This is a genomic window from Virgisporangium aurantiacum (assembly GCF_016863635.1).
Classification (GTDB): domain Bacteria; phylum Actinomycetota; class Actinomycetes; order Mycobacteriales; family Micromonosporaceae; genus Virgisporangium; species Virgisporangium aurantiacum.
Window position 1 is genome coordinate 1 of record NZ_BOPG01000087.1, and the last position, 53,148, is coordinate 53,148.

42 protein-coding genes and 1 pseudogene are annotated in these 53,148 nt (G+C 68.5%); 23 read left to right on the forward strand and 20 right to left on the reverse strand.

Going from position 1 to position 53,148, the window contains the following annotated elements; all coding sequences use genetic code 11:
* Positions 1-52: 52 nt before the first annotated feature.
* Positions 53-2,143 (forward strand): P-loop NTPase fold protein, encoded by a 2,091-nt coding sequence (locus Vau01_RS52640; RefSeq protein WP_204009057.1) that lies wholly within the window; start codon positions 53-55, stop codon positions 2,141-2,143.
* A gap of 416 nt (positions 2,144-2,559) precedes the next feature.
* Here the strand turns inward: Vau01_RS52640 and Vau01_RS52645 are convergent, their stop codons facing one another.
* Positions 2,560-5,274: a tetratricopeptide repeat protein gene (locus Vau01_RS52645; RefSeq protein ID WP_204009058.1), complete on the reverse strand. Its 2,715-nt coding sequence runs from the start codon at positions 5,272-5,274 to the stop codon at positions 2,560-2,562.
* Between the two features lie 175 nt (positions 5,275-5,449).
* Here Vau01_RS52645 and Vau01_RS52650 point away from each other — a divergent pair, with 175 nt between their 5' ends.
* Positions 5,450-5,635 carry a hypothetical protein gene (locus Vau01_RS52650; protein ID WP_204009059.1) on the forward strand — a complete coding sequence of 62 codons (186 nt, stop codon included), beginning with the start codon at positions 5,450-5,452 and terminating at the stop codon, positions 5,633-5,635.
* A gap of 811 nt (positions 5,636-6,446) precedes the next feature.
* A complete protein-coding gene (locus tag Vau01_RS52655) occupies positions 6,447-6,731 on the forward strand; it encodes a hypothetical protein (RefSeq protein ID WP_373320454.1) in 285 nt (94 codons plus the stop codon).
* A gap of 323 nt (positions 6,732-7,054) precedes the next feature.
* Here Vau01_RS52655 and Vau01_RS52660 read toward each other — a convergent pair.
* Positions 7,055-7,171 (reverse strand): annotated as a pseudogene (locus Vau01_RS52660) (dihydropteroate synthase); the annotation flags it as partial.
* An 827-nt stretch (positions 7,172-7,998) separates the two neighbouring features.
* On the opposite strand from Vau01_RS52660, the gene Vau01_RS52665 reads away from it, so the two are divergent.
* The 5 genes from Vau01_RS52665 (at position 7,999) to Vau01_RS52685 (ending at position 10,171) form a co-directional block, all read left to right on the forward strand.
* Positions 7,999-8,298 carry a hypothetical protein gene (locus Vau01_RS52665; protein WP_204009060.1) on the forward strand — a complete coding sequence of 100 codons (300 nt, stop codon included), beginning with the start codon at positions 7,999-8,001 and terminating at the stop codon, positions 8,296-8,298.
* Positions 8,271-8,606, forward strand: a complete 336-nt coding sequence (locus Vau01_RS52670; protein ID WP_373320455.1) for a GNAT family N-acetyltransferase — start codon at positions 8,271-8,273, stop codon at positions 8,604-8,606. The genes Vau01_RS52665 and Vau01_RS52670 overlap by 28 nt, the downstream gene beginning before the upstream one ends.
* Before the next feature lie 122 nt (positions 8,607-8,728).
* Positions 8,729-9,151: a S8 family serine peptidase gene (locus Vau01_RS52675; protein WP_204009061.1), complete on the forward strand. Its 423-nt coding sequence runs from the start codon at positions 8,729-8,731 to the stop codon at positions 9,149-9,151.
* A 102-nt stretch (positions 9,152-9,253) separates the two neighbouring features.
* On the forward strand, positions 9,254-9,409 hold the full coding sequence (locus tag Vau01_RS52680) for a hypothetical protein (RefSeq protein WP_204009063.1): 156 nt from the start codon (positions 9,254-9,256) through the stop codon (positions 9,407-9,409).
* A 75-nt stretch (positions 9,410-9,484) separates the two neighbouring features.
* The gene (locus tag Vau01_RS52685; RefSeq protein ID WP_204009065.1) at positions 9,485-10,171 is read left to right on the forward strand and encodes a hypothetical protein; all 687 of its coding nucleotides are present in this window, start codon (positions 9,485-9,487) and stop codon (positions 10,169-10,171) included.
* 290 nt (positions 10,172-10,461) lie between these two features.
* Here the strand turns inward: Vau01_RS52685 and Vau01_RS52690 are convergent, their stop codons facing one another.
* The 10 genes from Vau01_RS52690 to Vau01_RS52735 form a co-directional block, all read right to left on the reverse strand.
* Positions 10,462-10,614, reverse strand: a complete 153-nt coding sequence (locus tag Vau01_RS52690; protein ID WP_204009067.1) for a hypothetical protein — start codon at positions 10,612-10,614, stop codon at positions 10,462-10,464.
* Entirely contained in the window at positions 10,611-11,774 is a 1,164-nt protein-coding gene (locus tag Vau01_RS52695; RefSeq protein ID WP_204009068.1) for an MFS transporter, read from the reverse strand. The genes Vau01_RS52690 and Vau01_RS52695 overlap by 4 nt, the downstream gene beginning before the upstream one ends.
* On the reverse strand, positions 11,765-12,127 hold the full coding sequence (locus tag Vau01_RS52700; protein ID WP_204009070.1) for a hypothetical protein: 363 nt from the start codon (positions 12,125-12,127) through the stop codon (positions 11,765-11,767). The genes Vau01_RS52695 and Vau01_RS52700 overlap by 10 nt, the downstream gene beginning before the upstream one ends.
* A gap of 268 nt (positions 12,128-12,395) precedes the next feature.
* Complete coding sequence (locus Vau01_RS52705) at positions 12,396-12,623, reverse strand: hypothetical protein (RefSeq protein ID WP_204009072.1); 228 nt, start codon at positions 12,621-12,623, stop codon at positions 12,396-12,398.
* A 350-nt stretch (positions 12,624-12,973) separates the two neighbouring features.
* Entirely contained in the window at positions 12,974-13,438 is a 465-nt protein-coding gene (locus tag Vau01_RS52710; RefSeq protein ID WP_204009074.1) for an AcrVA2 family anti-CRISPR protein, read from the reverse strand.
* Complete coding sequence (locus Vau01_RS52715; protein ID WP_204009076.1) at positions 13,414-13,695, reverse strand: hypothetical protein; 282 nt, start codon at positions 13,693-13,695, stop codon at positions 13,414-13,416. Before Vau01_RS52715 ends, Vau01_RS52710 begins: the two co-directional genes overlap by 25 nt.
* Before the next feature lie 35 nt (positions 13,696-13,730).
* Positions 13,731-14,117: a hypothetical protein gene (locus tag Vau01_RS52720; protein WP_204009078.1), complete on the reverse strand. Its 387-nt coding sequence runs from the start codon at positions 14,115-14,117 to the stop codon at positions 13,731-13,733.
* Complete coding sequence (locus Vau01_RS52725; RefSeq protein WP_204009080.1) at positions 14,114-14,302, reverse strand: hypothetical protein; 189 nt, start codon at positions 14,300-14,302, stop codon at positions 14,114-14,116. Before Vau01_RS52725 ends, Vau01_RS52720 begins: the two co-directional genes overlap by 4 nt.
* Before the next feature lie 261 nt (positions 14,303-14,563).
* Positions 14,564-14,866 (reverse strand): hypothetical protein, encoded by a 303-nt coding sequence (locus Vau01_RS52730; RefSeq protein WP_204009082.1) that lies wholly within the window; start codon positions 14,864-14,866, stop codon positions 14,564-14,566.
* Between the two features lie 71 nt (positions 14,867-14,937).
* Positions 14,938-15,642, reverse strand: coding sequence for a hypothetical protein (locus tag Vau01_RS52735; protein WP_204009084.1), 705 nt, complete (start codon positions 15,640-15,642; stop codon positions 14,938-14,940).
* A gap of 507 nt (positions 15,643-16,149) precedes the next feature.
* Here Vau01_RS52735 and Vau01_RS52740 point away from each other — a divergent pair.
* A complete protein-coding gene (locus Vau01_RS52740; protein WP_204009086.1) occupies positions 16,150-16,707 on the forward strand; it encodes a DUF6225 family protein in 558 nt (185 codons plus the stop codon).
* Between the two features lie 31 nt (positions 16,708-16,738).
* Here the strand turns inward: Vau01_RS52740 and Vau01_RS52745 are convergent, their stop codons facing one another.
* Both Vau01_RS52745 and Vau01_RS52750 read right to left on the reverse strand, forming a co-directional pair.
* Positions 16,739-17,374, reverse strand: a complete 636-nt coding sequence (locus Vau01_RS52745; protein WP_204009088.1) for a hypothetical protein — start codon at positions 17,372-17,374, stop codon at positions 16,739-16,741.
* 320 nt (positions 17,375-17,694) lie between these two features.
* Positions 17,695-19,094, reverse strand: a protein-coding gene (locus Vau01_RS52750; protein ID WP_204009090.1) for an IS3 family transposase whose coding sequence is annotated in 2 segments (ribosomal slippage) — positions 17,695-18,737 and positions 18,737-19,094 — 1,401 coding nt in all. Because the reading frame shifts where the segments join, the coding sequence is not laid out codon by codon here.
* A gap of 280 nt (positions 19,095-19,374) precedes the next feature.
* On the opposite strand from Vau01_RS52750, the gene Vau01_RS52755 reads away from it, so the two are divergent.
* Positions 19,375-20,082 carry a transposase gene (locus tag Vau01_RS52755; RefSeq protein ID WP_204009092.1) on the forward strand — a complete coding sequence of 236 codons (708 nt, stop codon included), beginning with the start codon at positions 19,375-19,377 and terminating at the stop codon, positions 20,080-20,082.
* Between the two features lie 278 nt (positions 20,083-20,360).
* Here Vau01_RS52755 and ltrA read toward each other — a convergent pair whose 3' ends face one another.
* Positions 20,361-21,710: a group II intron reverse transcriptase/maturase gene (ltrA, locus tag Vau01_RS52760; protein ID WP_204009094.1), complete on the reverse strand. Its 1,350-nt coding sequence runs from the start codon at positions 21,708-21,710 to the stop codon at positions 20,361-20,363.
* Positions 21,711-21,847: 137 nt separating this feature from the next.
* Between ltrA and Vau01_RS52765 the strand changes: the two genes are divergently transcribed.
* From Vau01_RS52765 to pglX, 5 genes are all read left to right on the forward strand, one after another.
* Positions 21,848-22,888: an IS630 family transposase gene (locus Vau01_RS52765; protein WP_204009096.1), complete on the forward strand. Its 1,041-nt coding sequence runs from the start codon at positions 21,848-21,850 to the stop codon at positions 22,886-22,888.
* Between the two features lie 929 nt (positions 22,889-23,817).
* Positions 23,818-24,636 carry a DUF6308 family protein gene (locus tag Vau01_RS52770; RefSeq protein WP_204009098.1) on the forward strand — a complete coding sequence of 273 codons (819 nt, stop codon included), beginning with the start codon at positions 23,818-23,820 and terminating at the stop codon, positions 24,634-24,636.
* Between the two features lie 59 nt (positions 24,637-24,695).
* Positions 24,696-25,952 carry a toll/interleukin-1 receptor domain-containing protein gene (locus tag Vau01_RS52775; protein WP_204009099.1) on the forward strand — a complete coding sequence of 419 codons (1,257 nt, stop codon included), beginning with the start codon at positions 24,696-24,698 and terminating at the stop codon, positions 25,950-25,952.
* Between the two features lie 160 nt (positions 25,953-26,112).
* Positions 26,113-30,243 (forward strand): BREX system serine/threonine kinase PglW, encoded by a 4,131-nt coding sequence (pglW, locus tag Vau01_RS52780; RefSeq protein ID WP_204009101.1) that lies wholly within the window; start codon positions 26,113-26,115, stop codon positions 30,241-30,243.
* On the forward strand, positions 30,240-33,776 hold the full coding sequence (gene pglX / locus Vau01_RS52785) for a BREX-2 system adenine-specific DNA-methyltransferase PglX (RefSeq protein WP_204009103.1): 3,537 nt from the start codon (positions 30,240-30,242) through the stop codon (positions 33,774-33,776). Before pglW ends, pglX begins: the two co-directional genes overlap by 4 nt.
* Positions 33,777-33,781: 5 nt before the next feature.
* Here pglX and Vau01_RS52790 read toward each other — a convergent pair whose 3' ends face one another.
* Complete coding sequence (locus Vau01_RS52790; RefSeq protein WP_204009105.1) at positions 33,782-34,219, reverse strand: Imm1 family immunity protein; 438 nt, start codon at positions 34,217-34,219, stop codon at positions 33,782-33,784.
* Positions 34,216-35,223: a DddA-like double-stranded DNA deaminase toxin gene (locus Vau01_RS64105; protein WP_239152696.1), complete on the reverse strand. Its 1,008-nt coding sequence runs from the start codon at positions 35,221-35,223 to the stop codon at positions 34,216-34,218. The genes Vau01_RS52790 and Vau01_RS64105 overlap by 4 nt, the downstream gene beginning before the upstream one ends.
* A 251-nt stretch (positions 35,224-35,474) precedes the next feature.
* Here Vau01_RS64105 and Vau01_RS52800 point away from each other — a divergent pair, with 251 nt between their 5' ends.
* From Vau01_RS52800 to Vau01_RS52835, 8 genes are all read left to right on the forward strand, one after another.
* Positions 35,475-39,173, forward strand: a complete 3,699-nt coding sequence (locus Vau01_RS52800; protein ID WP_204009107.1) for a DUF6079 family protein — start codon at positions 35,475-35,477, stop codon at positions 39,171-39,173.
* Positions 39,158-41,839 (forward strand): BREX-2 system phosphatase PglZ, encoded by a 2,682-nt coding sequence (gene pglZ / locus Vau01_RS52805; RefSeq protein ID WP_204009108.1) that lies wholly within the window; start codon positions 39,158-39,160, stop codon positions 41,837-41,839. The genes Vau01_RS52800 and pglZ overlap by 16 nt, the downstream gene beginning before the upstream one ends.
* Entirely contained in the window at positions 41,829-43,133 is a 1,305-nt protein-coding gene (gene brxD / locus Vau01_RS52810) for a BREX system ATP-binding protein BrxD (protein ID WP_204009110.1), read from the forward strand. The genes pglZ and brxD overlap by 11 nt, the downstream gene beginning before the upstream one ends.
* Positions 43,133-45,232, forward strand: coding sequence for a DEAD/DEAH box helicase (locus tag Vau01_RS52815; protein WP_239152698.1), 2,100 nt, complete (start codon positions 43,133-43,135; stop codon positions 45,230-45,232). Before brxD ends, Vau01_RS52815 begins: the two co-directional genes overlap by 1 nt.
* A 115-nt stretch (positions 45,233-45,347) precedes the next feature.
* Positions 45,348-46,703 (forward strand): hypothetical protein, encoded by a 1,356-nt coding sequence (locus Vau01_RS52820; RefSeq protein ID WP_204009112.1) that lies wholly within the window; start codon positions 45,348-45,350, stop codon positions 46,701-46,703.
* Between the two features lie 179 nt (positions 46,704-46,882).
* Complete coding sequence (locus Vau01_RS52825; protein ID WP_204009114.1) at positions 46,883-47,716, forward strand: aldo/keto reductase; 834 nt, start codon at positions 46,883-46,885, stop codon at positions 47,714-47,716.
* On the forward strand, positions 47,713-48,687 hold the full coding sequence (locus Vau01_RS52830) for a zinc-dependent alcohol dehydrogenase (protein WP_204009115.1): 975 nt from the start codon (positions 47,713-47,715) through the stop codon (positions 48,685-48,687). Before Vau01_RS52825 ends, Vau01_RS52830 begins: the two co-directional genes overlap by 4 nt.
* Positions 48,684-49,661 carry a phosphotransferase enzyme family protein gene (locus Vau01_RS52835; RefSeq protein ID WP_204009116.1) on the forward strand — a complete coding sequence of 326 codons (978 nt, stop codon included), beginning with the start codon at positions 48,684-48,686 and terminating at the stop codon, positions 49,659-49,661. The genes Vau01_RS52830 and Vau01_RS52835 overlap by 4 nt, the downstream gene beginning before the upstream one ends.
* Here the strand turns inward: Vau01_RS52835 and Vau01_RS52840 are convergent.
* The 3 genes from Vau01_RS52840 to Vau01_RS52850 form a co-directional block, all read right to left on the reverse strand.
* Positions 49,658-50,935 (reverse strand): aspartate aminotransferase family protein, encoded by a 1,278-nt coding sequence (locus tag Vau01_RS52840; protein ID WP_204009117.1) that lies wholly within the window; start codon positions 50,933-50,935, stop codon positions 49,658-49,660. The genes Vau01_RS52835 and Vau01_RS52840 overlap by 4 nt on opposite strands.
* A 492-nt stretch (positions 50,936-51,427) precedes the next feature.
* On the reverse strand, positions 51,428-52,333 hold the full coding sequence (locus Vau01_RS52845; protein ID WP_204009118.1) for a glycosyltransferase family 2 protein: 906 nt from the start codon (positions 52,331-52,333) through the stop codon (positions 51,428-51,430).
* 19 nt (positions 52,334-52,352) lie between these two features.
* On the reverse strand, positions 52,353-53,148 hold a 796-nt coding region (locus Vau01_RS52850; protein ID WP_204009119.1), incomplete at its 5' end, for a 3-dehydroquinate synthase.

Below are 53,148 nucleotides of genomic sequence, written 5' to 3' on the forward strand. Positions count from 1 at the left end.
CCCGGTCACCGGCGCCGCGGTCGGTGCGCCACTCACCGGCCACACCGCCCTGGTGCGGGCGTTGGCGGCGGTGCCCGGCCCGGACGGACGTACCCTGCTCGCCTCCGCCGGCGCCGACGGGACGATGCGGCTATGGGGCCTAGATTTTCGGCACGGCGTCGGGATCCGCGGCTTCTCCGATCGTCGGGCACAGCAGGACCTGCTGGGGCGCGAGCGATTGGTGGAAGTGCTTGCCGGGCTGATGCGCGGCGGCGGGGATCGCGGAGTTCGGGATGAGGGGCCGACTGTCGTCTCTATCGAAGGTCCCTGGGGCTCTGGGAAAACCTCGGTGATGGGGCTGCTGCACGCCGCATTGTGCCCCACGGCCGGCCGTACCTCGGGAACGACCGACCTGAAACCGGTTCGGCGTGCAGCGCCCGGACACTCCGGCCGGGTGCGCACCGCAAGGGCGTGGCTGTCAGCACGGTGGCAGGCCCGACGGTTGACCGTCGGCACCGCAAGGGCGTGGCTGTCAGCACGGTGGCAGGCCCGACGGTTGACGGTCGGCGCCGCCGCTCGCATGCTGACCGCCGTCCGTCCCCACACCGATGCGGTACTGCCGATCCCGGCGGGCGGCCTGGCCGGACGCATCGTGGGTGTGTGGTTCAACCCGTGGGCTCATCAGTCCGCTGACCAGGTATGGGCCGGGCTGACCCGGCAGGTAATCGACGCTGTCGGGGGCGCCCTGCTCGGCGACTGCGATGCCGCCGAGCGGTACTGGTTCGTGCGCAACCTCGGCCGGCTTGACCGACGCAAGGTCCACCAGCAGCTGTGGAAGCGGATCCGGTCCCCGCTGCTCGTCGTCTCCGCGTTCGCCGTGCTGGCCCCGCTGATCGCCCAGGTCGCAATCAAACCCTCCGACGAGAAGCTGTTTGGCTGGCCGGTGCCGTCCGGGCTCCTCGCCGCAGCGGTCCCTGCCCTGCTGCTCCTGCTGGGGCTGGCCCACACCGCCGGCCGGTATGTATTCGCCCGGGCCTCGTCGTTCCTGCCCGGTGACCTGTTCAGCGGACCGGTCGTCAGCGGCGCCCTGGCCCAAACCGACGCGACCCGCGACGCCGCGCTCCATGATCCGTACTTCCACGCCCGCTCGGGCTACCTGTATCTCGTTCAGCACAGCGTCAAAGCACTGCTGCAAGATCTGGAACACGCCGACGGTGAACTCGTCGTGTTCGTCGACGACCTCGACCGGTGCGCGCCCTCAACCACCGCACAGGTCCTTGAAGCAATCAACCTGTTCCTATCCGAGTCGTTCCCCCGGGCCAGGTTCGTCCTCGGACTCGACCCCGCTGTCGTAGCCGCCCACATTGATCGCACCTACACCGACCTGCTCGGCACCCCCACCACCCGCCACCCCGGCGATCCCAGCCCAGGCTGGACCTTCTTGCGCAAACTCATCCAGCTCCCCGTCACACTTCCCAGCGTCCCCGATACCGGCCTGGACCGGCTCCTGACCGACACGCTCGGACCCACCACCGCACTCGACCACCCCGATCCGCGCAGCTCCCCAACCATCCCGCCAACCCCCACCACCCTGACCCAACCCTCCAACGCACGCACGGTCCATGACCCGGCGCCGAGCTTCACCCCGCCACCAACACAGGGCCCAGAACCGGCCGCAAGCAGGATGATCGCCTCCACCATGTCCGTGACAGACACCCAGATGGCATGGCGACTCGAACGTCACCCCGTCGTCCGGGAACGACTCCGCGAGCGGCTGGCCGACCAACCGGATCGATCGGTGCGTGAAGCCAAACGGCTCATGACCATCTGGCAGTTCGCGGTACGCCTCCTACAGGAAAACGCCCCGCTCACCGGAGACGACGCCGTCCGACGCGCCCAGCAACTCGTCGTCGTGGCCGAACTCCTCACCCGCTGGCCCGCCCAACAGCGCCTCCTCCGCGCCCCATACACCGACCCGCACACCCCGCGCACGCGTGGCCTCGATGCCCTCGCCGCAGCCGTCCACGACGACCTCGCCTGGAACCGCACCATCGCCAGGCTCGGCCAACCACTCAACGACGCCAGCACCAGCACCGCGCTGCGCCGTCTACTCCACGACTATGACGGATCCCACGTCACCGACCTCTACGGCCAGCTGGGATAGTCCCGCTCTCTTCTCGCCGGCTGGCGTGGCACGTCTCACCGGTCTGCGGCCGAGCTACGCACCCCAGCGCCACTCACCCGGCGCCGCCCCAGGGGAAAGCACCGACGACCGCGGCCTGGCCATCGACCGCGTATGGTGACACCTCCGCAACGGCAAGCCCAGTCAGCGCTACCTGGACTTCCGGGCTGCCCTCACCCGCACATCCAGGTCCTCGCCGCAGCCATCGACGACCACAGGATCTCCGCCAACTAACACGCAAACCCTCGCCGACTAACGCGCAAAGTCACACCGACTGTGACTGCCAGGCTTAGTTGGCCAATACAGGAGTTAGTTGGCCACCGGCCGAGCAGCGGCTGGTGCGTGCGTCGATCGCTCCACGTGGTGATGAGGTGTACCTCAACCTGACCCGCCACGATCTACGGACCGAAATCCAACCGAGTTGCGATCTTGCCTGACCCCGTGAGTCCGAACCTTCGCAAGCCGTCAGCGCCAACGGCATCGTCGGCCAGCGCCCGCAGGTTGGACAGTTCGAGTACTGCGCCGAGTTCGCCGCGGTCGGCAGCCTGTAGGTACAGCGCCTCGGCGTGGGCGAGGTTGCCGGCCTCCTTCCGCAGCCAGGCCAGCTTCAGCAGCGTGTGGGCGTCGCCACAGCTTGCAGCCTGGACTGCGAGGGCCTCGGCGCCAGCCTGATCTCCGGCCTGCAGTCGCAGTTCGGCCAAGGCCCGTAGTGCGCTCGCGTCGCCACGGCTGCCGGCCTGGACCGCAATCGCTTCGGCGCCGGCATGATCCCCGGCCTCCGCCCGCAGTTCGACCAGCCCCCACAGCCAGCCGACTTCGCCGCAGTCGGCGGCCTGGACGTACAACGCCTCGGCACTAGCGAGGTCCCCGGTCTCCCTCCGCAACTGGGCCAGCCTCCACAGTGCGCCGGCGTGGCCGCGGTCGGCGGCCTGGACGTACAGCGCCTCGGCACTAGCGAGGTCCCCGGCCTTCTTGCGCAGCCAAGCCAGCCACCACAGCGGGATGGCGTCGCCCTGGTCGGCAGCCTGGACCGCCAGTGCTTCAGCGCTGGCACGGTCCCCGGCCTTCTCCCGCAGCTCGACCAGACTCGACAGTGCGCTGGCGTGGCCGCGGTCGGCGGCCTGGAGGTACAGCGCTTCGGCAGCTGCGATGTCGCCCGCTTCCTCCCGCAGCCAGGCCAGGTCCCCCAGCGGGATCGCGTCGCCCTGATGGGCTGCCTGGACCGCCAGTGCTTCAGCGCTGGCACGGTCCCCGGCCTTCTCCCGTAGCTGGACCAGCCCCCGCAGCGCGACGGCGTGGCCGCGGTCGGCGGCCTGGAGGTACAGCGCGTCCGCAGCAGCGGTATCCCCGGCCTTCTCCCGTAGCTGGGCCAACCCTTGTAGCCCGCCGAGTTTGCCGCGGTCGGCGGCCCGCATATACAACGCCTCGATACCAGCCGCATCCCCGGTCTCCTTCCGCAACTGGGCCAGCGCCCATAGCGCGCCGACGCTGCCACATTCGGCGGCCTGCGTGTACAGCACCTCGGCGCCAGCGATGTCACCCGCCCGTTCCCGCATGGCGCCCAGGGTGAACAACGCGTCGAAGTCGCCGCGGCTGGCGGCCGGGGTGTACAGCCAGATGGCGTGCTGGTAGCGGCCCCGGTGTTCGGCCTGCTGACCGAGGTGTCGGAGCAGGTTGGGGTCGGTGATCGTGGTCGCGAACCTGTGCCACAGGCTGTCGGGTGGGTAGATGCCGGCGCGTTCGGTGCGGCCGAGTTGTTCGAGGTAGTCGGCCAGCCGGTAGCACGGCTGCCCGTCCTGGCGGGGTGGGTCATCGGGGCGGGCGCGGATGCGGGTCAGCGGACCGCGTGCGCCCTTGCATGGGGTCGCGGTGTAGGCCAGGGCCTGTTCCAGCCAGTCCTCGCCGAGGGTGTCCCAGTCGTGGTCGTCGAGGTAGCCGGGCGCGGCCTGTTCCAGCAGGGCATGCGGCAACGCGAGCGGGTGGCCGAGGCGGCGGGCGTCCATCGCCGCCTGGATGATCGCCCGGGCCGCGGGTGGGGCGTTGCGGTAGCGGTCTTCCAACGCAGGTGCGCCGGCCAGGTACTGGGTGATCCGGCCGGCCTCGGCGTGGGCGGCGGCCAGGTCCACCCGTGGATCGGCCTCCGCGTCCAGCCCGGCCAGCTCGGCGGGGGTGAACGCGTCCGGCACGGTGATCGCAGTGCCAGCCGCCAGCAGGTCCCGGGCCTGCGCATATGGATCCGGTGCGTCTGCCGCCGGGCGGGTGGTCAACGTCGACCAGTACTGCGGCCACGCCGTGGCCAACAGCAGCACCGGCCCCCGACCCGGATCGGTCACCAGGGTGCGTAGACCGGCGGCGATCCGCTCACCCAACCCCTCGTCGGTGGGCATCAGGTAGTGCTGGGCCTCGTTCAGCCACACCACCGTGTACGGCCCGACCCGGTCGAGGTCGGCCAACGCGGCCTGCGGGTGGGTCGGATCGAACGGATGCCACACCCACCACCGCCTCGGCTGCCGCCCATCCAGATACCGGACCAGCTCCCAACAGGCCCGGGTCTTGCCCGTCGACGACCCACCCACCAACGTCACCAACCGCGACAGCCCGCCGTCGAGCATATGGTCGACGACCTCACGCAGCCTGGCGTCGTGTGATCGCGGCAGATACCCGGGCAACAAGTCCGGCACCGTGCCGGTGCCGGGCACCTGGATCGCTGGGTGCACCTCCAACGCCAGGGGGTCACACTGGTCGATTGGCCGGCCAAGCCGGTGCGACGGCGCGTCCGCAGGATGGCGCCGCTCGTTGGCGCCGGCCTGACGCTGCCGGACCGCCTCCTGGTGGAGGTCCAGCCACCACGCCACCGGACGCGATTGGTAACGGTCGGTGCGGACCGCTCGGGGCTGGAGATATTCGACCAGGAACCGGACGACGGCCGGATGGGCAGGCACCGCCTTGCGCCCGAACCAGTCACTCAGCCGCTGCGCGGTGATCGCCAACGGCGGCTGCTGCGCGGCGGCTTGGCGTACCAGCGTCGTGTACGACGGCTCACCGGCCGCGTGCCGCAACTCTGCCAGTTCGGTGAGCAGCCGTTCGGCGGCGGTTGCCGGAACGCCAGTCACCGCGTGCCGCCGGTGCGGTCCGGGTGGTATCCGGATCCGGACCGGACCGGACCCTTTGTCACCTGTGGTGAGCTCGCCACGGGCACACGGTAGCCGAAGCCGGTCTCGGCGGACCCCCACCGGACATCCGAGAACTGACGGGCAGCAACCACCACCTAGCGCCCGGGAGTCCTCGATGTCCGCCTTATCCGCGCTGATCCACGACGGAGCACTCGCCGCCGGGATCGGAACCGTGCTCTACACGGCCACCGTCGCCACTGCCGCTCTGACCGCGCTGCTTGCCCGGACCCCGCGGCGGCGCCGCGACGCTCGGGCTGTCCTCACCATCCTGCTGCGCCGCCCCACTACCCCGCCCGAGTGAGCAGTGCCGAGGAGTTCGGACATCCGTGCACACGACCTCGGACTTCAACACTTAGGCCAAGTAACGCTTGCAACTTTGGCCAGCTAACCCCTGCAGATCCGCAACGCGCGGCTGGCTGACGAGCTCAGAGTGGCCAACTAGAGGCTGCAGTCACACCGACTGTGAGCGTCCGCGTTAGTTGGCGGAAGTCGTTCACGGTGGTTGGCGGCTCGGTTCTTCATCCCTGCGCACGGGCGGGACCTCGACGGAACGGTCGCGTGGAGCAGGTCGGCCGGTCGCCGCTCTCCCCCCGTCGGGGGCGACCAGCCGCCCTTTTGATCCGAACGCTGAAGGTCGGCTACTGCTCGGCGGCCCGGCTACGGGATCGGCAGGGAATCCGGCGTGGGGTCCGGCACTGCCTCGGTGGCCGGTTCATCGGTGGCCGGGTGGAAAGCGGCAGCAGGTGAGATAGGTCTGAAGCTGGGTAAGTTGAGCGGAAGCTTGGCATATCCGGAAACTTCGACGAATTCTTGGGAGGTTGGCGGAATAAGACGGAGGTCTTTGACCTAGATGAATTGGATGCGCTTAAGAACAAATGGAGGCCGTGATCGCCAGTGAGGCTCAAAGGCGGTGCGTCAGGTCATTAGCCGACCTTCTCTTCCCAACATCGGCATTTCGAAGCAGTCATTCAATCTCGAAGTAACCGCCACGGCCGGTCCGGGAAGAATAGGACCCGGGGTTGGCACGGGTTCGGATTGTCGCGGACGAACCCGCGCTGCAGACAAGCACGGTCAGTAGCCACTTGGCTGACAGCGTTATTTCGAGCGGCGGACTGGCCGATGGCCCGGCGACACCAGACTTTCACCGCGGCGAGGTCGACACCAACGGGATCCTCTCGTTCTTCGCCAGCAAAATCGCACCGATCCTGTTGGTGGTGCTGGGCGTCATCTTCATCGCTCGCGCGAGCAAGGGCGAAGTGTCGCGGGTGCTCACCAGCTCCGCGATCGCCATCATCGGGCTCGCGTTCATCGCCGGTGCGGCGACCCTGTTCTTCGTCGGAGGGTCCCTGATCGACGTGGTCTTCAAGAAGGCCGGCGATGCGGCTGCGCATCGATGACCACATCTACCGGGCACGGCTGGTCTACCTCGAACCACCTGGGTACACCCTGCCGGTGCAGTGGCCCGGACGCGCTACGGCCCACTCATACCAGCACGCCATTGCCTGACCGCAGAGCGAACCACGCCCGGCAAAGCCACATCCGCGTTCGGAACGAGCTCGTGTGACTCTGCACGACCAGGACGCCGGTCCCTGCCGCGTGGCGGTGGCCTGCGGGATCGCGCTCAGGATGAATGCGTGGCGGCTTGCGCGCCGAAGCACCCGCCGCCTCGCCGCCCCTGCTCAACATCGATTCGCGGCGTTCAACAAGCAGCGCGGTCCGAACCGTGAGGAACGGCTGCTTGTATACCTGCATAACGGCCGCCATCCGAGAAGCTGTCGGGAGTTACGTTGAGGACACCGACGACGACTGGTGACGCGGCGGTCAGCGGGTCGGTCACGGTACGAACGTTACCCTTCCCGGCCGTGTTGATCATTGACTCGACCGCGCGGCGGTACGCTGGACAAAACGGTCGTGCCAGGCTGGCGGTGACGATGTCGTCACCTTGTTCGAAAGGACAAGAGCAACGTACGCTCTGTTCGAGACCTCTATTCGGAGGGTGAAACTGGGCAAAACACATGCGCCAGTAAGGGGGCCTTGGTATGGCCGTCGGGGCTGGGCGTCGAAGTATTGGCTACTGCCCACAGGAACCTGTCCTGCGAATAGTGAAGCGAATGCTGGAAAATTGGAGGCGCCATTGGAGTGGCCACATAAGAAAGCTTCCGAATTCCAAAATGGCGGGTGGCCTTCAGCCACTAACTGAAGACCACCCAGGCAATACGCACTCTTTGGGGAGGCGGTATCACCATGACCAGTATACGAGGTTGGCTGAGGCGACGGCAGTGGGTGGATCCACGAAACCGTGCCGACGTGCAACAAGGTTCCGAACCGGGACAGACAAGGTCGTCCAGTTTCGAACGACGGATGATCATCACTGGCGCCGTCGCGGCCGTCGTGACAGCCTCGGCTGAAACACTCCACGCGTTCGCGGACGTAGCTCATCTGCTGATCGTCTATCTCGGCCAGTAACGTCTGGCATGTCGAAGTCGGGCGGCGGCGAATTTCGCCGCCGCCCTTTCGCAGCTTTTGGGTCTGCAGCGTCTGCGCTCCACCGCATCGTCCGGTGGTTGACGTTTCGATCCCGTCAACCGGGTTGCACTGGGCGTCGATGAGTCGCCTACCACCGATAATTGGACGGACTCACGCGATCCGGCTACAGCGGGCCGGTTGGAGAAGACAACCATCGCGTCCTGGTCGGCTCAGCCGATCCCCCAACAAAGCCATGGAGCCAGGCGGGATCTGACCTCGGCGAACGGCACGGTCCCGGCGGCAATCCTCGACTGGAGCGACCGCAAACGCATCACCGCCACAGCCCTGGCCTGGATCGGCGTCACCCAGGGTGAACACCGCTACGCACCCCTACGCCACTCGCCCGGCGCCACACCCGGAACAACCGAAGACAGAGGCCTGGCCGTCGACCGGAGTGGGGCCAGTTCGTCATCACCGATCGCGCGGCGGGAACCGTGATCGGAAGCGGTGACCTGGCCCGTAAGCGAGGCCCGTGGGAGGTGTCCTACCAACTCCGGCACGCGTACTGGGGCCAGGGCCTCGGCAGCGAGGCGGTGTCGCTGATCTGCGTCTGGTTCTTCGCCTACACCAGCGAAGATCTCCTGGTTGCCGTGACGCAGACCGCCAACGTCCGGTCCCAACGCCTGTTGAAACGCGTCGGCGCGGTCCAGGTCGAACCGGTCGAGGAGTACGGGCTGCGGCAGGAATGCTTCGAGTTCCACCGGTCGGTAGCCGCGGCTCCCGACCGTTCACGACCGGCGCGATAGCCCGCCGCACCAACGCCCCGTTAGGCTGCCGCCGGTGGCCATCGACGCCGTTCAGCAGGCGCTCGTCGCCCCGTTCCGGCCCCGAAGGCGGGTGGCGGTTACACCACCGTCGAGGCACCAGCGTGTCGGCAGCGATTCTTGCCGGCATCGTGGCGCTCGTTCGGCAGAAGCGGCCGAACCTCACCCTGCCGCAGCTGCACGAGCTGCTGAAGTCCACCGCCACCGACAAGGGAGCGCCGGGTTTCGACAGCGAGTACGGCTGGGGCGGCGTCGATCCGGTGAAGGCGCTCACCGCGCCCGACCCGGTGACGTCGACGCCGGCAGCGGCACCGGGGTCCCCGCGCCGGAGCTTGAGGAGCCCTCATTCTGGCGGGCCGACAACATTCCTCGCGCTCGCGGTGGCCACCGTGATCTGGGGCGGCGGGCTCGCCCTAGTCATCTTCCTGACCGTGTTCCTCCGCCGCCGGATCAGGCGCCGGATCAGGCGGCGTCGTCGGGAGGCAGCCACGCGAGCTGAACCAGCCGCGAACCGTCGCGGCGGTTGACCAGGAAACCCCGCCCGGCGGCAGCCGCTCCTGAACAGCCCACCACAACGGGAAGGCCGGGCCGATCGAACGCCGATGGTGGTCAGCAGACGAACTGCGGCAATGCCGCGACAAGCTCCTGCCCGCCCCGGGCCCGGCCTGCTCGACGCCGTGCTCGACACCCTGCTCGGCCACGTGCCGCTGAGGCTGACCAACCGATTCGGCCCGGTGAACGGCGACAATTCCCTCGTGCAACGACACGCCGGGTCAGCCACCTGACTCGACCACCTGCCTCGACAGATCTGTCATCCTGGATGGATGGTGCCCCCCGCTCTCGCCCCACGCTGGCGTGACATGGCCACTCTGGGCTGGGTAGCGACCCGGCAGCTCGGCGGACCCGCCGTACGGCTCCCGCTCATCGGGGTGGTCTCCTGCGCAGCGACTTGGCCGGTAGTGATGACAACCCTGGTTGGTGCGCGGGCCGACAACGCGCTCGCGGCCCATGGCAAGACAGCTCTGGTCACGGTCAGCGCGTGCGAGCCGCCCGACCGAGTCCGCTGGCGACGCCTCCTCGCCTCCGCCGCGACCGTACCTGCAGTTGTGATCGCGCTGTGTCTGCCGCTGATCGCCGCGACCGTTGCTGCCATCGCGGCCGCGATCGCCGGCTGGCGGTGGCTCAGCGATCTGCTGATCACCGTAGGACAGGCCGAATCGGCGGTAATCGCGGTCCTGATGCTGGCCGGAGTTGCGCCGGTCGTGCGATCGATCACCCCGATCCAGCGTCAGGCGGCACGCCTGTCGGCCCGCCAACGCGCCATCACGCTGATCGAGGCGAGCAACCTCGCCGCCGACCCTGCCGATCGACGCGCAGCGACGATCCTGGTCCGCAACCTGCAGCGCCACGCCGACACCCGTCAGGTGGCCATCCTCGCCAACCCCCGCGACAGCGCCGTCGCCGCCATGTACCGCCGGCTCGGCTTCGAACCACTCAACGCCGACCGCCCCGGCATGCTCCTGCGATGGCCCCAGCGATCACGCTAGAACGCCGCCACCGGCCCGCTGGGTGATTGATCCGGCGGCCGTACGGCATGCTCGCCGTCGCGGGGCCTCCGGGATGAGCGCCGTCGCAGCGCTGAGAGCGCGGTCCAGCGCGGTCCGGCCCGTTAGTGCCGCATCGACGGGATACCGGCGGAGACGCGTACGGACGGTGCCGCGCAGCTCGGTCCAGCGGAAATCACTATGCCGACACAGGATTCCAACGGCGCCACGATCAAGTCGGCCACCGCAACCCCGTCCCCGTAACCACCGAGCACGTTCGCGCGTCGCGTGGTTCACGATCCCTCTGTGATACGGGCGCGCCCCTCGACCTCGCCGGCATGATGATCGTCGCGGGATGGGTGATGGATCGCCTGCCTTGGCAGCAGCGGGATCGAGGCAGCGACCGCGACGGCGGCGACGGTGATTGCGGTGCGGGTGCTGGTCATGGCGGCGAGGAATCCGCCGGCGATGATGCACAGCGGCTGCACGGTTTGGAAGTGACCGCCCAGGCGGTGGCGACCCTGGTCATGTAGGCGTCGGCGGTGGCCTGCATTCGGTAGGTGGCGAACAGCGGATTGAACGCGCCGGCACACGCCAACAGCATGGTGTCCGCCGCGACGATCACGATCAGGCCGGCGGTGCCGGGCGGGGCGAGCGGGATCAGACCCAACCACACCGCTCGCGCTGCCCCGGCGGCCAGCAGCACCTTCCCAAGCGGAAACTGACGCAGCAGCCGGGGCGCGGCGAGGGAGCCGACGATGCCGCCGGCGGCGGGCAGGCCGAGGGCGAATCCGTACTGCAACGGCGTAAATCCCAGCTCGCGCAGCATCAGTACCGTGGTCAGCGGGGCGGCGGCCATGATCGCACCGCCGAAAACGAGCGCGTTGGCGAACAACGGCCGCAGCACAACGTGGCCTGCGATGTACCTCCAACCCCCGCTGGTCTCGCGCAGCCAGCCACGTAGCCGGCCCCGGACCCCGGTGCCCGATTCGCCATTCACGGCAGCAGCCGGTGGTGGTTCGGAGGTTCGGAGGCGACGAATGCCGGCCGCGGATGCGAGGAAGCTGACCGCGTCGATGGCGATCGTCGCGGTGGCGCCGAGCAGTGTCAGCAGCAGCCCGCCGAGTGGCGGTCCGGCAAACGTCGCGATCCAGAAGGTGGTCTCGAACCGGCTCGTCGACCGTGCCCGCCAGGTTGGTGGGACGAGCTGTTTCATATGCGCGCCGCTCGCGGCGGCGAAGACCATCGCCGCGGCGGTCTGTACCGCCGCGACGGTCAGCAGGTGCACGAAGGTGAGCAGCCCAACAACGGCGGCGACCGAGACGCTGCCGAGGGCGGCCAACCGCAGCAGATCGGCGGCGATCATCACCGGGCGTTTGCGGTGCCGTTCCACCCACGGCGCGAGCGGCACCACCGCGATCGCCGCCGCTACCCCGGATATCGCCGCCAGCATCGACACCTGCAGCGCCGAGGCGTTCAGGGCCAGCACCGCGAGCAGCGGCAGCGCTCCGGCGCCGACGGCGGTGCCGGCCTCGCTGACCGCGTACGCGGCCCACAGCCACCGCCAGTCCCGCCGCCAGCCCGCGTCGGCTTCGCTTACCCGCATGTCCGGTCGGTGCCACGTGGGTCGACCCGCAGGGCGGGGTAGCCGGTGCTGGAGTAGGCCAGGCGCCGCCATTGCGTTTCCTTGCGCGATGCGACGTCGAGGTCCGGGTCGGCGAGGTCGACGCAGACGACCGCCGGCCGGCAGTCGGTTGGTGCAGCGGCGAGGCGGTGCCCGTGCGGGCCGATCACACCGGATGGCATGGCGTCGGCGCGGGAGGCGGGAACGGCCACGCTGGCCCAGAAGCCGTTCGCGGCGACCTGTCCGCGAGCGAGGATGCCGAAGATCGGGTCTTCGGAGAAGACAGAGTCGCGACGGCGGAGACAACTCCAGGCCGTACGCGGATCAGCCCTCATGCGTCCCACGGAAACTGACCGTAGCCGGGGTCGCCGCGCCTCCCGGTGCTCGAACACGGGTATGTCGTTCGTAGCACCTGACGTACCAGCCACGACTGGCGCATTTCATCCGTCCGAGTGACTCCGGGTGACAAGGTGGTCGGGACATCACCGGCGCTGGATGGCACGCGCCCGCTGCCCGACGTTCGGTAGCCATTTGCCGCCGACCCGCCGACCCGCCGACGGTCGAAGGCGGCTGATGCCTGGCTCTACTACTGCGCACCGCTGGTCAAGCGGCGGCGGCAGACGGAGGATGAGGAACCTCTTCCAACCTGCCGATGTCGACGCCGGCTTCGGCGAGCACCTGACGGACCTGGCCGATGGTGAGCCAGTCGATTTCGTTGGTGGTGTCGTCGTCGGCGTGGACGATGAGGTACCACCAGGCGTCGGTGCCCGGTCGGCGGACGAGGTCGACGCGCCAGCGTCCGTCGGGGGTCTGCATGGCGGGCCGAATCATGGTGCGCAAAGGTACGCCGGTGTGGGGCTGGGCGTCGTGGTGATGCCGGCGGCATCACTGTCGGTGAACCGGCTCTGCGTGCGGAAGATCCTCGGCGTCCTTGGAGGACCGGCTCATCGGCCGGGCGGGGCCTCCTCCTTTGCAGAGGACAAGGCCCCAGTTTCGGGACCGCGAGCCTCTGGTGAGGAGGGCTGGAACCTGGAGTCGGCAGCCCTGGCACGGGCGGACCGGCCCGAACCGTACCGCATGCGGGTGTTCAGCGGTTGGTGAAGCCGACGCGCCAGGTTCTGCGGTCGGAGACCGGCCGTCGCGGTTTGGTTGGTCGTAGTCCGCGGACCTCGCCGGCGATGTCAGCTTCGGGGCGGCACAGGTAGCGGGCGATGGCGAGGTATGCGTCGACCCGGTCGGCGAGGGGTGGCTGCTTCTGCGGTCGGGGCGGCGGCGCGCACGTCGAGACCGGGGAGGATGCCGCTGTTGTCGAGGGTCGCTCGGGCGGTGGCGACCATGTCCGTGAGGGCCTCGGTGACGGTGTCGCGATCGAGGTAGACAGGCAGGGCGGTCATGTCACCGATGCCGGCCCCGGGGTCGATGAGGAGGCGGAGTTCGGGCCGTCCGGTATTGATGTCGTGCTCCAGGTGGATCCACAGACCTGCCGATGCGGCGACGGTGTCGATGTCGGCGCCGTCGCCGTCGGTCGGGTTGGCTGCGATGAGGTAGACGCACCATTCGGGAAGTCCAGTGAGGTCGCCGAGGCTGACCGGGTCGGGGACCTGGGTGAGGAGGCGGTGGGTCAGGCCGGGTTCGGCGATCCACACGGAGCGGGCGAACGCCAGGCGTACAGCGCTGCCGCGACGGCAATCGGTGGCGTTGGGTCGCCGAACCGTGTGCTGGTCATGATTGTTGCTGGCGCGCCCATCGGCAGAAGGCACCAGTCTGGCCATGTCACGGGTGGGGCGGATCGCAGGTCGTCGAGTTCGCGCCACAGCCTGGGGTAGTCGCGGAGGAGGTCCTGCTCGATCTGCTGGGCGTGGCGGTGCGCAGCCTTCGCGAGGGCCTTCTGATGGGCGTCCACCGGGTGACGCTATCGCAGCCCCCGGTGAGAGGGGGCTACCAGACTTGGATCGCGTCGATGCCGATCTTTTCGTACGGTGCCGGGTCTTTGGTCAGGACGTGTGGTGCGAGACCGTATGCGACGACCAGCGCGGCGCAGGCTCGCCCGAGGGTGCCAAGTTTCGGCGCTGCGAGGTAGACGTCTTGCCAGACCAGGCCGAGAACGTCGTACAGCTCGGTGTGCTTGAGGCTGGTGAGGATGTCGATGAGGTTCAGCCGAGCGGGGTCTTCACCGATCGAGGCGGCCGCCTCGGCCAGGCACGGGACGGGGATTGCACAGGATTCGTCGCCGTCAGCGATCTCGGCCAGGACTTCGCCGACGTGCTGGCTGCCCTCGGTGTAGGCCAGGACCGCGCTGGTGTCCAATGCGGTGGCGTACCTCACGCTGCGTGGCTGCGGAGGCGGTCCAGCGCCGATGCGGCGCGATCCCGTCGCTCCTCGTCCGTCCACCGCGCGGCGGCCTCGTCGAGCTGGCGTCGAGCCTGCTCGCGACCTGCCGCAGTGAGCACTACGCCGCGCTCGTCGGGCCGATCGCCGCGAGCGTCGGTGCTGTGGGGCTCCACGGTCATGGTACGAGAATACGCGACCGGGCGTCTGCCGTGCGTGCGCGGCGCTCGACCCACCTGTCAACGGCGATGATAGGTCGGAAAGAACGGGGCATACCCGGACTAACCTGACATAAATTGATTATCGAGCTGGCTACAGGCGCACTTGAGAGACGCCATCTAGGTGTCAGCGCTGATCGGTCATCTCGATGTCAGCAGAAGCGCCACGGCTGACATTCGCGGCGCCGCCAGTCGGAGGCCACGTGCTCGAGTGGGTGCTGCGCCCTAGTCAAGCTTGTCGATCAGTTGGGCGAATCGGTGGTCGACGCGTGCCTGGTCGGTGGCCAGGATCAGCGTGAGGGCGTCAGTGATCAGTTCGCACAGTCGGCAGCCCGGTTCGGCGCATCCGGCGTGTTCTTCCGACATCGCGAGAATCAGCGCGTGCGAGTGGCCGGCGACGTAGCCCTGCTGCATGAACGCCGGTCTGGCAGAGATCTGATCGACGACCTCACGGACTCGGTCATCGACCACTCCATACTGCTGCGCCATGTGGCCGGCCGGCTGTTGCAGGTGGTCAATGGCTTTCATCCGGCGGTGCAGATTATCTCGCTCGTCAGTTACCTTAGATTCCTAGCTCCGGGCCGGGCGCTGCACGGCCGCTACTGGGCCACTTCGGGCACGTTGTGCTCGTCCGGTCGCACGTAGGGCTCCCGCGTTAGGAAGGCGCGGTAGCGCTTCTGCATCTCCGCGCGGGCCTGCTCGAAGGACGGTTCGGGGTGGTGGTCTGTTTCCCACGGCTCGGCCTTGAGGAAGTCGACGACCGCTGCGACGGCCGCGGGTGTGACCGCACCAGCCGTGGGATCTGCGTGCGCGTTGGCGATTGCGGTTTGCAGGGCAGGGCCGAGCCTGCGTAGTTGCATCGGATCGAAGATCAGCAGCGATCGCTGGTCGGTGAATGGCGGGGGTGCGACCAGGCCAACGTGTCCAACGTGGGAGACGAGGAAGATCTGCTCGGGGGAGGCCGGCACCCGGGCGATCACGGACTGCCAGTTCTGCTTGAGTAGGAACTTACGTATGGCCGCCGACGCGGCGTCTCCGTCGCCCGGTGTTGTGCCATGCAGGGCGTGGCGGGTCACCTGCCAGTAGTTCTCTTCGGTGTCGATGGAGGCCAGGCGCAACCGTTCGACGAGGCTCGCGGCGGTGTTGGCGGGAACAGCGAGGTTGACGGGCGAGTCGGCCTGGCTTTCGGCTACGCGGGCGGTGAGCATGCCGTCGAGATGGCCGATCATGCAGGCGTCGATAACGACAGTCCGGCGCGTTGAAGGTGACGGACGCCGCTGCTTGATTCTCTTGGCCTTGCCCACGGGCACCTGCCTTCTGTTACCGAGGGTCCTCATGCGTAGTGGCGCCGAAGGTTGCTTCTGCCTCGAACAGATACGTCGGCACGTGCGCAGCGTAGTCGGCTGCATCGCGGCGGGGCGCGCACAGGATGCGGGGCACGCCGAACGGTTCCCCAGCGCGATGGCGTCGACCAGATAGACCGCGAGGGCGTCGACGTGGCGGGTACGCGTCGAGTCCAGCCGCCCCGCCGCGCCGATGGTGACGCTCGTCGTTCTCGACGGTGGACGCAGCGATGGCGGCCGCCGCGATCGCCGAGCAGTGGGCCAAGGACGGGGCGACCGCCGCGGCCGAGGCGGGCGCGTCCTACACCGAACTCGGCGCGGCCGCCGGTATCACCCCGGCAGGGTGCTCGCAGCCGCTGGCCGGGGCTGGCCGAGCTCGCGGCGGCCGCGCGCCGCGCGGGCCGGCCGCCGGCGCCCGAGCCGACGCAGCGCGACACCGGCCGCACCTTCGACGGCGGCGCCGGCTCGGTGGAGATCGAGTACGAGCACACGGTGGCCGCCTGGACCGTCGGCGACCTGCGCCAGGCGCTGCGACCGGCGCCGGCGGACATGCCGCTGTTCGCCGTGACCGCGCAGACGGCCGGCGGTGACGTCGAGGGCGAGACGCAGGTCGTCACGGAAACCCGCTTGTCGGAGTCCGGGTGGAAGGCAGAGGCGGATAAGAAGCGGTTCACCTTGCTGCTGGACTCCGCGTCCGGCACGTACAACCGGCGGGTGCCCGGCCCGTACGGGCGCGCCACCACCGGCGAGCCGTTCATCCACGAGGCGGAGCCCCTCACCGTCGCCGCGGTGCTCGCCGCGATGGAGGGCCTGCCCGACGACATGCCGGTGGTTGTGTGGCCTGCCGAGGATCCCGGCTCCAACGACGGTGACGACCAGGTCGACTTCGACGGCGCGATCGGCCTGGACTGGTCCCCGCCGACCCGCGGCGAGCGTGAGGGCGAATGGGTCACCGGCAACCACTTCGACCTACAACTGGAGTACCCCAGCGGCAAGTACCTGCGCTGGATCGACCGGGAGGACTGAGCCGAATGATGCTGTGCGCCGAGGTCTTGGTCTAGCCGCCGATCTCCTTGACGGCTTCGTAGTACGTGGGGTCGTTGGTTCGGGGTATCAGTGCGGCTCTGGCTCCAGACCACAGATCGGTTCGCAGCTGGTAGGTGCAGAGAGTGCGCCACCGTCGACGTCTCCAGCGCTGTGGCAGGACCAGCACCTCCACGGTGGCGGTGTAGGGCCCATCTTCTAGCTGGGTCTCCGGGTTGTCCCATTGGAACTCGATCACCCGCTCAACCGACTTGCGGCCATCGACAGCAAACGGCATGGCGAACTGCCGATGCTTGTCCGATTCGGGATAGACGGATCCGTGAAAGGCAATCCAGAACATCCGCTTGGGTAGCGCTTTGCGGTCTGGGGAGTTCGCGTCGTCGGTGCCACCACTCAGGTGCAGCTTGATGTCGGCGACCACCAGCGAGGCGGGGGCCGGGTTGTGGAAGACCAGGGGAACGTGGAGGACGATCTTGTTGCTGGTGATGGCACCGCTGTAAATCGGCCCCGTGTCGACGCGCAGGCGACCACGGCGGACCTGGATCCACCAGAACGATGCGACGGTGAAGATCAGCGCGGATACGGTGATGACCACCGGCGGAGTGATCCAGGCATTGGTGGCCCCGAGGATTGGCAGTGCGACGCCCACACGCAGAGTCTTCCTGGCGCACGCAACGCCGAGGAGACCGGGTGTGTCTGAGCGGCGGAGCCCGGATGGTGACCGCCATGGCAGCAGCAACCGGAGATCCAGATCTTCACCTCGGGTAGGCCGTGAGCGCGACCTCAGCGGCGGTGCGGTCAACGCGTGTGGCGAACTGCTGGTTGGGTCGTTCGCCGGCCCATGCTTCGGGTGTGGGCGGGTCCGGGAGGACCAGGCCGCGCACGGCAGATGGCAAGTATCGAGCGGCCCAGCGCAGTTCTGCGACCTGTGCGAGCGGAATTTGTCAAGATCGGTGAGACCAGTGGGTGTTAAGCAGCGAGGGTCAGGGCCTCGGGCTGGTTGGTGGCGGGTTCGGGTTTGTTGATCCAGGCGGTGTCGGCCAGCCGTAGGGATTTCGGTTGGGGTCGGCGGGTGAACCGTTCGGGATTGCGGACCCAGGCGGAGTCCAGGACCTGTTGCCGGGTAACGGCTATCGCGTCGGCGTGGCCGTAGTGGACCGCTGCTGGGGTGTGCAGTCCGATGCCGGTGTGGTGGTGTTCGTGGTTGTACCAGGTGAAAAACGTGTCGCAGAACGTGCGGGCGTCCTGAATCGACCCGAACCGGGCCGGGAACGACGGGTGGTATTTCACCGTTTTGAACGCGGCTTCGGAGTACGGATTGTCGTTGGACACGTGCGGGCGTGAATGCGAGCGCAGCACGTGCAGGTCGGCGAGGAGGTCAGCGACCTTCTTCGAGGTCATCGAGGTGCCCCGGTCGGCGTGCACGACCTGCGGGATGCCGTGCACGGCGAACACGTCGGTGATGAAGTCTTGGGCCAGGGCGGCGGATTCGGTGGTGGCGACCTTGTGCCCGACGATGTACCGGCTGAAAATGTCGATCATCACGTAGGCGTCGTAGTAGACACCCCTGTTCGGCCCGGGCAGTTTCGTAATGTCCCAGGAGAACACCTGCCCCGGGCCGGTCGCGGACAACTCCGGCCGGACGCGGGCCGGGTGGCGGGCCAGCCGGCGCCGCTCGACGACCTGCCGGTTCTCCCGCAGGACCCGATACAGGGTGGCCACCGACGCCAGGTAGACACCCTCGTCGAGGAGTGTCGCGAACACCTCGATCGGGGTGGTGTCGACGAACCGGTCGCTGTTGAGTACCGCCAGGATCCGGGCCCGCTCAGCCGTGCTGAGCCGGTTGACCGGCGCCCGGCGCGGTCGCGGCTGCCGTGGCGGCCCCAGGACCGCCTGGCGGTGCGCCGTGGCCCGGGAGACCCCTGCCAGGCCGGCCGCGGCCCGGTGAGAGACGTGCACCCGCAGCTGGTGGTAGGCGCCGGTCATCACCGTTTCGACGTCGGCGGCGTGTCCACGCTCTCGGAGATTTCCTCCAAGAGCGCCTGAGCTTTTCCCATAATGCTCAGAGCTGCTTCAGTCCGGACCAGACGCCGTTCGGCGACGTCGAGCTGACGGCGCAGCCGGGCGATCTCGGCCTGATCCACCGACGGCCGGCCGACTACCGACCCGGCCGGCTTGCCCTTGAGCAGACCCGCGTCGCGGGTCCGGCGCCACTCACTGATCAACGACGAGTACAGGCCGTTCTCCCGCAGGAACGCGTTCCCCGCCCCCGACTCGGTCGCCGCCTCGTAACCAGCCAGCAGCCGCAGTTTCTCCGCTGGGCTGAACGACCGCCGACGTGGCCGATCCGTACGCGGTTTCTTGGCCATGCCCCCATCGTCGCCTACCGACAGGTCCAGCGTCTTGAGCGTCAACGTGATCGATCCATCCTCGCCCCGGGCGGGCTACACCTTCAGAACCGCTGGTCTCACCCAACCCTGACACCCAGGGGAGTTGCGCGTCGAGCTGGCGGCGTAGCTCGGCCTGCACGTCGGCGGCTTGGCGTAGCCGTGCGTCGTAGCCGCTTTCGATGGCGGCGATCCGTTCGGCGGCGTCAGCTTCGGCGACGGCGATGCGGGGTGCGGCGATCCGGTCCGCGGCGGCGGCGATGTGCGCGTCGAGATTGCCGGTGGCCTCGGCAATCGGGAAGCCCTGCGCATCCTGCACGTGTGCCGCCGCCACTACACCGACGCCCGCACCGCCACGGTCAACCTATTCAAGTCACTGATCCTCACCGCAGACGACGAACTCCGCGACCAACTCCGCGACCTGACTACCGGCCAACAGGTCCGCCAGGCAGCCGATCTCACCGGCACCAGCCCGAACGACGACACCGATGCCACCTCCGCGCTGGTGCGCGTACGTCGGACCCACCTTGCCGAGCTCGCTGTCCGCATCCTCGACCTGAACCGCGTCCTGGCCGACAACCTCAAACAGATCCGAACCCTCGTCAAGGCCATGTGCCCGGCCCTGCTCAACCAACCCGGCATCGGGCCCGTCACCGCCGCGGTCGCCCTCACCGCCTGGTCCCACCCCGGCCGCGTCCGCACCGAAGCCGCCTTCGCCGCTCTCGCCGGCGTCAACCCGGTGCCCGCCAGCTCCGGCCGCAACGTACGCCACCGCCTCAACCGCGGCGGCGACCGAACCCTCAACTCCGCCATCCACACCATCGCCAAGTCCCGGCAACGATGCCACCAGCCCACCAAGGACTACATCGCCCGCCGCGCCACCGAAGGCCGCACACCCCGAGAAGCCATCCGAAGCCTCAAGCGCTACATAGCTCGCCAGATCTGGCGAACCATCCAAGCCACCCCTTGACACCAACCCTCACAGATCTTGGTCGACTGCTGTCTTACCGGGGGCCTCTCCCCGTGTCGACCCCGGTCGATCCCACCTCATCGCCAACCACGCTGACCTGCACCATCAGGTTGGAGGGTCGGGAACTGGCGCGGTTGCACGTCCGTGGTGGTAGGCCCGGCAGCCTTCGAGTGCCTGCGGTTTCCCGTCAGGGTGTCCCACTGCCGTGGCCGTGACCTGGGTGCTCCGTTTCCAGTTCCCGCCCGTCAAACCGTGCGTGCGGTTCTCCCGCACACGGCTTACCGACGTCGTTCACCGCCGGCATTCGGCTTGTCCCGCCAGGGCTTGCCGGCCCTGGGTTGCACGACGATTCCGTAGAGCCTGATCAGACCGAACTCGTCGGGTGTGAAGTGCAGCAGCGCCCAACGGCCGTAGTGTCGGCTGCGGCGGTATCGCTTGCTCAGGTAGAGGGCGATCCGCATCCTCAGGTACTGTCTGATCTTGCTGAAGCGTTCGGCCGAGTGTCCGTACTTGAAGTACCCGGTCCAGCCGCGCAGGAACAGGTTCAGATCCTGCACGATCGCTTCGACCCGCAGCGGTAGCCTGCGCCGGGCGGTCAGCTCCCGGATCCGGTCACGGGCGTGCTGCATGGCCCTGTCCGCGGGCCAGCGGGCAAGGAAGGTGAACGGGCGTCGCCCGTCGCGGGGCCGGGATGTCACCAGCCGGTGGTGGAAGCCGAGGAAGTCAACACCTTCCCCACCGGCGGTCAGGTGCACGATCCTGGTCTTGGCTTCCTTCGGTTGCAAGCCGAGTTCGGCCAGCAGGGTCCGCAGCCGTTGCAGGGCGGCTTCGGCCTGCTCGCGGGACTTGCACATCACCAGCACGTCGTCGGCATAGCGGACCAGTACCCCGTGCTCACGCGTCGACCATTGCCGGTCCAGCCGGTGCAGGTAGACGTTACAGAGCAGCGGGGAGGCCACCCCACCTTGCGGGGTTCCGGTCACTTCCCGACGGACCAGGCCATGCTCCATCGCTCCCGCGCGCAGCATCGCCCGCAGCAGCTTGAGCACCGCCTGGTCACAGACGCGTTCCTCCACCGCCTGCATCAACTCCTGGTGCGGTATCGCCGAGAAGCAGTTGGCGATATCCGTCTCGACCACCCACCGCCTACCCCGCCCGGACTCCTCGATGAGGACCTGCAGGGCGTCGTGCGCCGAGCGTTTCGGGCGGAACCCGAAGCTGCACGCCAGCATGCCCGCTTCGAAGACCGGCTCGAGCACGATCTTCACCGCGGCCTGCACGATGCGGTCACGAACCGTCGGTATCGACAGCGGCCTCGACTCGCTGCTGCCCGGCTTGGGTATCAATACCCGCCGCGCCGGCAACGGCCGATAGCTCCCGCTCCTCAGTTCGCCGGCCAGCTCGTCCAGCAACCGGCCTACGCCGTCCTGTTCGACCTGGTCCAAGGTGGTCTTGTCGATGCCCGGGGCGCCGTCGTTACGGCGCACCGCGACCCACGCCCGCCACAGGACGTCTCTGCGGAAGACCTTGTCCCGTAGCGCGTGGAACCGACGTCCGGGATCGGCCTTGGCCGCCCGGTACAGCGCATGCTGCAAAGCTCGAACCGGGTCCACCACGGACCCCGACACGGCGGGACTAAGCGGGTTGCCGGAAGTTATGTCCGTAACTCGCCCGTATTGATCAACGTCCCAATGTGAGGGCCTCGTCGAGGTTGGATCGGGTTACCACACCCATCGATCCGACCCACGACGAGGCCCACGCCAGTATGCGCCCTGCGCACGTGTACGCCAACGTGTCCGACGAGCAGTACCACCAGCTCATGGACGCCCTGCACCACCGGTGGCGGGTCGCTACCCGCGCGGTGATGATCCTGCTGTCCGTCTCCGGCATGACCGCCGCCCAAATCGGTGCGTTGCTGCATTACCACCCACGCACCGTGCGGCGCTGGATCGCTCGCCATGACCTGGAAGGCCTGACCGGACTGCCGGACCGACCCCGGTCCGGTCGGCCCAGGATCGGCTCGCCACGCCTCGGCGACCGCATCCGCGCGCTGCTCACTACGCCGAAAACGTGGACCACCGCCCGGATCTGGCGCGCGGTCGGCCGCCCGACCATGAGCATGCGCACCATGTACCGGCGCATCCGTGAACAGGCCCGCTGGTGCCGGCCCCGCCTGATCGCCAAAGGCGACCCCGACCGCGACGCCATCTGCGCCCGCATCCGCCAACAGGTCGCCGACCTTCCGACCGGGTCGGTCGTCCTCGCCGAAGACGAAACCCACCTCGACCTGTTGGCCCGGGTCCGGGCCTGCTGGATGCCCCACGGCCTGCGCCACCGGGTCATGACCCCCGGTTCCAACAAGCGGCGCACCATCCACGGCGCGGTCAACGTCCTCACCGGCGCGGTGCACCACCACGTATCGGTCAAGAACGTCTCCGTGGTGTTCTGCTACTTCCTCGACCTGCTCCTGCACGCATATCCCGACGCCCCGACCATCGCGGTGATCTGTGACAACGGCTCCACCCACCACAGCAAGATCACCAAGAGGTGGCTGGCCGACCATCCCCGCCTCCTCCTCATCGAAGGCGCCAAGTACAGCCCTCAGGACAACCCCGTCGAACGGATCTGGGCCGCGATGAAACACCACATCGCCAACACCGCCCCGACCACCATGGCCGACCGCATCCGACAAGCCCACGCCTTCTTCCGAAACCGCACCACCGAACAGAACCTCACCACCGCCGCACCCTGGACCTCACCCTGGCTACCAACGGGATACGGACATAACTTCTGGCCAGGCGCTTAGCCACAACGGCACTCACCGGGCTCCTCTTCACCAGCACAACGCATCGACGAAGCAGCGGCCCTTCCCATCACCGGCGGTTGTGTTGTCCGCTCGGCTCAACCGGTACTACGACCGCCTCCGACTCCCTCCCGACCGGTCGCCCACTTCCCGAGGTCATCGGTTATAGGACGCCACGCTCCGGCAACACGACTCCGCAGGTTGCCGGGCCGGGGAGGGTCTCCCCAGTTCCCGCCGCCACTATCTGAACGTTCCGCGCCCCATACGCCGAGGAGTCCATCACGGCTGCAATCCAGGTGCTTCACCGCTTCCATGGCCTTCACCCCGATTCCGAAGGGCTCGGCACTCCCCTGTGCCACCCTCACGGGCAGCTGAGTAACGACGCCGCAGGCTTCGCATCACGCTACGGACCGCTCAGTCGCTCCCCCTTGAAGGGCCTTCGACACTGGGCTTCGACCCCGCCCGTTTCCAGACGAAGCCGCCAGTCTGCTACCGGGCCTCCTGGCAGCTACCCGGACCGGACTTCCACCGGCAAGCGACGACGAGCTTACGAACAAAGATCAACCACCTACACGATCAACCTCCGCTCTGCTGGGCGCACGGAAATGGCTCATTGATCTCCTGCTTCGGCAGGTAGCGCAGCAGGACAACGTCGCCGACGGTGATGACTTCGGTCAGTTTCATGCGCTGGCGTGGGCCGTCCTCATCCGACCTCCGGGGCCTCCACCATCGGCAGCCGAGTTCGGTCGCGCCACCAACGCCGCGCCGATCCGACATGGGTTCGACACGCTCCGGTGATGAGTCTGAACGGCGGCCACGATCCGTGATCTGCGGCAAGCGCGCCTCGCCTACGTCGCCGCTGTCCGACGCCTCGATACTGAGCCGCCCTGACCAGGCCCGCGAAACGCTCCTATCGGCGATACGGTGCATGCATGCTGGCCCCGGCAGCCATCGACCCGACGGCGGGATTCCCCGGCGACGTGCTCGGCCCGGTTCCGATGGGTGATGCGGTGAACAGGGTTCTGGTGTTCTGCACCGCGAAGGGCAGTGGCTGGTCCGTCTACGACCTGGCCGGCGACTACGCGCGATCATCAGGTGCGTTGAACGAGGTCACGGCATGGTCGCTGCTGTTCGCCAACGCGCTCAACGGCCGCGTGGAGATCAAGCAGATTGCCGACTTCAACCGGATCTGGAGACGAGATCTGGCCGAGCGGATCGGCCGGGTTCCCGCCGATCGGGACCTGCACTGCCTCACGGATGACGAGATCGACGCAGTGATCAGCGTGTGCCAGTTCGGCTTCTCCGGCGTGTGGGCACCGAGGACCACCAAGCTCGCGGCACTGTACCGGCCCATGGCCGTACCTGTGTTGGACGGCTACGTGGGGATGGCCTTCGGCTATCAGCAGGACGATCTCAGCACCAAAGTTCAACGGTTCGGTCTGAGCCGGGAAGAGCGGATTGCCAAGATCGTACGGGCGCTGGTGACGTACCTGCGGGACTACACCGCCGCCATGGCTCACCTACGGGCCCAGGTATCGACGACGGTGCCGGAACTCGCCCCGTCGGAGGAACCGGGAGCGCCGCCGCTCATTTCGGATCTTCGTCTGTTGGATATCGTTCTCTGGACGTCGATCGACGATCGCCGGGCGGAACGCGCCGGGAAGCCGTTGAAATGGCTCGGCCACACCATCGGCGCCCACATCCCCCTCGAGACCGTCGCGCCCGAGCCCATCCGACCGCGGGCGCGGTAGCGGACGAGGCCAAGCACAGTTCGAGGACGGTCGCGGTGGATTCTCCGGGTGCGGAACCGGTGCGCGCGTTCATCTCGTACGCGCATGGCAATGCCGACCATGAGGAGCGGGTGCTGCAGTTGTATGCGCTACTGCGCGACGAAGGCGTGGACGCAAAGCTGGACCGTCCGGCCGCCGGGCAGCGTCAGTTCTGGCCGCAGTGGATCGCTGAACAGATCCGGTCCGCGGACTTCGTCCTGGTGGTGGCATCTCCTCGATACCGGGACCGCGCCGAAGGCCGAACAGGCACATCGGTTGGTCGCGGAGTGCAATGGGAAGCTCGGCAGCTTCAAGAGTTGCAGTACCGCGACGCGACCGAAGGCACCCGGAAGATCATCCCGGTCGTGCTCCCGGGAGAGGACGCCGCAGGGTTCCCCGACTGGCTGCACCCCGTCGGCGGGGCGATCTATTCGGTGCCGGAATTGACGCCGAGCGGCGTGGACGAGCTCATCAGGTTGTTGACCGGGCAGCCGCTCTATTTGGAGCCTCCGCTGGGCAGAGTCCGACCCCGGCCGCCTCGGCGGGTGCCTGTACCACGGCGGGAATCCGTTGCGAAAGCGGCTGCCGGCAGGTCGACGCCGCCGGAGGCCCTGACCGGCGACGCCCACGAACGCGTCCGGGCAGCCGCAGCGGAAGTCGCCGCGCGAGCTCACAATGAGGCATCGGCCGATGCTGACCGTGGGTATCGCGACGGCGTGAGCTTCATCCGTGAGCTCTCGTCAACGAGGGAACTCCAGGGGTTGGCCGCCGTCGGCTTCGATGTCACGAAGTGGCTCGACCCGTTGGTGCGCCAGTGGGGACGTGCGGCGGCCGGACTCGATGCGCACCCCATACCGACCTGGGCCGGGACGCTTGCCAGATACCTCGGAAGCCGCGCGGATCCCATCGGCTATGACGAGTTCGCCTTCAGACCCAGCGACGCATACGTGGCCGGGTTCGGTGACGGAGTTCGCGCGGTGTGGCAAGCGGCCGGGCTCGGACGCAGCCTCCTGGCCCACGGCAGCATCGCACCGTCGACGGGTGACCAACCCCGCCGCCGCTACGATCCGCTCCGAGTGGCGCTCGCATCCCGACGTGGCACGGACGAAGTCACGATGACGTTCGTTGAGATCGAGCACCTGGTCGGTCCACTCCCCCGGTCGGCACGGGTGCATCGGGCGTGGTGGGCGAACGACTCCAAGGTTCAAGCCCAGGCGTGGAAGGCCGCCGGCTGGCGCGTCGGCCGGGTGGAACAGCACGGCGAGCGGGTCACCTTCGTCCGCACGGAATCGACGTAAGACTGGCCCCCGACGCCGGACGGTGGCCGCGTCATCCGATCGGTCGAATTCCTCCACGTCCAGTCGAACCTCGGATCACGCGCCGTCAGCGGGTAACGTACAGCGACCGGCATGGCGCAGAATGACCCGGGCAGGTGGGACGAGGTCAGGGGGCATCGGGGTGCGGTCGGATTCGCCGCGCTGGGAGCAGATCAATCCCAGCCCGTACGCCCACGAGCAGGACGGTCTGCGGATCCTGGCGAGCTACCTCGACGACGCCGACCCCTTCCACGTCTGGGCGAACGTCGAGTTCGTCGGCACCGACGGGTCGATCAACGAGGTCGACGCCCTGGTGCTCACGCCGCGCGGCCTGTTCGTCCTGGAGCTCAAGCACTGGCAGGGCGAGATCAGTGGTGACGGCACCCAGTGGGTCCGGCGAGTGCCGGGCGGGCGGCTGATGCCGGAGGACAACCCGTACATCCTTGCCAACCGCAAGGCCCGCCGCCTCGCCAGCGTGATCAACTTTTACGCCCGCCAACAGGGCAAGGAACACCTGACGCCGTTCGTCGGCGCGGCGGTGTTCATGCACGCCACGACTACCCAGTCGCGGCTCGACGCGATCGGGCGCCAGCACGTCTACGGCCTCGACCGGCACCCGTCCGGCCTGGACAGTCTGAAGGAGTTTCTGAACGGACGTCCCCACAACCCGGCGCACCTGATCGACCCGGCCCGCGGCCGGCAGATCGTCGACCTGGTGCGCGGTGCGAAGATCCGCCCGTCGGTTGCCGACCGGAAGATCGGCCAGCTCCTGCTGCACCCGCGCGCGTACGCCGAAGGGATCGGCTGGCAGGACTTCCTCGCCGGGCACGCCATGGACACGGCGCTGGTACGCCGAGTGCGGTTCTACCTGACCAGCCGAGCCTCGTCGGAAGACCTGCCGGTCATCCGGCGGGCGGCCGAGCGGGAGTTCCGGCTGCTGCAGGGCATCCACCACCCGGGCATCGCCCGCGCCCACGACCTGGTGGAGCACCCGTGGGGTCCGGCGGTCGTGTTCGACCACGACACCGACGGCGTCCGGCTCGACCAGTGGCTCACCCAGCGCGAGGACAAGCTGACCCTCGCCCAGCGGCTCCGCCTCGTCCAGGATCTCGCCGAGATCATCGACTACGCCCATTCGCGGCGGCTGGCGCACCGTGCACTGCACCCGCGCGCGGTGGTGGTCTCCGCCCCGGAGACGGCCACGCCGCGCCTGGTGGTCAGCGACTGGCAGACCGGTGGCCGGCTGCCCGGCAGCACTCAGCTCACCCGGCTCGCGTCGTCCGGCGACAGCGGTGCCGGGCTGGAACTGTTCTTCGACGACGAGGTACGCCAGTACCAGGCGCCCGAGGCGGCGATCCGGTCGGATCTGCCCGGCAGCCAGCTCGACGTGTTCTCCTTGGGCGCGATCGCATACCGGATCTTCACCGGTTCGCCGCCGGCTGCGACGGCCGAGGAGCTGGTGAGGGCGGTCGCCGATAGTGGTCTCAACCTGGCCGCCGCCGTCGACGGGATGCCGAGCCGGTTGGTGGATCTGGTCTACGACGCGACCCGGGGCGATCCGACTCGACGGCTACGCAGCGTCGCGGCGTTTCGGGAGGCGCTCGGGAACGTCTGGGACGAGCTGACTGCGCCCGAGCCGGAACCGGTGATCGATCCGCTGGAGGCGCGCAAGGGCGACGTGCTCGAGGGCGGTCTCACGGTCGTGCGGCGATTGGGGTCCGGTGCCACTGCGACCGCGCTGCTGGTCACCCGGACGGGCGACCGGAAGGAGCTGGTGCTCAAGGTTGCCCGCGACGAGCAGCACGCGCCGCGGCTGCAGGCCGAAGCCGAGACGCTGACCCAACTCCAGCGGCACTGGCAGGTGGCCGCGCTGGTCGAGGGTCCGGTGACCGTCGGGCACCGCACCGCGCTGCTGCTGGAAAGCGCCGGCCCGCACACGCTCGCCGAGGAGTTGCAGGGCGGCCGGCTCGTCATCGACCTGCTGGAGCGCTACGGCCGAGACCTGCTCGACATCGTCGCCTTCCTCGATGGGCAGGGGGTGTGGCACCGCGACATCAAGCCGGCGAACCTCGCCGCGCGACCACGGCCGAAGAACAGCGAGCCGCACCTGTGCGTGTTCGACTTCTCATTGGCCCGCACCGCCGCCGACCAGTTGACCGCCGGCACCGTGCCGTACCTGGACCCGTTCCTCGGCCCACCCCGCCGGATGCGCTACGACGCCGCCGCCGAACGGTTCGCCGCCGCCGTCACCCTCTACGAGATGGCGACCGGGAAGCTGCCCCGCTGGGGCAACGACGCCAACCCGGCAGCCATCAGCGACGAGGTCACCCTCGACCCGGCCGACTTCGACCCGGTGCTCGCCGACCGTCTCATCACGTTCTTCGAACGGGCGCTGGCCCGCGACGCGGCGGCCCGGTTCGGCACCGTCGACGACATGGCCGACGCATGGCGGGCCATGTTCAGGGACCTGCCGAAGCCCGACCCGGACCAACCGCCAACCGGGCCGTCACCTGCCTCGCTCGACCGGGACTCCCCGCTCACCGCGACCGGCCTCACCGCCCGCGCCCGCTCCGCGCTGGACCGCCTCGGCATCCACACGGTCGGCGAACTGCTCGGATCCGAACCGTCGGCGCTGACCCGGGCCAAGGGCGTACCCGACGCCACCCGCAAAGAAATCCTCGCCCAGATCCGCACGCTGCGCGGCCAGGTCCCCGTTCCCGTGCCTGGCCCGGCCATGGAACGCGCAATCCCACACGGTATCGAAGCGGTCTGTGCGACGCTGCTACCTCCACCGACCGGGAAGGGATCGCGGGAGCGCCGAACCCTGGCCGTACTGCTCGGCCAGGAACCCGGCAACAACGGACGCTTCCACCGCTGGCCCTCGCAGAAGGACGGCGCCGCGGCCACCGGACTCGGCCAGCCACAAGTGTCGACGCTGCTGCGCAAATGGGCCCGCAACTGGCTCGGCAACGAAGCGCTGCACCTGGTGCGCAACGAACTGGTCGCCCTGCTCGACAGCCGCGGCACGGTGATGTCGGCGACCGAACTCGCAGAGGCGTTGCTCGCCGCCCGCGGCTCGTACTCCGAGGAACCCAAGCGCACCGCGCAGGCGGTCGGCCTCATCCACGCCGCGGTGGAGGTTGAACTCGCGCGCGGCGGCGACGCCCGGGTCGCGATGTACCGGCTACGCGACTCCGGCGCAGTGCTGGTCGGCCGCGAACCCGACGACCCCGAGGCCGAGACGACCGCCGCGCAACGGCTCGCTTACGCCGTACGGCTCGGCCGCGCCGCCGCCGATCTCGCGGGGCAAGACCCACTCCCCACCAGGCAGCGGGCGCTGGAAACCCTGCGCGCCATCGCCGCCCCCGAAGACATGCCCACAGTGGACGATCAACGCCTGCTCCGCCTCGCCGCCGAAGCCAGCGGCGACAAGGCGGACGTCAACGCGCAGGGGCAGCTCTACCCCGTCGGCATGCCCGCCCAGCGGGCCCTGGAACTGGCCATGGGCAGCATCGCCGGGCAGAAGCTCCCTCCCGACCAGATTCAGGCCCGGGTCCGGGCGCGGTTCCCGCGGGCGAAGCCGGTGCCGCCGCGCCCCGAGCTCACCGACCTCCTGGCGGCCGTCGGCGCCCCACTCACGTGGGAACCGACCCAGGGCATGTACGCCCCGCCGAGCCTGCGACCACCCACCAGCACCCGCATGGCCAGCATCCTCGGCCCGCTCGCCGGCCCCGAAGCCGTGTCCGACGTGGACACCAAGCTGACAGCGGCCCTGCGCGGACACGGTTTCCTCGCATTGCTCGCACCGCTGACCCGCCTCCAACCGGCCCGCCGCGCGCTGCTGACCCGCCACCGGCTCACCGAGGTCGACGTCACCGCCATCATGCTCACCCAACTCCGTGCGCTCGGCTTTCCGTGGGAGGTCGTCGTCGCCGCCGACAGCGGCGACCCAACCAGCGCCGACTTCCGCGGCCTGGCCGACCTGGTGCGCCACCACGTCGTGCCCGCCGTGGCCGAGGCGCTGACCATCGACACGCCGGTGCTCATCACCGAGGCCGCGCCGCTGGCCCGGTACGGCCAACTGCGGATCCTGCAGGAACTCGCCGACCCGACCAAGCCCCGCCCGGCCGCCCGCTTCCTGCTTGTGCCTGCCCGCCAACCCGAACCGGCCAAGCTGGACAGCGCCCAACTCCCGCTCACCTCCCCGGCCAGCCAGTCGCTGTGGCTCCCGCCGGCCTGGATCACGCCCACCGTGGAGACAACCGCCCGATGATTCCTCTGAAGCCGTTGCAGGCGCAGGTCCGCACGCTCGTCGACAGTCTGCGGGAGACCGTGCCGCAGGACGAGAAGCTGCACGGCGAACTACGCGCCGAGTGGGGCGACGCCCGCCACGCCGAACGCACCGCCGCCACCTTCGAAACCTGGCTGGAGGACGTGCTCGACCAGGCTGCCGTCGCCTGGGTACTCGGCTGCGTGTTCGTCCGCTTCTGCGAAGACAACCGGCTCGTCTCTCCACTGTGGATCGGCGGGCCATGTGAGTCGGCGCCGGCCGAACGCGCCGTCCACAACCGGCAGGCGTACCTGATGCGCGAGGAGACCGCGCTCAACAACGACATGCACTGGCTCCGCGAGGCGTTCACCTACCTGCGCGGGCTGCCCGCCACCGGCAAACTGTTCGACCACCACAACCCCGTGTGGCGCTTCGCCATCTCCGGCGACGCGGCCGAGGCACTGTCGGACTTCTTCCGGCGCGGCCCGGGGTTCGTGTCGTTGGCGTCGCAGATGCTGGAGACCCGGTTCCTCGGCGACCTGTACCAGGACCTGTCCGCCCACGCCCGGTCGACCTACGCGCTGCTGCAGACACCCGAGTTCGTGGAGGAGTTCATCCTCGACCGGACGTTCGAGCCGGCGCTGAAGGAGTTCGGGCTCGCGCAGATGAGCGTCATCGACCCCACGTGCGGATCGGGGCACTTCCTGCTCGGCGCGTTCCGGCGGCTGGTGCGGCTGTGGAAGGACCGACACCCGGCCGACGATGTACGGGAGTTGGTCCAGAAGGCCCTGCATCAGGTGACAGGCGTGGATATCAACCCGTTCGCGGTGGCGATCGCCCGGTTCCGGTTGATGGTCGCGGCGCTGCGCGAGTGCGGATTGGGGTCGCTGGAGAAGGCGCCCGCATTCGACGTCCGGGTCGCGACCGGGGATTCGCTGCTACCGTGGGGCGCTGGGGCCAAGAAGGAGATTGAACAAACTGACCTACTGCTTATCGACAACAACGAAACGCAATTCGCGTTCGCGGTTGAAGATTCCGATCTTCTGGCAGACTACCTTCGCCCCAGATCCCACACTGTCGTGGTAGGAAATCCGCCCTATATTGTCGTCAAGGACAAGACACTCAACAACAAGTACAGACGTCTCTACTCGGCATGTTCTGGAAAGTATGCACTATCGGTTCCATTTGCGCAGCGATTCTTTGGCCTCGCGATACGCGGCGACAGCCGAGATGAGCACGCGGGTTGGGTAGGCCAAATCACGGCTAACTCCTTTATGAAGCGCGAATTTGGACGCAAGTTGATCAATGACTATTTGACCTTCGATGTCGCATTGGCAGAGGTCATTGACTCTTCAGGAGTATATTTACCGGGCCATGGCACTTCGACTGTAATACTCATCGGGCAGCACCGATTCTCGGCCCACCACAGCGCCCCAATCCGGGCCCTACTCGGCGTCCGCGGTGAACCCGGTCAACCGGAAGAGCCCGCGAAAGGAAAGGTATGGTCAGCTATTCTGGCTCAGATCAACGAACCAGGGTCTGAATCAGAATGGATCACTTCGATCGACACACCTTTGTCGACCTTCGCCCGCCACCCTTGGAGTCTCGGCGGCGGCGGAGCAGGTTCTGCGATGGAAACAATCACGGGATCGCGTCCACCACTCCGCGACAGCGTGGACTCAGTTGGCATTACCAGTTTCACCCTTGAGGATGACCTCTACGTTCAGCCCGCGTCGACCTTTCCTCGGCGCCAAGTCCCTGCACAGTTCGTCCGCCCGATGACTCTGGGTGATGGCGTTCGCGATTGGACGCTTGTCACGCCGGACCACGCTCTCTTCCCCTACGACGATCAATACCATCCAATTGCCGTCGAAGCATATCCCGCACTGCTGCAAATCATGTGGCCTGCGCGGACAACGCTTTCCAATAGTCAGATGTTCGGCCAACGAAGCAAGGTGGCATCCGGCTTGAAGTGGAGCGAATACGGCCGGCTTACCAGCAAGAAGCTAAGTACGACGTTGTCCATCGCCTTCGGCGAGGTCGCAACGCATAATCACTTCGTCCTAGACCGGGGCGGAAAGGTATTCAAGCAAACCGCGCCGGTAATTAAGCTAAAGAAGGACTCCAGCGAAGAGAACCACGTTCGACTTCTCGGCGTCCTAAACAGCTCAACCGCCTGCTTTTGGCTAAAACAGTCCTGTTTCCCCAAAGCTGGCGCGGCGAACTCTAGCGGTGGGGGAAACCGATGGAGCCCCGAGCCGTGGTACGAACGGTACGCTTTCAATGCTTCAAATATCGAACGGTTTCCCTTACCTGGGGAATATCCGCTGGTCCGGAGTCTTAGCGTCGATCGCCTCGCGCAGAACCTACTTTCTGTCACTTCAGAGGCAGTCCGCGTCGGAAGTATTCCCACTCGGACAGGGTTGTCGACCGCTCGCGCTGAATGGGGCTCGACGCGCGCTCAGATGATCGCGCTTCAGGAGGAACTGGACTGGGAGGTCTACCGCCTCTACGGCCTGCTTGAGGAGGACCTCACCGTCCCCGAACCGCCGGAGCTCCAACTCGGTGAACGTGCCTTCGAGATTGTGCTCGCCCGCAAGGTCAAGAACGGCGAGACGGAGACGCAGTGGTTCGCCCGCCACAACTCCACGCCGATCACCGAGTTGCCCGTGCACTGGCCGGACGAGTACCGCTCCGTCGTTGAGCGCCGCATCGCCGTCATCGAGTCGGACCGCAACATCGGGCTGATCGAGCGCCCGGAGTGCAAGCGCCGCTGGTCCACCGAGGGCTGGGACGCCATGCAGAGCAAGGCGCTCCGCGACTGGCTGCTCGACCGGCTCGAAGACGAGTCGCTGTGGGGTGGCGCGCCCACGCCGCTGTCGGTCGCGCAGTTGGCCGACCGCATGCGCCACGACACCGACTTCCGTTCGGTGCTCGACCTGTGGGTGGGCCACGACCAGCACGACCTCACCAAGACGCTCGGCAAGCTGATCGCCGAGGAGCACGTCCCATACCTGCCGGCCCAGCGGTACAAGCCGTCCGGGCTCCGCAAGCGCGTCCAGTGGGAACGGACGTGGGCGTTGCAACGCCGCGAGGACGCGGGCGAGAAGGTCGACATTCCGGTGCCGCCCAAGTACTCGTCGGCCGACTTCGTCAAGCACCACTACTTCCGCCATCGCGGCAAGCTCGACGTCCCGAAGGAGCGCTTCATCTCCTACCCAGGTGCCGGACGCGATGGTGACCCGACCGACTTGCTCGGCTGGGCGGGCTGGGACCATCTCGGCCAGGCGCAGGCGCTCGCGACCGTCTACATCGACCGCAAGAACCAGGCCGGTTGGCCGGCCGACCGGCTGTTGCCGCTGCTCGCCGGTCTGGTCGAGTTGGAGCTGTGGCTGCATCAGTGGCACAACGAGCCGAAGATCGGCTTCCCCGGCACGCCAGCTGAGTTCTTCACCAGTCTGATCGACACGGAACTGTCCATGCTGGGCCACGACCGCACGGAGCTGAACCGCATCCGCGGCGTCGACGCGATCTGAGCCCGTTACCGCTGGACGGGTTCGGCCCAGTCGACGCAGGTGGGACGCTGTCCGGTGACGACGAACTCGCGCGCCGCCGCCCGTGCGGTTGCGGGCCTGACCCGTCCACGGTCGGCGCCGACGAACACCGGGTCGCCGCCGTAGTCGAATGCGATGTCGGCCGCACCGTCCGGCCATGGCTCGGCGTCACCGTCGACGCCGATGCCGCCGTCCGGGGCGAGCCAGAGCACGAATGCCCGGCCCGGGTGGCCGACGCCGATCTGCAGTGCAGGTGGCAACGGTTCGTCCCAGGGTGACGCGTCGCTGTTCAGGTGCTCCGGCGGATAGATGCCGACCACGCGCGGCATGCCCGGATTGGTGGCCTCGTCCAGCGCGGCGTCCAGTTCCCCGATGGTTGACACCGTCCGCCGCTCGCCCCGACCCCACGTGACGACGTAGCTCATGGCTTGATCCCCTTTCCGGTGCCGTCGTAGCGACGGAACAGCCGTGCCCCGCCCGGCGCATCCGGGTCTGTGACGTAGATCGTCAGGCGGGAGCCGGCCGGGATGACGTGGCGCAGCATCCGGTCACAACCGTACGGGTCGTCGGTGCACGGCTCGTTGTTGAGCACCAGGCTTACGTCACGTGGTGCACCTGACTGGCGCATTTCCTGCGCAACACGTGCTTCGATATGGTCGGTCAGCGTCCACGGAAACCCCTTGAGTGCGGGCAGCGGGCGCAGGTCGGCGGTGCTGGCGATGTTGTGGCCGCTGCGGTACGGCTGGTCGGTCAGTGGGGTGCCGGTGGTGGTGTCGAACGCGAGACCGTGTGTGGGGCCGACGCCGCCGGGTCGAGGTGGCAGGCGTCGGGCGCCGTCGCGGATCCACTGCGCCGGGCCGGGTACGGGTGATCCCTGATCGGGCACACCGGCACCCGTTGTCGGTTTCCCCTCGTCGCCGACCTGCCCTACCCGCGCGATGACCGCTTCGACGTGCTGCTTCGCCGTTGTGACGCGTTCGGCGACGGCGACGAGCGTCTGCCGGATCGCGTCCAGACGGGCCAGCATCGGGCCGGGCTGTCCGCCCTGGAGAGCGGCACCGACGAGTTGTCTGGTCCGGTTCACCAGTTCGATGGATACGGACGTGCCCTGGCGCACCTCGTCCAGGCGATGCGCGACAGGCGTGAGCGCCCCGATGGTCTCCTGCGGTGAGAGTTGCTTCGGTGCGGCTGCCACCTGTGCACGCGTCTCGGCTGAGGTCTTGACCAGGGCACCGACGCTTTCCCCCATCTCCTGGACGGCGTCGCGCACCCGAGCCATGTTCTGCGCGATGCCGGCGAAGCCGGACGCCGCAGCCCGGCTGCCGATCTGCTCCGCGGCGGTGTGGGCTGCAGCAGCGGTGTCCTGTGCCCGCGCCAGTCCGGTCGAGATCACATCGAAATCGCCGGTCAGATCCTCGATGCTCGGCACCATGGCCTCCCCCGGTGCGCTGAGGGCCGTCAGTCTGCGGCGTGAGGCGGCCGATCCACACTGTATCGACAGGCATCGTTGATCTTGGATACTCATCCCCGGATGGATCGCCCGGCCGGCCGCGTCGGCCGGCCGATGGTCCATTTCTGGGTGGCGGGACCGCTGTTCGGACCCGTCCGAGCGCCCCGACCTGCGACGGTTGAACTAACCTCGGTCGTCGTAACCGGACAACACGGGACGGTGTGATCGCCTTGTCGCAACAACCGCTGCTGCGGGACCTCATCGACATCCCGCCGTCGGTCGGTGAAGGGGATTTCGTGGTCCGCGCCGCCGAGGGCGCCGACCTCAAGCGGTACGTGGTCACCGACGCCCTGCGGGCCAACTTCGAGGAAGCGCTGTCGATGGTGGGTCATGCGGTGCAGACGGGCCGGTCTCAGGCGAAGTTCCTGCACGGGTCGTTCGGCTCCGGCAAGTCGCACTTCATGGCGGTACTGCGGGAACTGCTGCAGCACAACCCCGACGCGCGGGCGTTGAAGAACATCGCCGACCCGGTCACGAAGACCGACCCGATGCTGCGCGGCAAGAAGATCCTCACGTTGACCTTCCACATGCTCGACGCGCGGTCGGTCGAACAGGCGGTTCTCGAGGGCTACCTCAACCAGATCATGACGCTACACCCGGAGGCGCCGCTTCCCGCCGTCCACCGCTCTGATGCTCTTCTGGGTGACGCGGCGCGGCTGCATGACCGGATGGGTGACGAGGCGTTCTTCGCCGCGTTGACCGACGCGGGCGCCCCGCCGGGCGCCCAGGCGGGGTCGGAGTCGGTGGGGCTGGCCGCGATGATGGCGCGCCGGGCCGGGTGGACGGCGGAGACGTACGCGGCCGCGGCCGCGCAGCCGCCGGGGACGAAGGAACGCGACGGACTGGTCAGCGCGCTCACAACCGCATTCTTCACCGGCGCCGTGCGCAGCGGCGAGTACCTCGACCTCGACGCGGGCCTGGCGGTGGTGACCCGGCACGCCAAGGATCTGGGCTACGACGCGCTGGTGCTGTTCCTCGACGAGTTCATCCTGTGGCTGTCGACGCACATCACCGACCACACGTTCGTCAACACGGAGGGTGCGAAGCTGAACAAGCTGGTCGAGTCGGCCGACGCGCACCGGCCGCTGCCCATCGCCTCGTTCGTGGCCCGCCAGCGCAACCTGGAGGACTTCCTCGGCCCGCAGGTCGGCGGCACCGAGCGGCAGGCGCTGGCCGACATGATGACCAGCGTGCAGGGCCGGCTCGGCAACATCGTGCTGGCCGACACGAACCTGCCGGCGATCACCGCCGAGCGGCTGCTGCGTCCCAACGACGACGCGGCGAAGGCGACGATCGACCGGGCCTTCACCGCGGTGCGCGGTAACCGGGCGGTGTGGGACATCCTCCTGCTCGGCGCGCAGTACGGCGACGCCGGGATCGGCTCCGACGCGGCGGCGTTCCGCAGCCTGTACCCGTTCTCACCGGCGCTGGTCGCCTCGCTCGTCGCCCTGTCACAGGCGTTGCAGCGCGAGCGGACGGCGCTGCGCATCATGACCGAACTTCTGGTGGAACGGCGCGACACGCTGCGGGTCAACGACCTGATCGGGGTGGCCGAGCTGTTCGAGCCGCTGGTGCTCGCCGGCGAGTTGCCGGACGAGCCGAAGCTGAAACAGCGGTTCCAGTCGGCCCGGGAGACCTACCGGGGCAAGCTGCGTCCGCTGCTGCTCGCCCACCACAGCATCACCGCGGAGCAGGCGGCCGGGCACGAGCCGTTCCAGCTCGACGACAAGCTGATCAAGACGCTGCTGCTCGGCGCGCTGGTGCCGGACGTGCCGGCGCTGCACAACCTCACCGCGTCGAAGCTGCACGCGCTGAACTTCGGGTCGATCGCGTCGCCGATTCCGGGGTACGAGAACCAGATCGTGCTCGGCAGGCTGCAGAAGCTGCAGGCCGACGCCGGCGAACTGCACATCACCAAGGACCCGGATCCGGTGGTGTCGTTGACGCTGTCGGAGGTCGACTACGACAAGCTGCTCGACCTCGTGCCGAGCAACGAGACGGGCGACGGCGTACTGCAGCAACTGGTTCGCGACCTGGTGTGCAGCGAGATGGGGCTCTCCGGCGTCGACGGGACGCTCGGCGAGATCAGCTACCTGCGGGAGTGGCGGGGCCGCAAGCACACCGTGCACGTACGGTTCGGCAACGTCCGCGACGACGTCAACCTCCCCGAGTCGACGCTGCTCGCCGACGGGGAGACGTGGCGGATCAACATCGACTACCCGTTCGACGTGGGCACGTACGACCGCGGCAGCGACTTCGCGCGCATCGAACTGTTCCCGCGCGGGTCGCGCACGGTGTTCTGGCAGCCGTTCTTCCTCAGCGCGGACATGGTCGGACGGGTGCGGCTGCTGGCGAAGGTGAACTACCTGCTCGGCACCGACGGCGGCGGCGACCGCCTGCAGACCCTGGCAGACGACTGGTCGGTGGCCGACCGCAAGGAGGGCCGGGTCTACCTGCAGCAGCGCCAGCACCAGCTCCGCGACTCGCTGCTGACCGCGCTCAAGCAGGCCTACGGCGCGGCGAAGGCCGGCGCTGAGTCGACCGACGTGATCGACGACACCAAGGGTGTGCTGCACACCCTCGCCGACGGTCTGCACCTGGGCGACCCGATCGGTGGCACCCTCGACGCGGCGCTGCGGCACCTGACCGGGGTGCTGCTCGCCTGGTCCTACCCCGGCAAGCCGGCGCTGCCCGACGACGAGAAGGCTGTCACCCGCGGCGAGATGGCCAAGGTGCTCACCTACGCCCAGCGCGCCGCAGCTGACCCGACCCGCGGGGTGGTGGTGGAGCAGGCCGACCGGCGCACGGTGCAGCGCATCTGCAACCACCTCCAGCTCGGCGAACTGGCCGACAACCGGTACGTGCTGACCACCGGAACCTGCTGGTGGAGCCGGCACTTCACGCAACGGGCGGCGCAACGCGGCCTGACCGACCGGTACCCGGTCGCGTTCCTGCGCGAGCAGCTGGACCAGCCCGACCCGCGCGGCTTCGACCGCGACCTGCAGAACCTGATCATGATCGTGTTCGGGTTGGAGCACCAGCTCGCCTGGTACGACGGGTCGGTCAAGGTCCAGGTGAACGCGGTCCAGGCCGTGCAGGGGCATTGGGAGCTGCGGCCTCCGCCCATGCCGACCCAGGAGGAGTGGGACGAGGCCGTCCGGCGCGGCCAGCCGCTGTTCGGCGTCCCGCTGCCGGTGTGGCGCAGCCCGACCAACCTCGCCGACCTGGCCGGTGCGATGCGCCAGATCGCCCGGGAGTTCGCACAGCCGGCGGCGCACCTTGTGGCCGCGCTCGACGGGCGGGCCGCGATGCTGGGACTCGATCCCGTCGACGCCACCGGCCGGCTCGCGACCGCGCGGCGGACGGCGCGGCTACTGGCCGACATCGCCGGTGAACATGATGACGTGGTGCGGGTGCAACTGGTCGCCGGCGCCGATCTCGGCGGCGTCGATCCAGCGGTGGCCGCGGTGTCGTTCAAGCAAGCGGCCCGGGTCAAAGCGGCGATCGACGGAGCGCAATGGCCGCTGCTCGAGGCGATCTCTGCCATGGACGACGATCGCGCCCGGAACATCCTCGACGACCTGCGGCGGGACGCCCGGCACGAACAACACGCCGCCGACCTGGTGACGGCGCTCCAGACGGCGTCGACCGCCGCGGCCAAGCTTCTCGCCGAGCTGCAACCGAAGCCCAAGCCGAAGCCCGGGCTCGACCTCGACCCGCGTGACGTCGAGGTCCCCGATCACGATGAGAAGGTCGAACTCCAACAAGCCACCATCGTCACGCAGAGCGACCTGGAGGCCCTTTCGGCAAAGCTGCGTGAACTGATCGCCGACGGTGCCCGCATCATGGTCACGTGGCGAGCTCAGTAGCGGTGGCGCAGCCCGCGGCGATCCGGCGCAAGGTCGAGGCGTGGCTCGACCGGTCCGACGACGAGTCGGTCGCGCTGGCGCTGCGGGCGACACCCGTGTGGGACGGTGAGCCAGTCGTGTCGATCGGGTCGGTGAAGGTGCGGATCGTGCCGTGCCCCACTCCCCTGGCGGCTCGGGCGGCGCTGCACGACCGCGCCGAGGACGAGCGGGTCGTGCTGCTGACGGACCTGTCCGATGCCGAGCTCGGCGACGGCATCCTCGCGCACGTGAGCCAGTGCACCGTGCGCAGCGTCGACCCGTGGGAGGTCGTCCGGCAGTTGTTCGGCGGCGCGGCGCTGGACCCGACCCTGGTCCGCACCGGCCGCTGGGTCTGCGACGCGCTGACCGACCTGGCGCCGGCCACCGGCTGGCCGCGACCGGCCGGCACGGTCATCACCCGCGACCACGCGTTGCGCAGCCTGGTCACCGCGCAGCTCGGCATCCGGCCCGACCAGATCGACAGTGCCGGCCTGCTGCAGTGGACCACCGACGCCGCGGCCCTGCTGCGGTTCACCGGCCTGCCGGAGCCGATCGCCGACGGCCTGGGCGGCTACCTGTCCGACGTCGTCGGGCCGGCCGCGGCACCGATCCTGGCCGCGGTGCGGGCCGGCCACGGCACCGACGTCATCCCGCTCGGCCTGCTCGTCGGGCTGCTCTGGCCCGACCCGGCACCCCGGCCGGCGCAGCAGACCGAGATCGCCGTGGCCCGGGTGCGTCTGGAGGCCAGGTTCGGCGGGCGGCGACTGACCGACCCGGAGGCGAAGGCGTTCCGCACGGCGGCCGAGGCCTGGACCGACCGCATCGCCGACGACCCTGGCAGCCGCGGCGAGGCGGGCCGGTTGCACGCCCGCGCCGAGACTCTCGCGGCCGACCTGGAGATGACCGGCCTGCTCGGCGGCAGTTCCATCCTGCCCAGCGGCTTCACCCACCGCATGCGTGACTTCGCCGCCGCGGTGCGGTTGGCGGTGTCGGGTTCCCGGCCGGGTGCGGACCAGGTCGCCCGTGCGCAGGACGCCCTCGCCCTGGTCGAGGGTCACCGGGCGGCGGACACCGGCCGGATCGGCACCGCGCGGATGGCGCTGCGGCTGCTGCGGTGGCTGTCCGCAGAGGACGATCCGAAGCCGCGGACCCTGCACGAGGCGCTGCACCGGCAGGTGCGCGTCGACGGCTGGGTCGACCGGGCCCGGTTGGACATCTTCGCCGGCGACACCGACCCGGCCGTGGCCGAGGCGTACCGGTTGCTGCACCGTGCCGTCGACACGCGCCGGGGCCGCCACGACGAGCAGTTCGCCACGCTGCTCGCCGCCTCCACCAAGGCCGACGAGCCGCCGGGGACGCTGCTGCGGGTGGAGGATCTGCTCGAACGGATCGTCCGGCCGGTAATGAAGCGCGGCCACCGGGTGCTGCTGCTGGTCATGGACGGCATGAGCGTGGCGGCGGCGACCGAACTGGCCGAGTCGGTCACCTCCGGCGGAACGTGGCTGGAACTCGCCCCTGACGGCGGCCCGCGCACCGGCGTCCTGGCCGCCCTGCCGACCGTCACCGACGTGAGCCGGTGCAGCCTGTTCAGCGGCCGGATCGCCGTCGGCCAGCAGAAGCAGGAGATCGCCGCGCTCACCGCCCGGTTCCCGTCGGCGGTGCTGCTGCACAAGGGCGACCTGCGCGCCGGCGCCGGTGCCGCCCTCGCGCCCGACGTGGTCGCCGCGCTCGCCGACGAGACCACGCCGCTGGTCGCCGCCGTGGTGAACACCATCGACGACGCCCTGGACCGCAGCGAGCCCGGCACCGTCGTGTGGAGCACCGAGACGGTCACCGCAGTACGGGACCTGCTCGCGCTGGCGACCGGCCGGGTCGTCATCGTGGTCTCCGACCACGGGCACGTCATCGACCGCGGACCCGACGGGGTGGTGCGGCCCAGCCCGTCGAGTGAGAACCGGTGGCGGCCGGCGACACCGCCGCCGGGTGACGGCGAGGTCCTGGTGACGGGCAGCCGGGTCGCGGCCGGGGATGGGGCGGTGGTTCTGCCGTGGCGGGAGGACATCCGGTACGGGCCACGCAAGTCCGGCTACCACGGCGGGGCGTCGGCGGCCGAGGCCGTCATCCCGCTCCTGGTGTTCTCCGCCCACGACGAGAAGGTGCTACCCGGCTGGTCGGGCGCACCCGTGGCGAGCCCGGCCTGGTGGCGGGAACCGGTCACCGCCGCGGCTCCGGCGCCGGCGCCCGTGCGACGGCCGGCGAGCCGGCCACCGCAGCCGGCCGGCGACACCCTGTTCGACCTGGCCGCCGAACCGGCCGCCGCGCCGGCGGCACTACCACCGTCCCTTGTGGACCGTCTGCTCGCCAGCGACCTGTACCGGCAGCGGCGCGGTACCCGCGCCCCGCTTCCCGACGCCCGGGTGGCCGCGCTCGTCGCCGCGTTGCTGGCCCGCGGTGGACGGGCGACGCTGGAAACCCTCGCCGCCGCGGCGGAGGTGCCGGCGCACCGCATCCGGTTCACCGTCACCGCGTTGCAGAAACTGCTGCAGGTCGAGGGGTACCCGGTGCTCGAACTCGACCCGGACGGGCACACCGTGAAACTCGACCAGGATCTGCTGGTCGAGCAGTTCGGGTTGGCCGATGACCGCTGACGTATCGGCCCGGCGGCGCCGCGACATCATCGACGCGCTGCGCCGCGGCGCCGTGCCGATGAACGGCCTCGACGCGCTCGCGGTCGGCCTCGACCGGTTCGTCACCGCCTTCGACGAGGACCTCGACCGGGTGGCCGGCGGCGGCAGCATCTTCAAGGCCGTACGGGGCGAGTACGGCGCCGGCAAGACGTTCCTGACCCGGTGGCTCGCCGAACGCGCGAAGCGGCGCGGCCTGGCAGCGGCCGAGGTGCAGATCTCCGAGACGGAGACGCCGCTGCACCGGATGGAGACGGTGTACCGGCGCCTCGTGGAACGGCTCTCGACCGAGCAGTTCCCGCCCAGCGCGCTGCGCCCCGTCCTCGACGGATGGACCTTCGCGCTGGAGGAGGACGTCCTCGCCACCGGTGAAGTCGCCGAGGACGACGCCGAAGCGCTCGACCGAGCCGTCGGCGACCTGATGGAGAAGCGCCTCGCCGGCGTCGCCCGCGACACCTCGGCGTTCGCGGCGGCGTTGCGCGCGTACCGGTCGGCGGTGTCCGCAGGGGACCATGCCACGGCGGACGGGTTGGCCGCGTGGCTCGGCGGGCAGCCGCACGTGGCTGCCGCGGTGCGGCGCACCGCCGGGGTCAAGGGCGACCTCGACCACTTCGGCGCGCTCAGCTTCCTCCAAGGGCTGCTGACCGTGCTACGTGACAGCGGCCATCCCGGGCTGCTGCTCGTGCTCGACGAGGTCGAAACCCTGCAACGGATGCGGTCCGACGCGCGGGACAAGGCCCTCAACGCGCTGCGGCAACTGGTCGATGAGGTCCATAGTGGACGGTTTCTGGGGCTGTTCCTTGTCATTACCGGCACGCCCGCGTTCTACGACGGCCCACAGGGTGCCCAGCGCCTCGCCCCGCTCGCCCAACGGCTGGCGACCGACTTCGGCACCGACGCCCGCTGGGACAACCCCCGGGCAGTGCAGATCCGGCTGCCGGGCTTCACCGTCGAGTCGCTCACCGCACTCGGCCGCAAGGTCCGCGGCCTCTACGGCAGCCCCGCGGTCGACGCGCGGGTCGACGATGACTACCTGGCCGAACTAGCGACCGCAGTCGCCGGCAAGCTCGGCGGCAAGGTCGGCGTCGCGCCACGGGTCTACCTGAAGAAGCTCGTCGCCGACGTCCTCGACCGGGTCGACCAGTTCCCCGACTACGACCCGCGCCAGCACTACGCGCTCACCCTGCGCTCCGACGAACTGACCGACGTGGAGCGCAACGCGGCCGCGTCGGCAGACGACATCGACCTGCCTCTCTGATGCCGGCCGCCGACCTCGATCCCGTTCTGCTGCACCACATCGTGAACAGCCTCGGCTGGCCCGACCTGCGCCCGCTGCAGGCCGACGCGGTGGCGCCCGTGCTGGCCGGCGACGACGCCCTGGTGCTCGCGCCGACAGCCGGCGGGAAGACCGAGGCGGCCGTCTTCCCGCTGCTGACCCGGATGGCCGCACAGCGGTGGACCGCAACGTCGGTGCTGTACGTGTGCCCGCTCAAGGCACTGCTGAACAACCTGCTCCCCCGGCTGGAGACCTACGCCGGATGGCTCGGCCGGCGCACGGCAGTCTGGCACGGCGACGTCCCGGCAAGCCGCCGCCGCGCGATCCTCTTCGAGCGGCCCGACATCCTGCTCACCACGCCAGAGTCACTAGAATCGATGCTCGTCAGCACTACAGTCGACCATCGGACGTTCTTCGCCGGCCTGCAGGCGGTCGTTGTCGACGAGGTCCATGCGTTCGCCGGTGATGACCGCGGTTGGCACCTGCTTGCCGTGCTGGAACGCCTCACCCACCTCGTCGGGCGGCCGATCCAGCGCGTCGGCCTGTCCGCGACCGTCGGCAACCCCACCGACCTGCTCGGCTGGCTCCAGGGCTCCTCCGCAGGAACGCGAACTGCGACGATCGTCGCCCCGGACACGCCCGCCTCCCGCCCGGTCGACGCGGAGGTCGAACTCGATTTCGTCGGGTCGCTCGCCAACGCCGCCACCGTCATCGCTTCCCTCCACGCCGGCGAGAAGCGGCTGGTCTTCTGCGAGTCACGACAGGTCGTCGAGCACCTCGGGCAGCTCCTGCGCGCAGAAGGCGTCACCACGTTTCTCTCGCACGCGTCGCTATCCACCGACGAGCGACGCCGCGCCGAGCAGGCGTTCACCGAAGCGCGCGACTGTGTCATCGTGTCGACCAGCACCCTCGAACTCGGCATCGACGTCGGTGACCTCGACCGGGTCATCCAGATCGACGCACCTGCCACCGTGGCATCGTTCCTGCAACGCCTCGGCCGCACCGGCCGCCGGCCGGGCACCACCCGCAACTGCCTGTTCCTGACCCTGAGCGGCGAGGCGCTCGCCGAAGCCGCCGCGTTGCTGCTGCTGTGGCGCCGCGGCTGGGTGGAGCCGATTACGGCGCCGCCCGAACCCCGGCACATCGTCGCCCAGCAGATCCTGGCGTTGGCGCTGCAGGAACACCGCGTCGGCGACCAGGTCGTCGCTGGGTGGTGGAACGGGCTGCGACCCTTCGGCACCGACGTCCTCCTGCGTCACCTTGTCGACGAGGGCTTCCTCGACAGCGACCAGGGCATGATGTTCATCGGCCCGGAGGCCGAACGGCGGTTCGGCCGGCGCCACTTCATGGACATGACCGCCGTGTTCACCGGCGCGCCCGAGTTCACCGTGCTCACCGGCCGCGCCGAACTCGGCCGCGTAGATCCGGGCCTGCTCACCGACGAGGTCCGTGGCGACCGGCTGCTCCTGCTCGCCGGACGCAGCTGGCGCGTCACCTACATCGACTGGCGACGCCGCCGCTGTTTCGTCGAACCGGCCGACTCCGGCGGACGGGCCCGCTGGACGGCGCCCGCCGGCGCGATCGTCGGCACCTCGCACGAACTGACCCGCGCGGTGCGGGAAGTGCTCCTCGGCGCCGACCCGCCGGTCCAGATGACCCGCCGGGCCGCCAGCCGGCTCGCCACCGAACGGGACGAATTGAGCAGCACCGTCCACCCCGGAGGGACGGTGATCCTCCGCGACGGCGGCGAAGACCTGCGGTGGTGGACGTGGGCGGGATACCGCGCCAACGCAACCCTTGCCGCCACCCTGACCGAGGTCATCGACCCGGTCCAGCGCTACGACGACCGGCAGATCCGGCTCCGGGACAACCTGACCCCGTCGGAATGGCGGCAGCTGACCGCCGACGCGACACAACGGCTGTGCCTACCCCAGCCCGACAACAAGGCGCTGGAAGGCTTGAAATTCAACGCCGCACTACCGGAACGGCTCGCCATCGCCACCCTGGCCGCCCGGCTGTCCGACCTGGACGGTGCTGCCACCATCCTCAAAGAGCCCACTAGATTCATCTCCGTCACCTGACATCCGAGGATCAGGAGGCCCCACCCGAAGCAGCCTGCAGGAACCGCAGTACCAATGGCTATACCGTCGCGGTGCGTCGCGACGGAGTGGTCATGGCGAATCGTAGGGTGGCGGGATGCCAGTCGTGTTGCACCTCAACGACACCCGTATCAGCCGGGTGGGGTGGAGGCTGAGTGCCGGGCGCTCATTCACCGTGGTCTTGCCGGAGCAGTCACTGTCGCTGTCGACTAAAGCTTGGCGCCTGTGTCTCGTCGTGGCCGACGGCCCGCTCGTGTGGGACCGCAGCGGTGACAGGCTGGTCGCGGACTCGGATCCGGTTCGCCGAAGCATCGTGGCTGTGGGGCGCATCCGCGGGTCGGGACGGGTCTCCTCGACGGATGATCGCTACAAGATCGCCGACCCAGCGATGATCGAGCCAGCGATTGCGCTGCGCGAGGTTGTCGAGACCGTTTCTGCGGACGTGCGGGATGAGGCTACTGAAGCGGTGCGCGCGGACGTGGCCGACGCGAAGGGCCGGGTCTCCGAGAAACTGATCCAGGCGGTGATCGAAGTTCGGCCCGCGGTGGCGGCTACGGTGCAGCGGCTCCGGCGCATGGTCGACGAGCCAACTCCGGTCGATGGGCCGACAGGTGAAACCCTGACCCTTGAGCGCGACGCGGTTCGTCTCGCGTTGTCCATCGCTGGAGCCGACACAGACGCATTGGCGGACTGGCAGCCGCCCACGACGCCGGGAGGGTTTCTGCCCGGACTAGGATACGAGCCGCATGAAGACGTCCTGCTGGCCTACGACGCGGCCCGGTTTCCCAACTGGAGCGTGCTTCCGTCCGACCGCCCCGACTGGCTGGTGTTCGGCGACGGCACCAGCCACATCCGAGTGGGCAGCGTCAACAACACCAGCCTGGAGAATACGCTCGGCGTCGACCTCATCTACCGGCATGTCGAGGCCAACACGTTCGTCCTGGTCCAGTACAAGCGCATGTCCAAGGACGCGAAGAACCGATGGTTCTACCGCCCAGACAGCCAGATGCGAGACCAGTTGCAGCGGATGCGCAAGGTGTATCACCCGTCTGGGCCCGCCTCGCCGCGAACGTGGCGCCTGCATTCGAACGGGTTCGTCGTCAAGCTCGTCCGCCAACCCACGGCGTTCGACCCCCGAAGTGACCAGCTCCTGTCGGGCATCTATCTACCGCTGGAGTACCTGACCGAACTGCTCGGCGACGCGTGCACCCTGACCGACCGGGGCGCTCGCCGGCTTGGTTACGACAACATCGATCGTTACCTGACCACTGGCCTGTTCGTCAGTCTCGTCCGGCAGGGATGGATCGGCACCACTGGCCTGACCACCCAAGCAATAGAGCTGATAATCGAGGCCGCCCTCGGATCCCAACGCATGGTGGTCATCGCTGAGGAGTCGAGCGAACAGACCGGCGCCGCGCGCCGGCGCTCAGACGGAGGGGCAAGCAGCTCCTGACGCCGGACCGCGTCTCGGCGGAAATGCGCCCCGCTCGCCAACTGCATCGACTTGTCACCAGTCCCGACGAGCACCTGGGAGGCATTCCTCGTCGGGACCGCACCGGACGGTATCAGCCAGCCACATCCCTGAGGCGACCGGTCGACGTGCGAAGTGCCCAGCCTTTTGTAGGCTTAATTGTGGCACCTGCGCAGCAGCTCGACATCGCCGACGGTGTCAGCATGCCCACCGTCGGCGTGGGCACATGGCGACTTGACGGTGCCCTTCTCCTCTCCATCCTCGATCGGGCGCTGGGTATCGGCTATCGTCTCGTGGACACAGCGTCGTACTATCGCAACGAATCGGCTGCGGGTGCCGCCCTCAAAGCGTCCGGCCTGGCGCGGAACTCATTCTTCGTCACGACCAAGATTCGTGGATACGACCAGGGTCGCGAGTGTACAGCGCGGGCCCTCGGCCATTCGCTGCGACGATTGCGCCTCGATCACGTAGATCTGCTGCTCATCCATTGGCCGTTGCCTATGAGGGACCTGTATGTGGCCACTTGGGAAGAGCTGATCGCTTTGCGGGACCGCGGCCTGACCAGGGCGATCGGGGTCTCCAACTTCGAGCCGGTGCACATCGAACGACTGGTAGCCGAGACAGGGGTGGCGCCGGCCGTCAACCAGATCCAGTGCAACCCGGCCGTGCAGAACAACGCCATGCGCCAGCACAATCGCATCCGCAAGATTCACAGTCAGGCATGGGAGCCATTGGGGAACCGAAGTCGGCTGCTCGAGCATCAGGTGGTTCGCGCGGTGGCCGAGGAGGTCCGGCGGACGCCCGCTCAGGTCGTTCTCCGCTGGCATCTTGCACGGCACAACTCGGTCATACCTAAGACGGCGACACCCCAGCGGCTGGCCGAGAATCTCGACATTTTCGGCTGGGACCTTGATGACGATCACCTGCATAGACTGGACCGCCTTGATCAAGGTGCCGAAGGCCGGGTGGATCCGGCGATTAACCTTGTCGAATGAGCATGCGAGGGGCTGGACGCGATGTTCGCCTGTTGCTGACTGGTGCCAGCCGCATCGAGGTCGGGCTGGCCGAAGCTCCTCGTCCGGGGCTGGGCGAGGTAGTCATCGAGGTCAGCCTCACTGGCATCTGCGGTAGCGAGGTTGAGGACTCCAAGACCCTGATGTACCGGCGGCCGCCAGTCGTCATGGGACACGAGATCGTCGGACGTTTGCCCGACGGCTCGCGGGTCGCTGTCAACCCGCTCCTGACGTGCGGAGACTGCGCGCCGTGCCGGTGCGGGCGAACGAACATCTGTGCATCAAGGGAGGTCCTCGGCATTCACCGGCCGGGCGGCTTTGCACCATACGTCGCCGTACCGCGAGGTCAGGTCCTTGGGTTGCCGGATGATGTGTCAGACCGGCAGGCGGTCATGGTGGAGCCGCTTGCCAACGGGCTGCACGCCTGGAACATGTCCGGTGCCGGTCCCGCGACCAAGATCGCTGTCCTCGGTGCCGGGCCGATCGGGCTCTCGGTCGCCCTCGCCGCCTCAATACAGGGCGTATCGGCGATAGACGTCGTCGAACCGGTCGCCGAGCGTAGGCAGGCCGCCGCGGGCATCGGGGCGAACGTCCGAGATCAGCCGAGCAGCGGGTACGACCTCGTCATCGACTGTGTCGGCAGATGCGGAACCCGTCGCGCCTCGGTGGCGGCCCTCGCCTACGGCGGCACGGCGGTCTGGTTGGGGCTGCAGAGCCCAGAGCCGGGCTTCGACAGCCTCGAGTTGGTACGGACGGAGAAGACTGTCCGAGGTTCCTACGGTTACACCGCCGACGAGTTCGCCAAAGCCCTCGCCCTCGCCGCCAGCGTGCCACCCGGCTGGGTCACAGAGCAGCCTCTCGAGGACGGTCCGGCGGTCTTCGACTCGCTATGGCGAGGCGAACTCAGTAGTCCGAAAGTGGCACTTCGCCCGGCCGTACGAGGTGTCGCGTGAGCGATGACGTCTACGTCCCGCCGCAGCGTATCGGCTTTCGGAAGCTGTCCGCGGCCGAGATGGAGCGATACACGGAGATCGCCGGCGAGGCGCTGAGCCGGTTCGGGATAGCGTCCTTCAGCCTTGCGAATATCGTGCTGCACTCCAACGTCACGGCCCGGGTGCTCCGGCCCGGTTGCAGGCCACTGGCTCTTCGGCTGCGTACCGGGCCGGCGGTCAGCGTGGCAACCGAGATGGCCTGGCTCAGAGCCGTCCGCCGAGGCACCGGGATTTGGACCATCGAGCCGTACTCCGACCGGAACACGATCTGGATCGGCACCGGTACCGCCGAGATCGAGTGTTCCCTGTTCTACTGGGCCGAGGGGGAGCCGCTGGCCGCCCACCTGACGCCCGGCAACTACCGGGAACTCGGCCGGTTGTCGGCGGAACTTCACGAGTTCGCCGCGACGTGGAACCCGCCGCCAGACCTGGCCCCGCTACGCTGGGACCGCACGATGTACTACGAGGGCACCGAGCTCGTGGTAGACGATCCGCGATTCGCCACAGTGATCTCCGCTGTCGACGCGGCCGCTGTCCGGCGGACGGCCCAGCGCGCGGACGGGGAGCTGGCGCGGATCGCCGCGTTGCCGGGGCCTGTCTTCCTACACGGCAACATTGAGATGTGGAACGTCTTGGTCGACGACCACGGACGGCTGCGGCTGCTCGACTTTGAGGACGTCATGGTCGGACAGCCGATCCACGACGTGGCGATCACCCTGTACTACGGTATGGAACGGCCGGACTACCCCGCGCTGCGAGAAGCGTTCGAGTCTGGATACCGCTTGGTTCGGCCCTGGCCGGTGGCGCCCGGCGACGACCTCGATCTGCTCATGGCCGCCCGGGCGATCATGTTGCTCAACCACACGCTGCTGACGCATGCAGATCCCGGGCCGGTCGTCGTCCGTCTGCTTCCCATCATTCTCCGCGCCGCCTAATTGCGGTACCGGCGCACGGCTGCCTCGATCGCATCGGCGGTGAAGTCCAGGTCGGCATCGGTGTGCGCGGTCGAGACATAGAGGATGCCCTTGGGCATCAGGTGTATCCCGTGCGCCAGCAGATCTGCCGTGAACCGGCGGTACAACTCGATGTCTGCCTCGAGCGTGTCCGCGTACCGCTCGACGGTTGTCACCCCCGCGAACGCGTGCCCGACACCGGTGTCACGGCGGACGGCCAACGGCACCCTGGTCCCCTTGGTCGTCTCCTCGAGGATGCCGGCCAGACGACCGATCAGCTTATCGAGGCGGTGATAGACCTCCGGGGCTATGCGCTCCAACTCAGTGATCACGGCGAGGGCCGCCGCCACCGCGACGGCGCTGCCGTTATACGTTCCGGCGTGCGCGACCCGGGCGTCGGCGACCACGGCCATGATGTCGGCGCGACCAGCAACCGCGCTGATCGGGAAGCCGCCGCCGAGCGCCTTGCCCAGCACGGTCAGATCGGGCTGCACGCCCAGCTTCTCCTGCGCGCCGCCGAGGCTCACCCGATAGCCTGTGATTACCTCGTCAAAGATCAGCACCGATCCGTTGTGGCGGACCAGGGCGGCCGCGGCTCGCAGGTACTCGTCCGTCGCGTGTAGGCAACCGCCGTCCACATTGACCGGTTCCATCAGGACCGCCGCGACGTCGCCGTCCAACGCCGACCGCAGGCTGCCGATGTCATTCCAGTCGCACACCACCGTCGACGACATGGCTGCTGGGTCCTGTCCGCCGGAACCGGGCGCCGGCCCCGTCTCCCCGTAGCTTGCGAGATTCACGTTGTCGATCCAGCCGTGATAGTGGCCGAGGAACTTAATCACTTTCCGCCGGCCAGTCGCCGCCCGCGCGATCCGCAGGGCAACCTGAACCGCTTCGGTTCCGGTACTGCTGAAGGCGCACATCTCCGCGCTGGGCACCGTTCGGCAGATGGCCTCGGCAAGTTCCGCCTCCAGCGGATGGTTCGCCCCAAAGGTGCTGCCCCGGCGCAGCTGTTCGCTGACTGCCGCGACGAGCGCGTCCGGGCTGTGCCCGAGGATCAGCGGGCCGTAGGCGAGGGCGTAGTCCACGTACCGGTTTCCGTCAACGTCCCACAATGCCGAACCCGAACCGCGACTGAAGGCAACCGGAACGGGCAGCTGCTCGGCGCGGATCCCTGAGGAGACGCCGCGGGCCAGGTGCCTGCTCGCCCGCTTGAAGTAACTAGTCGACCCCGACAGATCATGCCGGACGTACATGTGATTTCCTTCCAATCAGCTCGCTAGGCCATAACGGGTGGCGATCTGCGAGCGTGTCGACCAGTCGCGGCATCGGCCGCAGCAGCCTGGAGTGGCCGGTCTTCATGGGACATGCAAGGCTTTGCCGCGATCAACGAACGGGTCAGGCCCAATTCGGACGCCCGCACCTCGTCGGCCCCGCCAGCGGTGAGAGCCCGGTTCAGCGCGGGGCTTAAGCTGCCGGTCCATCGAGAATCTCCGACGTCCCCCGCGAATAGCCCTGCCGCGATGGCCGTGCGCAGTCTCTGAAAGTCACGGATGTCTCCTTCAACGGCGCCGACTTCGAGATCCTTGAGCCTGGCGCGCTCTCTCGGTCGTGTGGGCTGTGTCGGACAGCGAGTATCCGATCACCTCGGCGCCGAAAAGCCTCATCAGCGTGCGGAACCAGAACCGACGAAGCCGTGTCCCGTGACGAACACCTTCTGCCTAGCCATTCACCAATGGCGCAGACGATCACCATCCTCGTGATCCGTCGTCCGACCGGGCGTACCGCTCGTCTCGGCGCGCTGGCCGCAGCAGCCAATCACCGATCCCGACGGCCCAGCCGCCAATCCACGCGAACTCCCCGAGAATTGCGCGGGGGTCTCCCTGCCGCATGCGGTGTCCGCGCCGCCGCAACGCGTGCCAGGCCTTGACGAGCATGAACCAGTCGCGCGACGCCAAATGTTTGCCGTAATAGCCGCCCTGGCCCCGGCCGTACGAGTAGCGGACCGAGACGTAGTTGCGTCCCGTCCGCCAGGAGCGGTGGTGCACGACCGCGTCTGGGTCGAACACGATTCGGTAGCCAGCCAGCAGAAGACGGTATCCGTAGTCGTTGTCCTCCGAGGAGGGAAATCTGGTACCCGGGCCGATCCGCGAGTCGAAGGAGCCGACCTCCGCGAAGGTCGACGCCCACATCGCCATGTTGAAGGTGGCCAGCGGATCGACGGTGATCTGCCCTGTGTATTCGGCCGGCATCTCGTCCGCGTGCAGGGACAGCGCGAAGGCGCCCTCCTCCTCCGCCGGACCGGCGAGAACCCGCCCCGTGATGACTGCGCGATCACCGGCCTTGATCAGCGACTGGACAATCGTCCGCAGCCAGGCACGATCGACCAGGCAGTCGTCGTCGGTCACGACGACGACCGGGTGCGACGCGGCCGAGAACGCGGCATTCCTGCTACGGCTGATGCCCACCGTGTCCGAGTGCAGGTAACGGAAGGCGACTCCGATGGGTGGGCTCATCTCGGCGAGCTGCTGGTTGGGTTCCTCGCTCTGGTCGACCACTATGATCTCGTCGGGCCGCACCGATCCTTCCAGCACCGAGGCGACCGCGTCGGCCAGCAGTCCGGGACGGTTTCGTGAACTGATCAGAACGGTCACACCGTGCCCGTCAATCACGTCACGTCCTCCGCTCGCCGCCGGCGACGAATCGGAACGCCTCGCGCGCGACGGCGTGATCCGGCATCGAGGTGAGCTGGACGACGCCGGGACGGAGACAGAGAACGAACTCACGGCCCGCCGAGCCGGCCTTCTTGTCCTGTCCCATTAACATCCAGATCCGCTCGAAGTCAACCGCGGCAGAGAGCCTGGTCGGCAGGCCAACCCGGATCAGATGGCGGCGGGTGCGTTCGGGCAGTTCATGGGCGCCCTGGACGATGGCCGCCACGGAGGCGGCGAAAAGCATGCCGATGCCGACGGCCTCACCGTGGTTGTACTGGCGGTAGGCGGTGACCGCCTCCACCGCTTGGCCGAGGGTGTGGCCGTAGTTAAGGTAACGGCGCGGGCCGCAGTCCTGCTCGTCCTGCTCGACCAGCCCCACCTTGACCCGCACGCTGCGGTCAACCAGCTCACGGAGCAGGTCGTCAGCGACGGAACCGCTGGCGGGCAGGCTGTCGACGAGGTCGAGGATCACCGGATCGCCGACAAACCCGCACTTGATGATCTCGGCTAGGCCGCCGCGGATGTCACGGTCCGGCAGAGTCGCGAGCGCAGCTCGATCTGCGACGACTCGTTCCGGTTGATAGATGGTTCCGACGAGGTTCTTGCCGTCACTGAGGTTGACACCGTTCTTGCCACCGATCGCCGCGTCCACCTGGCCGGTCAGCGTCGTCGGGACCAAGACGAGGCGCGCGCCGCGCTTCCAGGTCGCCGCCACGAAGCCGGCGAGATCTGTGACGGCGCCGCCACCCATGCCG

Excerpts from the sequence above, each read along its gene's own strand:
- Vau01_RS52650 (WP_204009059.1), top strand. The coding sequence starts at position 5,450 with ATGTCCGCCTTATCCGCGCTGATCCACGACGGAGCACTCGCCGCCGGG.
- Vau01_RS52680 (WP_204009063.1), top strand. The coding sequence starts at position 9,254 with ATGCCGCGACAAGCTCCTGCCCGCCCCGGGCCCGGCCTGCTCGACGCC.
- Vau01_RS52685 (WP_204009065.1), top strand. The coding sequence starts at position 9,485 with ATGGCCACTCTGGGCTGGGTAGCGACCCGGCAGCTCGGCGGACCCGCC.
- Vau01_RS52690 (WP_204009067.1), bottom strand. The coding sequence starts at position 10,614 with ATGACCAGCACCCGCACCGCAATCACCGTCGCCGCCGTCGCGGTCGCT.
- Vau01_RS52695 (WP_204009068.1), bottom strand. The coding sequence starts at position 11,774 with ATGCGGGTAAGCGAAGCCGACGCGGGCTGGCGGCGGGACTGGCGGTGG.
- Vau01_RS52700 (WP_204009070.1), bottom strand. The coding sequence starts at position 12,127 with ATGAGGGCTGATCCGCGTACGGCCTGGAGTTGTCTCCGCCGTCGCGAC.
- Vau01_RS52705 (WP_204009072.1), bottom strand. The coding sequence starts at position 12,623 with ATGATTCGGCCCGCCATGCAGACCCCCGACGGACGCTGGCGCGTCGAC.
- Vau01_RS52725 (WP_204009080.1), bottom strand. The coding sequence starts at position 14,302 with ATGACCGTGGAGCCCCACAGCACCGACGCTCGCGGCGATCGGCCCGAC.
- Vau01_RS52730 (WP_204009082.1), bottom strand. The coding sequence starts at position 14,866 with ATGAAAGCCATTGACCACCTGCAACAGCCGGCCGGCCACATGGCGCAG.
- Vau01_RS52765 (WP_204009096.1), top strand. The coding sequence starts at position 21,848 with ATGCGCCCTGCGCACGTGTACGCCAACGTGTCCGACGAGCAGTACCAC.
- Vau01_RS52770 (WP_204009098.1), top strand. The coding sequence starts at position 23,818 with ATGCTGGCCCCGGCAGCCATCGACCCGACGGCGGGATTCCCCGGCGAC.
- pglX (WP_204009103.1), top strand. The coding sequence starts at position 30,240 with ATGATTCCTCTGAAGCCGTTGCAGGCGCAGGTCCGCACGCTCGTCGAC.
- Vau01_RS52790 (WP_204009105.1), bottom strand. The coding sequence starts at position 34,219 with ATGAGCTACGTCGTCACGTGGGGTCGGGGCGAGCGGCGGACGGTGTCA.
- brxD (WP_204009110.1), top strand. The coding sequence starts at position 41,829 with ATGACCGCTGACGTATCGGCCCGGCGGCGCCGCGACATCATCGACGCG.
- Vau01_RS52815 (WP_239152698.1), top strand. The coding sequence starts at position 43,133 with ATGCCGGCCGCCGACCTCGATCCCGTTCTGCTGCACCACATCGTGAAC.
- Vau01_RS52820 (WP_204009112.1), top strand. The coding sequence starts at position 45,348 with ATGCCAGTCGTGTTGCACCTCAACGACACCCGTATCAGCCGGGTGGGG.
- Vau01_RS52830 (WP_204009115.1), top strand. The coding sequence starts at position 47,713 with ATGAGCATGCGAGGGGCTGGACGCGATGTTCGCCTGTTGCTGACTGGT.
- Vau01_RS52840 (WP_204009117.1), bottom strand. The coding sequence starts at position 50,935 with ATGTACGTCCGGCATGATCTGTCGGGGTCGACTAGTTACTTCAAGCGG.